Here is a 57,671-nt window from a genome sequence, read left to right on the forward strand (position 1 = left end):
ATTGGACCGGCAATTTTAATTGTCGTTCTCATAATGAAACCAGTAAAAATAATTTAATATTGCTTCTGTTTGCTCAGAAGACAAATTATGTTGACTTAACGATTTTCTTAAAGACTGCAGAACTTTGTTCACTACATCTGCATCAACTTTTTTTAAAAGTTCAGTTCTTCTTTTAAAAAGTTCATCATGTAGTAATTCAAGCTTATTTTGCTCCACAACTACACCCCCTTTCGTTTTATATAGATAGGGTGTTAATAAGGAAATGAATAGACATATTGTCTACTAAGAAACATTCGTTTTAGACACTTCGTCCAAAAGTTGTTTAAAAAAAATTTCATCTACGCTACAGTTGAATAATTCAGCTATATTCCCAGCGAGAATAAAGTTTGGGTTTCTTATTCCACTTTCAATTTTGTAATAGTGAGAAGTAGAAATACCTAATATTTGAGATATTTTCTTAACACTTAATTTCTTCTTCTGTCGAAGAGTTTTTAAATTTGATCTCATTTCTTCACCTCAGTTCTGTTGGACTTTTTGTCTCTTGAGTTAAATATAATGGACAAAACGTCCAAAGTCAACTATTAATTACACATTTTGTCCAAATGCAAATATTTATTGGACAATAAGTGTAAAATTTAATAAATCAAACTAAAAGGAGAACTCTTATGTTTCATGAAAGATTAAAGAAATTAAGAGAAAACGAAAAAATAACTCGTGAACATCTAGCTAGTTCATTAGGGATAACATATTCTGCATTATCTAAATATGAGACTGGGAAAAGAGAGCCTGACTTTGAATTACTTCAAAAAATAGCTAATTATTTCAAAGTAACGACAGATTATTTACTTTGCGTTAGCGATGAACCTTCTCCGGTTAACCACAAACTTGCAGGTATTTCAGATGAGGATTACAACAAACTAAGTGCATACCAAAAAGAAGTTATCGATTTCTTTTTAACTAGAGAAAATTTATTTTTCAAAAACCAACCAGAGAATATGCTTGATGCACTAGAACAATTCGAAGTGTTTTATGAAGTGTGGAAAAAACAACAAGAAAACAAGAAGTAATGTTACAAGATTTTATGTAATTCCCAAATAATTATAAAATTCACCTTTCCTTTGGTGAATTTTTTTGTTAATATATAGGAACATTTGTTTGCAAAAGAGGGGAATTATGACTTTTATTTACACTCATTCAGAAGATTACATTCGAAACCTTTATTCAAGTATTAATGTCACTACTCCAAAACAGTTAGATCCACGAATAATTGCACCAAAACTTGGTTTAACATTACTCTATTTACCTATTGATTCAATGAATTCTGGAAATGTGATCTCTATAGACTCACGATTATCTAATGAGGAACAATGGCAGGATTTTTGCCACGAATTAGGTCATGCGATTTTGCATTCTGGTAATCAAGTCAAAGCTATATCTCTTTTTAGGGAGTATCAGGAATATAAAGCAAACAATTTTGCTTTACAAGCATGTGTACCAACTTTCATGCTAAAAAAAATAGAACTACCTATAGATGAAGAAAAAGCTATTAATATGATCCAACTACTATTTAATGTTAAGTATGAATTCGCTCAAAAACGTCTAAATCATTACCTTAATAATCATTTTTTTGACGGTTATTCTCTTGCTGAAAGGAGCAATTATAGTGGGATATGTTAAACAAATAGGAAAAAATAAATATTCATTATATGCAGACCTAGGGTATCGAGGGAAAAAACGCGTCCGAAAATATAAAACCGTTGAGGCTAAAAATGAAAAAGAAGCTAAACGTTTACTTATATTATTTGAAGAAGAGTTATCAAAAAATAAAGAGGTATATTTCAATAACTTAGATACCGTTACTCTTAACGAACTATACCCTCGCTGGAGGGATGAATATGCTAAACAGCACTATAGCATTCGGGGCTTTAGAGATAACTGTAACCATCTTGAAAAGCGCATTCTTCCGATTTTTGGAGATATAAAAATACGAGAAATCAAGAAAGTTGATATTATTTTCTTTGTAAATGACTTGCAAAAAAATAATAAACGTAGAGATGGGAATGCAGGAACACTATCACCTTCCACAGTACACAATATATATAAAGCTTTCTCCAGTATTATGTCTGTAGCTTCAGAATGGGAAATTATCGAAAATAATCCATGTAAGGATATACCTTTACCTAAGTTAAAATATGAAGAAGGAAAAGCTTATAGTCAAATTCAAGTAGTAGCTTTATTTGAAAGATTACGTAAACAAGCTAGTGCTGAAAGGAGATTATTGGTTGAATTAGCTGTAGTAAGTGCAGCAAGACAAGGTGAAATAGTTGCTCTTGAAGAAAGACACTTAAATCCAACGAATAATACGATTTTAATAGAACAAGCTCTTGTTAATGTCGCTGGTGAAGGTATTGTATTAAAAGATACAAAAGGTAGAAGGAAAAGAATTGTCTCTATACCATCCAATGTTATGAATGATTTAGTAACGTTGGCTGCTTTTAAAAAATACCAGTTATCTGAAGCCGGAGAAGATAGAGAATGGCAAGAGCATACGTTTTTATTTTCAAATGAATATGGTAAACCCTATAGACCTGATTCTATTAGCCAATGGTGGGAACGGTTTATGAAAAGGAATGAAGATTTGGAAACAATACGTTTTCATGATTTACGTCATACTTCGGCCACCCTCTTAATTCACGAAGGAGAACATCCAAAAGTTATTCAGGCTCGTTTGGGACATTCAAGTATCACAACTACGATGAATACTTATGGTCATTTATTAGAGGAAACTGATCAAAGAGCAAGTAATCACTTCGATAAGCTATTTAACAAAAAAGAATGATTTGGACAAATTTTGGGCAAATTATTAAGCTATCCTCATTTATGCATAAAAATAAAAAGCCTTACAACCGTTATGGCTGTAAGGCTTACATTGACGTCCCAGGAGGGATTCGAACCCCCGACCGACGGCTTAGAAGGCCGTTGCTCTATCCTGCTGAGCTACTGAGACATGATGTCATCTCTATATAAACTATATTAACGACAATATTTATTATATGCGCTTTAAAGCATAATGTCAACATTAATTTTACTATGAAGGCAAGGTTTGCCTCATGATAAATATTATATGATTTCATATACCCCTTTATGCCATTTCTCAAAACTACTTTTGCTAATCATAACAGATTTTTTACTAAAATAAAAAAGCAAAAAAACTGGAGGATCCTAAAATGTTTGAATGATTTAGTAGTGTCGTAACTGGTGATGCACAAGGGATTCGCAAAAACATTGTATTAGCATATGCACGAAATAATGCCAATGTTGTAATAAGAATAAAACAGATTCACTTCTTTCATAACTGGGAGTACCTCGGAGTATTCTACACTAGAAAGAATATTAGAAGGAGTTGATATACATTGTTTTCATATCCATATGGAAATTATGGCAATTCTTTAAGCGCGCTATATAATGCTCCCAACACTCAATATACCGCACCAATTCGCCATTTTTTAAAACCTCAGAACGATTGCCGGCGCTGTATTAGTAAAGCTGAAGCTGATTTTATGGCAATGAATCGTTTATTATGGATGGAGCACGTCAATTGGACGAGGATGACGATTATCAGTATTGTCTTTGGTTTACCTGACTTACCCTTTGTGCAGGAACGGCTGCTACGAAATGCGACTGACTTAGGGAATTGTCTACGTCCATTTTACGGTGACCAAATTGCTGATCGCTATTCTGAGCTGATTAAAGAACACCTTATTATTGCAGCACAGTTAGTTACTGCAGCTGCTAAAGGGGATGCAGCAACAGCAAAGGCAAAAGAAAAGGAATGGTATCGTAATGCTAACGAAATTGTAATATTTTTGAATCGAATAAATCCATACTTGAGTGTAGAGGACTTGCAAAAAATGTTCTATACGCATTTAGCTTTAACAAAAAAAGAAGCTGTAGCAATGATTCAGAAAAATTATCAAGCAGATGTACAAATTTTTGATGTCATTGAGGCCGAGGCACTTGCTATGTCGGATATGATTGCTAGTGCCATTGTGATGCAATTTTGCTATCTTTTTTATTAATGTTATTAATAAAACCAGCTTTTTTGACAAAGTTAATTTGTTAATAAAGCTGGTTTTTTATTTCCACTATCGGTGGATAAATTCTAGCCTTTTGTATTTTTGAATAATGAGCTATTGGATGAATTCCTTTTGTTGTTTCATTCACAAAAGGAGCTAGTGTATTGCTTACGATATCAATGTTGACCCGTTGCAACTGCCAAGGCATATGACTTATATCTATGCGAAATAAGGAATTTTTCCATTTCGCCCAAGAATGATAACGTTCCACCAACCATTTTTCTAAGGTAGAACTCATTATTGCACTAGAAATCGGTTGATAGGAAATCTTCAACCTTTCAGCCAGCGCTCCGTGATGTAAACTTGTAAAAGAAAAATGGTTTCCTCTTTGTTTTAAAGATATTTTTGAATGGCGATAGGATAGACTGGCTTTTGTAGCTATTTGTACAATAAAACGATTTGTAACATCTAAGTTAAAAAAATAAATACCTTTCATGCCGTTATATGTAACATATGTACGGACATTCAGCTGTAAATAGGAATCCATCCCAGGGAATGGTGGTAAAAATCTCAGCCGTTGTCCTTTTACTTTAAAAAGGACAACACTAAGCCAAGCGTTATTTTCATAGAGATCCAGTTGCAATTCTTGAGGGATGTACGGCTCTATTTCATTAGGTGATATTGGCCAATGTAGAAACAACACATCCTGCCATATTTGCGTCATAATCCACGGTTTGCTCCACATAAAATAACTCCCTTCTGTAGTAAAATTCTTTCCTACAAAGGAGTTATTCAAACGAAAATGATTATTTTTGTTCTGAATCGAACGTTTCTTTTTCAACATATTTGTAATATAAATTGCGTAATTCGGATTCTTTATAATTGCCTAAATGACTTTTATATTGTGGATGCACCAAAATTCCATGGTCTCGAAGTTGCTTAACAAACCAACCTTTTGAATACTTATACACGTCACACATTCTCCTTCACATATATTCATACATAGCGTATGCTTCAGAGTTTTATGTGGTTACGGTTATTGTACATAAAAAAACGAAGGAATTTATCCCTCGTTTTTAACTTATGTGCCACAAAAAGTACGATATGGTTGGTTAGATGGTGTTGGTAATGTAGCATATTCCTGCTGCTCCTTAGTATGTGCAAAAGGCTGTGCAAGAACATTCAGTAATCGTTCCATTACACTGTAGTCTCCACATTCAACAGCAGCCTCTAATGCTTCTTCTACACGGTGATTTCGTGGAATTACTGCTGGATTATGATCCCGCATTAATTGGTGAGACATGGCTGTTGTTTCCTGTTGTCTTTCACGTCTTCCAAGCCATTTCTGATGCCATTCTTTAAATTCTTTTGCACTAAATAACGTTGATTCATCAAATTTATCGAAGGTTAATGCAATAAATGTATTCGTATAGTCTGCCTGATACTGCTGCATTAACGATAGAAACTCTTCAATTAGTGCTACGTCCTGATCTTCTTCGTTAAACAACCCAAGTTTTGCTCGCATACCTGTTAACCAGTTTGCATAATACAGCTGTGGATATTGTTGTAATGTCTCTTGAGCTAGGTTTATGGCATCTTCCTGATTTTCATCGATTAATGGTAATAATGATTCAGAAAAACGTGTTAAATTCCATCCCCCGATATTAGGTTGGTTACCGTACGCATAACGACCTTGTCGATCAATCGAGCTAAATACTGTCGCTGGATCATAGATATCCATGAAAGCGCAAGGACCATAATCAATCGTCTCCCCACTAATGGCCATATTATCTGTGTTCATGACACCATGGATAAAACCGACTAGTTGCCATTTTGCAATGAGAGTTGCTTGCTTCTTCATGACTTCCTGAAGTAGGTAGAGATAGCGATTTTGAGCTTTATCAACATTTGAAAAATGACGCTCCAAAGCATAATCTGCCAAAGCTTTTAGCTCCTCTTCAGTTCCCCAATTTGCTGCATATTGGAAAGTTCCCACTCGCAAATGACTACTTGCAATACGAGTTAAAACTGCACCAGGGAGCTCGGTTTCACGAATAATCGTTTCGCCTGTAGTGACGACAGCCAAGCTTCGAGAGGTTGGAATACCGAGTGCATGCATTGCTTCACTAATAATATATTCACGTAGCATTGGACCAAGTGCTGCTCTGCCATCTCCACCTCGGGAATAAGGGGTTCTTCCTGAGCCTTTCAGCGCGATATCAAATCGTTCATGATTTGGTGTTATTTGTTCTCCTAACAACAGCGCTCTTCCGTCCCCTAGCATATTAAAATGCCCAAATTGATGTCCGGCGTAAGCTTGCGCAATAGGCGTGCCACCAGTTGGGCTGTTGTTACCCGCAAAAATCGCGACCGCTTCTTCTTTTTGTAGAGCATTGAAATTTAATCCAAGTGACTGTGCTACCGCTTCATTTAACACTACTAATTTTGGTGAACGAACTGGATTTAAAATGAGCGATGTATAAAAAATGTTTGGTAGGCGGGCATAGCTATTATCAAAATTCCATCCTATTGTATTGTCCATGTTTTCTCCTTTGTCGTTTATAGTTATTTTTTCTCCTTCATCATAAACAATTCATAGCCATTTTTACCATTTAGCTTTCTGCTAATAAAACAAAAACGCTTTGAGTTATTTTAACCTAAGCGTTTTTGTTCCATCATTTTCGTATAAACTTGTGAGTGGAAATACAATGATTATCATCCGTAAAGAACTTTACTTCAAAATACGTATTTTCAATCTCGACAAGGGCAAAGCTTTTTTCTTTACGACCACGTGGTTTTAATAAGCTCCCCGGATTTAAAAATAGGACATCCTCAATCATTTCAGCAGCAAGTATATGAGAGTGACCAAAGCACACAATTTGCGCGTCTACTTCTTTTGCACGATATGATAATGACAAGATTGAAGTTTTAACATTGAATAAATGACCATGTGTTACAAAGACTGTTACGTCCTCTATATCGAATACTGCTTCATCCTGAAAAGCTTGATCGATATCACAATTCCCTCGCACTTTCTTCATACCATCCAATACTTTATGTGAGAATGGAAGCTCACTATCTCCACAATGAATGAAAGTATCGATATTTGGATAGAAGCCACGAACTTTTTCAATCACATCACTATCGCCATGTGTATCACTCATGACTAGTATTTGCATGGATATCACCTCTTATTTTATAAGATTTGGCAATTGTTCCTTCAACTTACGAATCGCATTCCCACGATGGGAAATTGCCCCCTTTTCTTCGGCTGTTAGCTCAGCCATCATACGGTTTAAGCTTTGGACAAAGAAAACAGGATCATAACCAAATCCATTTGTACCACGTTTTTCGTGTGCAATGACACCTTCACAAGTACCAAAAACTGTTGTCGTTTCAAAACCTGGCCCTGCAATAGCGATGCAACAACAGAAACGTGCAGTACGCTTTTCATCTTCGACATTCTTTAGGTTTTCTAACAGCTTAACCATGTTTGCTTCATCATCATGATCACCAGCATAACGTGCAGAATAAACACCTGGCTCACCATTTAATGCGTCAACAGCTAAGCCACTATCATCAGCAATAACAATTGTGTTTAGCTCTTTCGCCAATGCTTCTGCCTTTAAGATTGCATTTTCCTCAAAGGTAGTGCCTGTTTCTTCTATTTCCATTTCTGGTGCAACATCAAACATCGTTACTACCTCATAGCCAAGTGGACCAAATAATGCTTCGAAATCTTTTGCTTTTCCTTTATTTTTAGTGGCAATTACTACTTGATTCATGTTATTCATTTCCTCCCACTTTGTTAGCCAAATCACCTAGTGTCTCTTTTTGAAGTGCAATCAATTGTTGAATGCCCGCTTCACCTAACGCCAGTAGTTCATTTAACTCTTCACGAGAGAAAGTTGCTTCTTCACCTGTCCCTTGTAGCTCAACAAATCGTCCTGCTCCTGTCATGACGATATTCATATCTACAGCAGCAGCAACATCTTCAACGTAGTTTAAGTCTAAAATTGCTCCGTGATCCTCTACAATACCAACACTTGTTGCAGCTAAATAGTCTGTCACCGGGAATTTAGATAATTGTTTTTCTTCTGCAAACTTAGCAATTGCTTGCGTCATCGCTACAAATGCGCCTGTAATTGAGGCTGTACGTGTGCCTCCATCTGCTTGAATCACATCACAGTCAATCCATACAGTACGCTCACCAAGTGCTTCTAGGTCAACTACAGCACGTAATGCTCGACCAATTAAACGTTGGATTTCCATTGTACGGCCATTGACTTTGCCACGAGATGATTCGCGTGGTGTACGTTGTGCTGTTGCACGAGGTAACATCGAATATTCTGCCGTGATCCAACCTTTACCTTGTCCACGTAAAAACCCAGGTACCTTATCTTCAATCGTTGCTGTACAAATTACTTTTGTATTGCCTACTTGAATTAAAACTGAGCCTTCCGGGTGTAATAAATACTCACTATCTATTTTCACGGGACGCAGTGCATCTACATTTCTTCCATCAAATCTTGTCATCATTTTTTCCTCCTAAAAACTTTCGCGCCCTCATCTTACCATAATTTTATCCTTCAAAAAAGTACTCAGTCCCTTATGTACATTGCTAAAAACGGCAAAAATCAGCTTAGCCCATTGCTAAGCTGATTTTTTATTTTAATGTAATACGTTTTATATTGAGAGTTCCTTGCTCAAGCCAATTTTCAGCAATCGAACGGAAAATTGGAACAGAACCGGTTGCAAAAAATTTATGAGCAGGCACTGCATCTTGGTCAGCCAAAGTACCATTATACGCAAGCATTTCTTGAACATCCTTTGCTGTTTCCTCTGCGGAAGATAGTACAAAGACTTCTTCTCCGACCACAGCTTCAATTTGCTTTTGCAATATGGGATAATGTGTACATCCTAGTATAACTGTATCAAATTGTTCATTTTTCAACGGCTTTAAGCCTTCTTCAATTAGTTTATTTGCAAATTCACCTTTATATTCGCCACTTTCTACAAGTGGTACGAATGTTGGACACGCCAATGGAATAATATGTGTTGACGTATTCAGTGACAATAATGCTTCCTCATACGCCGCACTTTTAATTGTTCCTTCTGTTGCAAGCACAACGACTTCATGTCGCTTCGTTTTCTTTACAGCTGCACGTGCGCCAGCATTAATAACGCCTAGTACCGGAAAAGGCATATTTCTTTGTAAACTTTCGAGTGCTACTGCAGTCGCTGTATTACAAGCAATGACGAGCATTTTGATATTCATTTTCTCTAGTGCTTTTGCCATTTGCCAAGTGAAGTTTCGTACTTCCTGACGAGTTCTCGGACCATAAGGACATCTTGCTGTATCACCAATATAATAGATCGTTTCATTTGGTAATCGCTTCATTATTTCTTTTGCTACGGTTAAACCGCCTACTCCTGAGTCAATAACGCCTATCGGGGCATTCATACTTTCCGCCTCAATCCTGTTTCATGTGTACATGTAGTTTTTCTAAAAAGCTTGATAATTGCTCGACTTCTTGTTCGTTAAAACCAACAAGCTTTTCTTGCAAATATTGCTGTCTTTTTTCAATTACTTCTTGAATAATACGTTCGCCTTTTTCGAGAAGATGAACAACAACGACACGACGATCATTTTCGTCACGCACACGTTTGACTAATTCATTTTTCTCCATTCGGTCCACTAAATCTGTCGTTGTACTAAAAGCTAAGTATAATCGGTTTGACAAGTCGCCAATTGTTATATCTCCAAGCTCTTCTAACCACTGTAATGCAACAAATTGTGGCGGCGTAATCGCATATTGTGAAACTATTTCTCTTCCTTTTTGTTTCACAATGGCCGCTATATAGCGTAATTCCTTTTCAACCGTTGTAACGGTTTCAGGTGAGTGCTTTGTTACTTCATCCGACATATAACTATTTCACTCCTAAAAATACGTTGAATAGTTCTATTTTGTCGTTTTTTCTCTGAAATAGCAAGTGTCCATTAGTCTAATTTGAATTCTTCTAAGCGTAACAGCTCAATTAACGCCTGAGATCGATTTGTTACACCTAACTTTTGAATTGTGTTGGAAATGTGATTTCGCACTGTTTTTTCACTAATACCAAGTTGCTCTGCAATATCCCTCGTTGTTTTTTCAGCTAATAAAAGCGCAAATATTTCACGTTCTCGGTTTGTTAAAAGAGAACGATGATGAGAGCCATTCATTTTCAGTTACACCCTCCTCCCCCGCACGTATTGTAACTTATGTTAAGGAACGAGGAGCGGTGACGGCTATTTTGATGAATATCACATGTTTCCTGAAAAAATTTGAAAATCGTTTCCATAAATCCGTAAATTCATGTGAAATGGCAATTTCATCAGCTGAAATGTTTGTTAATGGCGAAAAAATATCCTATTACTCACTATCTATTTTTTAGCTCCGTAACCTCAATAGTTTGAATCGACTTTTCTGTTACAGAATCGCCAGGCTAACGAGTTGAGCCCTTGTTTCTTCAGATAGAGGTACACTCTTCCCAGTCCGAGGATCCATTTGCACTATCGTACCACGACCCGTAAAGCAAACCTCATCATGTTGATTTTTCGCTAAATAATGAATATCCATCGATGAGCTTCCTACTTTCGCTATCTTCGTATAAATTCTTAGGACGTCATCAAAGAAAACTTGCTTCACGTAGTCACACTGTAAGTCGGCTACGATCGGAATACTATCCACAGTTTCATCACTTGCTGATGGCATTAGAATTCCTAAATGGCGAAAATAATCAATTCGTGCCTGTTCAAAATATGTAAAACTAACTGTATTGTTCATATGACCGAACATATCCGTTTCTGAAAAACGTACACGCACCTCAGTTAAAAACGAAAAATCCTTTACCCATTTCTGAAAATCTCCAATATAACTTGCTTTCATCTTAGCCATCCCCCTAATTTTCATTCACTTCTTCTAAGCAACATACAGAATTAGCGAACAATAATGAATATATATTCATTATATAAGAAAACGTTAAATTGTCATATAAAATCCGAATTTTCACTCACTTTTTTTCAACAAACTGCCTTATCTGCGGGATCAGTCAACTATCTTTATTCAATCATTGCTCCTTTGCTTAAGCTGTATTTGTAAGAGTACTGTCTTTATATCAAACAATTAGGGGAGGCACAATGTGAAGCTTCCTCAAGCGCTTCGCCGATTGACTACTGGGTCTCCTTCACAAATATCCTAAAGAACTCTTTTAGTTATAATTAATCTTTATCTAATAACGCCCCTTAGGATAGAATTGCCTGTAAATTACTTATTTTACAATAGAAAAAACTCCCCCACACATTTAGTGTAAGGGAGTTTGGGCGTAAAGCTCGTACTATTAGTCTACGAAGTGGTCAGAACCGAAGAAGTTACGGAACATTTGCACTGTAGTTGCACGGTTTAATGATGCGATAGATGTTGTTAAAGGAATACCTTTTGGACAAGCAGCTACACAGTTTTGTGAGTTACCGCAGTTTGCAAGGCCTCCATCACCCATAATTGCATTTAAACGTTCGTCTTTAATCATGGCACCCGTTGGATGAGTGTTGAATAGACGTACTTGTGATAATGGTGCTGGTCCGATGAATGAAGCTTTTTCAGACACGTTTGGACACGCTTCCATACATACACCACAAGTCATACATTTAGATAATTCATAAGCCCATTGACGTTTACCTTCTGGCATACGTGGACCTTCACCTAAATCATAAGTACCATCGATTGGAACCCATGCTTTAACTTTTTTAAGTGCATTGAACATACGTTCACGGTCAACTTGTAAGTCACGAATTACTGGGAATGTTTTCATAGGCTCAAGGCGAACTGGTTCAGTCAATTGATCAATCAGTGTTGAACAAGATTGACGAGGACGGCCATTGATAACCATTGAACATGCACCACAAACTTCTTCAAGACAGTTCATGTCCCATGCAACTGGTGTTGTTTTTTCACCATTTGACGTAACTGGATGCTTTTGAATTTCCATTAATACAGAAATGACGTTCATACCATGACGGTAAGGAACTTCGAATTTCTGCCAGTAGCCATTGCCACCTTGTGTATCTTGACGTAAAATTTCAACTTTTACCATTCTTCCAGTATTAGCTGCGATATCCATAATTCTTAGTCTCCTTTCGCAGAGTAGTCACGTTTACGTGGCGGGATTAATGAAACGTCAACTTCTTGGTAAGTGATGATTGGTTCACCAGTAGTTGGATCAAATTTCGCCATAGTTGTTTTTAAGAAGTTTTCATCATCACGTTCTGGGAAATCTGGCTTATAGTGAGCACCACGAGATTCATTACGTAATAATGCACCTTTTGTCATTACTTTCGCAAGTAGTAACATATTTTTAAGCTGACGTGTAAAGTGAGCACCTTGGTTACTCCATTTTTGCGTGTCGTTGATGTTGATGTTTTCCCAACGTTTTAGAAGATCATCAAGTTTTTTCAATGTATCTTCTAGTTGGTTGTTGTAACGTACTACTGTCATAGTAGCAGTCATCATTTCACCAAGCTCTTTATGAAGCAAGTAAGCGTTTTCTGTACCATCCATTTTCATGATAGCATCCCATTTAGCTTGCTCTTCTTTTACGCGAGCATCGAAAACTTCTTGTGGAAGATCTTCAGCATGCTTTTTAAGATGTTTAACATAATCAACTGCGTTTGGACCAGCAACCATACCACCATAGATAGCAGATAATAATGAGTTCGCACCAAGACGGTTTGCACCGTGTTGAGAGTAATCACATTCACCAGCTGCGAATAAACCAGGAATCTCAGTCATTTGGTTGTAGTCAACCCATAATCCACCCATTGAATAGTGAACTGCTGGGAAAATTTTCATTGGTAATTTACGTGGGTCATCACCTACGAATTTTTCGTAGATTTCAATGATACCACCAAGTTTTACATCTAATTCATGTGGATCTTTATGAGAAAGATCTAGGTATACCATGTTTTCGCCGTTAATACCAAGTTTTTGGTTTACACAAACGTCGAAAATTTCACGTGTTGCAATATCACGTGGTACTAAGTTACCATATGCAGGGTATTTTTCTTCTAAGAAGTACCAAGGTTTACCGTCTTTGTAAGTCCAAATACGTCCACCTTCACCACGAGCTGATTCTGACATTAGACGGTTTTTGTCGTCTCCAGGAATAGCCGTTGGGTGAATTTGGATGAACTCACCATTCGCGTATGAAGCACCTTGTTGGTAAACGATAGAAGCAGCAGAACCTGTGTTGATAACAGAGTTTGTTGTTTTACCGAAGATAATACCAGGGCCACCAGTTGCCATAATAACAGCATCTGCACGGAATGATTTAATTTCTTCTGTACGCATATCTTGCGCTACGATACCACGACAAACGCCGTCAGGATCGACTACTGCACCAAGGAATTCCCAGTGCTCATATTTGTTAACTAAACCAGCTACTTCGTGAGAACGAACTTGCTCGTCTAGCGCGTATAGTAATTGTTGACCAGTTGTCGCACCAGAGAATGCTGTACGGTGGTGTAGTGTACCACCAAAACGACGGAAATCAAGAAGACCTTCTGGAGTACGGTTGAACATAACACCCATACGGTCCATTAAGTGAATAATACCAGGGGCTGCATCACACATACCCTTAACTGGTGGTTGGTTTGCTAAGAAGTCCCCACCGTATACTGTATCATCAAAGTGGATCCAAGGAGAATCCCCTTCACCTTTTGTATTTACCGCACCATTAATTCCGCCTTGCGCACATACAGAGTGTGAGCGTTTTACAGGAACTAATGAGAATAAATCAACTTCAGTACCAACTTCAGCTGCTTTAATCGTTGCCATCAGACCAGCTAGACCACCGCCGACAACAATTATTTTGCTTTTCGCCATGATTATTTCTCACTCCTCTTAAAAAATTGCAATGATTGAATGGACTCTATAGTATCTTCAATTATATTAAACGAAAGATAAAATAGCAGCCACACCAACTACACTTAGAATTACGAAAATAATGTTTGTTACGTAAGTAGCAATCTTTTGAGACTGAGGAGATTGTGTAATACCCCAGCTTACTAGGAATGCCCATAAACCGTTTGATAAGTGGAAAGTTGCTGATAAAATACCAACAATATAGAATCCAAGCATAAATGGATTCGCAACGATATCTGCGATCATATTGAACTCAACATCTGCACCTAACGCTTTTTGGATACGCGTTTGGAAAATATGCCATGCAATGAAAATCACTAAGAATACACCAGTGAAACGTTGTAATGAGAACATCCAGTTACGGTATGTACTGAAACGCCCTGTGTTTGGTGAAGCAGTGAATGCAATGAAGACACCATAGAATGCGTGGAACAATAATGGGATATAAATAATTACCCATTCCATTACTAACAGAAGACTATGTGGAATTAATTCCATCTTACCTACTGCATCATTGTAAGCTTGTTCACCACCAACAGCAGTGAAGTTCATTGACAAGTGGAACATCAGAAACAGACCTACTGGAATGACACCAAGTAGAGAATGTAAGCGACGCCATAAAAACTCTCGATCTTTCGACAAGACTGTTACCCCCCTTAGTACTTAAAATAGCACAGCAAAAGAAGTCATCATTTTGTAAATGATACCTCATTGACTGTGTATTTCATCATGGTACAATATTATGACATGTTTATTGTACTCTCAAGAGCTACGAGCGTCAAGGCAACTCGACGTTTTTCGCAGCCCTTATTAAAGAAACAATCTAGTACTTGGTGCATCGTTTTTTCTCGAAAAAACTACCTTTACTTTATTAACGTCAAATTTTAAGAAAATTCTAAGAAAGAAGGATTTCAATGTTAAACACTTCATCTCCTACAATCTCATCATTTGGTTATGAGATAATCCGCGATCATATTCTATCTACCATTCTTGGCAAACATGAAGATGACGTCCTTTATTGGGCAGGAAAAGAGCTTGCTCGAAAGTTTCCATGTAAAAGTCAAGATGAACTTATCGCATTTTTCGCAGATGCCTGTTGGGGTAATTTAGAGCTTATGAAAGAATCGAAGGATGGACGTATCTTCCAACTGACAAATGATCCAACACTGTTACAAATCGGTTTACGTAGCTTTAGACTTGAAGCAGGATTTATAGCTGAACAAATCCAGCAAGCAAAAGGTTATTTAACTGAATGCTATGATGAAAAGCGTGAAAAGCAACAGCACGTTATGTTTACAGTAAAATGGGACGTTAAAGAGCGAATCATGAACACCGTTCCAACAGAATAAAACGAAAAGGATTGTCGTTCCAAATTGATGGATGACAATCCTTTTCTAGTTGAAAAACAAAATGCTCAAGGAAATCTTTGTATGGCTATTCGGCTGGTTTTAGCCTTCGTTCCTCTTATTGCTGATCCCCAAGGAGCGTCCAGCCTCCACTCCATTCAACCACTTCACAATAGTATGTATCTTCTGGCATATAGTGATAAAACAAAACTTAAGCAACATCTGTTTTCTGGGTGAAAGCGGAGTGTCAGCGGTAACAGGTGTACAATCTTGTCACTGTTATAAGTCTTTTCTGTTCAATTTATGATGAGTAGCCTGGAACGGGAGCCACCTTCATCTAAAGCTTTACAACATTCAACTTAATTTAAAAGGACACCTTAATTTCATTGACATAATAGTTTTTCAAGCCCGATTGATGAAGACTAATAATCAGTTGGAAAGAAAAAAACCACTAATTAAAGTTTTACTTTATAGTTGAGCATGTCTTTCTTTTAAAAGTACATCTATTAACGACATAAATGCTTCCAAAATATTAAGTGAATGTTGAATCGTTTCCTCTAAATTAATAATTGACAACTCATTAACTAATTTTTGAGCAGCCGTATGTACTAATTCATGAGGTTGTTCTATACGACGAAACTCTGGTAAATTCTGATATTGCTCAAAATGTCCATAATACCATTTCCCAAACGCACATTGATGATGCGTTTTTAACGCTTCTTTATGTCCTGCCTTTTGAATAGCATTTCGCAAAAAACTAGCATGATCCATTAATCTTGCTGACAATTGGCTGATTACCGTTTGCTCTGAGGGCTTTTGAATTGTCGGTGCAATAACATGTAACATTTCAAATACTTGATTCTGTATTATTTCCGAGAAGTCACTTGTATGTGATAATTCTGTCATTGTTATAGCTAAACGATCTACAGCTACTACATTTTCTTCTGATACAGTTGTTATTTGATGAATTCCATGTGCTACTTCTTCAATATTTTTACTTGTTACTGTCAAATTAGCAATATTACCTTTCATGATACTTAAAAAATCAGTGAAGTAATGTTCGACTTGTTCAATATTTTTTAATGTATTATGTAATTGCTTATCGATGATTGATCGAATCTTCGTCATTTCTTGCAATGAATCTTTCGAGCTATTAGCTAACTTTCCTACCTCCATCGCGACAACATTGAAGCCCTTCCCTTGCTCACCTGCACGTGCAGCTTCAATAGAGGCATTTAAGGCTAGTAATTGTGTTTGATCGGCAATCCCTGTAACACTTTTACTAATATCATTCATTTTAATCATTTCATTGTCCAGCTGTTTTGTTGAATGAGCTCCTTTAGCTAACAGCTCCTGAACCATTTCACCTTTTATAATAGATGATTCCATTTCCTCTACAAGTAATAACGAATGCTGTTTTATTTCTTGAATATTTGCATTAACATTTTGCTCAACCGCAAGTATCTCTTCTGAATTGGATGACATTTCTTCAGCCATTGCTGAAATATCTACTACATTTGTTGAGACACTTTGAACCTTTAAAGCCGTTTGACAATTAATTAACTCCACATGTGCAAGTACAAAGTCCAAAATCGCATTTCTCACATCGATGCTTTCTTGCTCAAGTTCCAATTCCTGAATTCGCTTTTTTAATATTTGTATTTCGGAATCGTTGTGTATCTCAACGCTTTCAATTGGCTTTTGAAATAAACCTAATAATGCCATAGAAACCTCCACCTTTTCCTTGTTAAAACATATAATTACATTTTACTATACAATAATATCAATAGATAAAATATTAAATTAATATAAAGAAAAAATAGGATGTGCCTTTTATTGACACATCCCATTCATTATTATACGTAAAGTGCATGTTCTAAATTGAATTCATCGTGTAATGCATTTGCTGCACGAATCATTTCGTCCTGAGGTACAACAACAGATACTTTTATTTCAGATGTACTTACCATTTTTACTGGGATACCTTCACGACGCAAACGATCAAACATACGAGCAGCAACGCCTGGATTAGATGCCATACCTGAGCCAACTATTGAGACTTTTGCTAAGCCGATTTCAAAATCAGCAAAACTAAATCCTAATGATAATTTACTATCTTCTAAGACACGTAATGCTTCTGCAAACTCCTCTTTTAAAATGGTAAACGATACAGTCGGCTTTAAGCCATCTATTATGGCTTGTACAATGATATCGACGTTTATGCGATTTTTTGCAAGTATTGTGAACATATCTGCTAACGAAGCATCAGAATAAGCATCATAACCAACCGTTAAACGAATAACATCTGACTCATAAGCAACACCACGAACTATTAAATTTTTCTCCATTTCAACTTCCTCCTTCAATAAAGTACCTACTGTATCTACTACGCTCGACCGAATAATAACTGGGATTTGAAATTTCTTTGCTAACTCTATAGCTCGCGGGTGTAAAATTTGTGATCCTAAATTTGATAGCTCAAGCATTTCGTCATAGGAAATTTCTTTTAGCTTTTGTGCCCTAACAACATGACTTGGATCAGCTGTATAGACTCCTTCCACATTCGTGTAAATATCTACGCGCTCCGCTTCCAATGCCGCCGCGATAGCTACAGCCGTCGTTTCCGCTCCGCCTTTACCAAGCGTCGTAATATTCTGTGAATAATCAATACCTTGTTCCCCCGCAACGATTACGATTTGTCCTTGTGCAAAATGCTCTGCTATTCGACTAACATCAATATCATCGATACGCGCATTGAAATACATATCATCAGTTTGAATACCTGCCTGCCAACCCGTTAATGACACTGCATGATATCCTTCTTCCTGCAAAGCAATCGCAACTAACGCACTTGATAGTTGTGAGTTTGTTGAAAGTAGTACATCTAGTTCACGCTTAGACGCACTATCTGATAAATCACAAGCCATCTCTGCTAATTCTTTCGCCATACTCCTCATTCCCGCAGTTACAACGACAACATCATAGCCTCTTTCCTTTTCAGCTATCGCCCTTTTCGCAACATCTTGAATATGCTTTGTCGATGCTAATGCAGCACTACCGAATTTCATCACAATTCTCGCCATACAGATCATTCTCCTTCGTATTCAATCATTTCGCTGTCTCTAGAAAACTAAAAAAGGCAGCCCTCACATAACGTGAAAGCTGCCTATAACATGTACAATAATAGTTACTTGCGCATGTGAGATAGCTCTCCGAAACGTTTAGAATCGACAGTTTTACATTTATTAAATGCAAAACCAGCACAGCATCGGAAACAACGATGCTCCACTTCGGCAAGCTTCCCTTTCATACATTGTCACTGGACTTGTTCGTCCTCTAATGTACTACTCTTGAACCTCGCACCTCTATCATCACTTAAATAGTGAATGTATTTAATTTTGCCTTAGCGAAAAAAATTTGTAGTTTATACATTTGAAACATCTACAATAAGCTAAGGAGTCGTATATAACATTGCTATTTTAGATCAATGTTATTTACAACCTTAGCATATGAATAATCCTTTGACAATGACTCTTGTTGAAAAGGAATTCCATCTGCATTCATTTCACCACCTTCAGAGATGGGAGTCTTCTGTAGCTGACGCTTTGCTTTCGCTACAAAGAACTATCTGCTGAATGAAAATAGGCGTAAATATTGCTAGCTAGATTAGCAGGCATACCGGCTTCTTGTAACGCCAACTCACTTGCCTCACGAATTTTTTTGACAGAGCCAAAATGCTTAAGTAATTGCTGTTTTCGCTTTGGACCAACACCCTCTATATGATCGAGAACAGATTGAATGGCATGCTTCTCGTGCTGCTGTCGTAAGAAGGTAATGGCGAAGCGGTGTACTTCGTCCTGAATACGTTGCAGTAAATAGAATCCATCACTTGTGCGCTTTAACGCAATTACTTCAGGTGGGTCACCAAATAAAAGCTGTGACGTATTATGCTTTTCATCTTTTGCTAATCCGGCAATTGGAATGACTAGGCCAAGTTCATCTTCTAATACTTCTCGTGCGACTTCCATTTGCCCCTTCCCACCATCAATTAGTACTAAATCCGGCAAAGGTAAACCTTCTTTTAACACTCGTGTGTAACGACGTCGTATTACTTCTTGCATTGCTCCGTAATCATCATGTTTGGCAGCTGTGCGTGTTTTGTACTTTCGGTACTCCTTCTTTGCTGGTTTTCCATCGATAAATACAACCATTGCAGATACTGCATCTGTTCCATGCATATGACTATTATCAAAAGCTTCAATTCGTAAAGGCGTTGAAATACCCATCGCTTCACCGAGTGCCTCACATGCGCCTATTGTTCGCTCTTCCTGACGTTCAATAAGTTGGAACTTTGCTGCTACAGCAATTTCAGCATTTTTAATCGCTAATTCTACAAGTTCTTTTTTTTGCCCACGTTTTGGTGTTAGCACTCGAACATCAAGTAATTCCGTTAAAATATCCGCATCAATAGATTGTGGGATAAAAATCTCCTTCGGCTTAATGTGTTCTAATTTGTCATAAAATCGGCCAACGAACGTTAAAAATTCCTCTTCTGCCTCTTGATAAATTGGGAAAATCGAGACATCTCGTTCAATGAGCTTTCCTTGACGAACAAAGAAAACTTGCACACACATCCAGCCCTTCTCGACTGCATAACCAAATACATCGCGGTTCGTAGTATCACTTGAGACGATTTTTTGCTTTTGCATAACAGTGTCTATATGAGCAATTTGATCACGAAACTCTTTTGCACGCTCAAACTCTAAATTTTCTGCAGCTTCAAGCATCTTTTCCTCGAGCTCCTTTTTGACTGCCTCAACACCACCATTTAAAAATTTCGTCATATCCTCAATCATATCGTGGTAAATTTGGGCATCAATATCTTTCACGCAAGGTGCTAGGCATTGTCCCATGTGATAATACAAACAAACCTTGGAAGGAAGTTGCACACATTTTCGAAGCGGATATAAACGATCCAGTAGCTTTTTCGTTTCACTAGCTGCATAGGCATTTGGGTATGGGCCAAAGTATTTCGCCTTATCCTTTTTCACTTTTCGCGTCGTAATAAGACGTGGATGTTTTTCATTTGTAATTTTAAGATACGGATACGTTTTATCATCCGTCAGCATAATATTGTATTTCGGATCATGTAGTTTAATAAGATTAAGCTCTAAAATTAAAGCTTCTATATTGGAGGATGTCACAATGTACTCAAAATCTTCTATTTCGCTTACAAGTCTCTGTGTTTTCCCTTCATGCGTACCAGTAAAATACGAGCGTACTCGATTTTTCAGCACTTTGGCTTTCCCAACATAAATAATGATTCCTTGCCGATCCTTCATCAAATAGCAGCCAGGCTGATCTGGTAAAATTTCAAGCTTTCGTTTAATTAAATCATTCATCGCCTACCTGCCCTCCTTTTTGTTAAAACTAGCGTTCGCTTTTTCTCTTTATTATATAACGAAAAAAAGCCGAGCACATCTATAGATGGCTCGACTTTTCTTTTTTTACAGGATCATTATGCCTCGGCATAATTGCGTCCGGAATCGGCTTTGAGCTTAGGCCTGCGTGAGGGCCGACACGATGGCGGTCATTTCGGTAATGCCACAGGACGTGGCGTTTTTTCCGATGCAGGTCAGTTAGCCGTTATCGCATGGATGCGATGATTTTAGGCTAACATCCTTTATTAACTCCTTTCCGATTCCGTAACATCTGCCGGAGGCTTTGGGCCAACGTGATGTTGGTCACTCAGTCGTCGCTACAGGACGTGGCGTTCTTAGACTGAGTTCCTCTATTTCAGCGGGTGTTTGGACACCCCTGAAAAGAGGTTAAATTCGCATTCATCTCCCATCTGTAGAGGTGGGAGACTTGTGCTGAAAGAAGTTAAGCATGTTTTGCGATAAATGCTTCTAACGCTTCTTTTGGTTGGAAACCAACAGTTTTGTCTACTAATTCGCCATCTTTGAATAATAGTAATGATGGAATAGACATAATTTGGTATTGCGCTGCAGTACCTTGGTTGTTATCTACATCTACTTTTACGATTTTAGCCGCACTACCTGCAGCATCCATTTCTTCAAGAACTGGCCCAATCATTTTACAAGGTCCGCACCAAGCAGCCCAGAAGTCTACTAGCACTAACCCTTCTTTAATATCATCTTGGAAAGTTGCATCTGTTGCATGTACAATTGCCATTTGAAATCCTCCTTAAACTTACTATGCTTGTAGTATAGCATGGATAAATTCGCTAGAGCGAACAATCTGCCTAGTATGCATAATTTATGAAAAATTAGGTCGAAAAAGGTATTAGGTTGATTTGCTAATTAGCTATTTTTATTGAAAACGACCTTTATACACATAAGTTAACGTAATAAAAAGATAAATAGCTAATGTAATGCCTGTTACGATAATAGATGTTGTAAAAATAATACCAATCAGAATTGCACTTAACGCAATAATAGCGATCCAAGTTGTATAAGGGAACCATTTCACTGCATAAGCACTTGTTTTTTCTGGCTGTTTTTTACGCGATTTCAAATGCGCAATTGCAATAATTAACCAAATAAATAACACCGTGTATCCAAGTGAACCCATTAGGTAATCAAAAGCTTTGCTTCCCACAAATAAAGAAATGATTACGCCCATATATAAAGCTAAAGTACACATCAGTATAGCATATACTGGAACTTTTCTTTTTGATAAATGTGCAAAGATTTTAGGAACACGCCCGTCCACAGCTTGTGTATACAAAATGCGTGATGAACCGTAAAGTCCCGAATTCATTGATGAAATAATGGCAAGTAAAACAACACCGTTCATAATATGGTCAGCACCAGGAATCCCAATCATTTTAAACACCATCACAAATGGACTTTCTGGTACCCCATTAACTTCATTCCAGGGAATCAAGCTAACGATAATAAAGAAAGGCAGTATATAGAAAGTCACAATACGTACTAATGTACTACGAACAGCTTTTGGCACTACTTTTTCAGGATTTTTCGTTTCGGCTAATGTAATACCAATAATTTCAGTGCCACCGTAAGAATAAATAACGACAAGCATTGCAGCAATTAACCCCGTTGATCCATTCGGGAAGAAACCACCGTGCTCCGTTAAATTAGAAAAACCAACAGCCGTATGATTACCAAAAGTAACAAGTAATAAAATTAGTCCGGCTATGATGAACACCACAATAACGGTAATTTTAATTAACGCCAGCCAATATTCAGTTTCAGCAAAAACCTTCACTGATAACAAGTTAATGGCTGTAACTAACACCGAAACGGATAATGCAAGTATCCAAATTGGGTAATCTGGCAACCAATATTGAATAAAAATGGCCGCAACTATGGATTCTGCCGCAATATTCAAAACCCACATTTTCCAATAAATCCAATCTAGGAAATAAGCTGGGTACTTCCCTAAAATGTTTTGAACTAAATCTCTAAATGTTCTAGCCTCGCTATTACGGACTGCCATTTCTGCTAGTCCTTGCATAACAAATAACAGAATAATACCACCTATTAAGTACGCTAAAAGTACGGATGGCCCTGCCATATCAATGGCTGCACTGCTCCCTTTAAATAACCCTGCACCAATGGCACCACCTAAAGCCATCATCGTAATATGTCGTGAGGTCATTGTTCTCTGTAATTTCTGATTATCCTTTTCCATTTCCTTACCTCCTAAAATGAACAAATATACTAAAGCGCTTGTTTACATCCGACAAGCGCTGGAAAAAGCAAGCACTCTTCCACTTTTGCCTGAGGGATTGAAGTGACCTCGAGGATGTAGCACTTTAGCCTAAACGAAAACAAAAAAGGCATATCATCTGTTCCTTCATTATCAAATGAAAGAAGAGACGATATGCCATAAGCAAACCGCGGTACCACTCTAATTGGTTCTATAAAAACCCTACTTAAAAACCTTGTAACGAAGGTTAATCGTCAAGTAAATAGAATAATCTGTTAATTCCACTTATCTTACCACTCCTAGGCAAGTTCAAAGTCTTATTGGACTGCGTTGCACCATCCCGCAGCTCTCTTCACCAAATAATGAACTTTTACTACTCCTAATCTTTGCGTTTCAAAACATTATTTTCGAAAAATTTAAATATTATAGATCACTATACGGTCTAAAATTAACTCTGTCAATATTTTATTTTGCAATAACTTTAAAAACTCGAAAAATTCGAACACAAAAAAAGCGGAGAAGATACATCTTCCCCGCACTAATATCAATTTCGCCTTGGCGTAATTACATCCGCTGGAGGCTTTATCTTCATTCAGCAAATTTGCTGAATAAAGATAATTTAATTATGCATTTACTTTTAACGCTTTAAATTCTTCAATTAGAAGAGGCACTACCTCAAATAAATCACCAACGATACCGTAGTCTGCAACTTTGAAAATATTTGCCTCTGGATCTTTATTAATCGCAACGATTACTTTTGAGTTTGACATACCAGCTAAGTGCTGAATTGCTCCAGAAATACCCGCTGCAATGTAAAGGTCTGGTGTTACTACCTTACCTGTTTGACCAATTTGAAGTGAGTAGTCACAATATTCAGCATCACATGCACCACGTGAAGCACCAACTGCACCACCAAGTAAATCTGCAAGCTCTTTTAATGGCTCAAAACCTTCTTCTGATTTTACACCACGACCACCTGCTACAACTACTTTTGCCTCTGATAGATCTACACCCTCTGAAGATTTACGTACTACCTCTTTAATGATTGTACGAAGGTTTGTAATATCCACAGCAATAGAAGTTACGTCTCCTGATTTACCAACTACTTTTTCTAATGGTGCAATATTATTTGGACGAATTGAAGCTAAAACCAAGCCGTCTTTTACTTTAACTTTTTCAAAAGCTTTACCAGAATAAATTGGACGGATGAATACAACATCATCACCTGCACCTTCAATAGACGTTATATCCGATACAAGACCTGCTTGTAATTTACTTGCAATTTTTGGCGATAAATCTTTACCGTTTGCAGTATGACCAAATACGATACCAGTTGGCTTTTCTTCCTCAATTACTGCTGCTAAAGCTTGACCATAACCATCAGATGTATATTGTTTTAAATGTGGATGTTCCACAGTTACAACACGATCAGCACCATATTCAAATAATGGACCTGTTAAACCTGCCACAGCATCGCCTAAAAGTACACCAACAACCTCACCACCATCTGCGATTTGCTTTGCAGCTGCAATTGCTTCGAAAGAAACATTACGTAAGCTTCCTTCACGAACTTCACCTAATACTAATACTTTTTTTGACATAGTATATTCCCTCCGTTACCCTTTAAGATTCGATTTGCATTTTCAGATGACTTAAACTACTTTAGCCTCTGTATGAAGTAGGTTTACTAGCTCTTTTACTTGAGCAGAAAGTTCGCCTTCAAGAACACGACCTGCTGCCTTTTGAGCTGGTAAGAAAATATCAACCGTTTCTACCTTAATTTCTACATCATCTTCATCGATATCTAAATCATCTAATTCAAGCTCTGCAAGCGGCTTCTTCTTCGCTTTCATGATACCTGGTAAAGATGGGTAACGTGGCTCGTTTAAACCTTGTTGAGCTGTTACTAAAAGTGGTAAAGATGTTTCGATCACTTCCGAATCACCTTCGATGTCGCGTACAATTTTCGCAGATGTTCCGTCAATTTCAAGCTTAGTAATTGTCGTTACATAGTTAATGCCTAGTAAATCTGCAACACGTGGACCTACTTGACCAGAACCTCCGTCAATGGCAACGTTTCCTGTTAAAATTAAATCAGGATCTTTATCTTTTAAATATTCAGCTAAAATATATGCAGCTGCGTTTTGATCTAATTCATCTAAATCATCTTCTGTATTAATCAGAACCGCCTCGTCTGCTCCCATTGCAAGCGCTGTACGTAGTTGCTTTTCTGCATCTTCGCCACCAATCGTAACAACTGTTACTTTACCGCCAGCAGCGTCACGTACTTGAATTGCCTCTTCAATTGCATATTCATCGTAAGGGTTGATGATGAATTCTGCACCATCTTCTTGGATTTTACCACCCGACACAACGATTTTTTCTTCTGTATCAAACGTACGTTTAATTAATGCAAAAATATTCATATATCCATACCTCCTGAAACGTTTTTTATTTCTAAGTAAACTTATAAATATTATATATTTTCAGTGTCGATAACGTCGATAACACTCTTTCAAGTCGCTATCGACACTGATGGAATATTATTTGCCAGTAAACACAGGCTCGCGTTTTTCAATAAATGCTTGAATTCCCTCTTTAGCATCTTCCGTTACGAATACCGTACCAAAGGATTTTGCTTCAGCATCAATACCTTCATAAAACGAAGCATGCTTAGCATATTGCAATGTTTGAATAGCTGCTTTTAAAGCAACCGGGCTCTTCTTCGCAATTTTTTTTGCTACCTTTAGCGTTTCTTCAAGTAATGCTTCATCTGCAAATGCACGATTCGCTAACCCCCATTGCACAGCTTCTGCACCAGAAATCGGCTCACTTGTAAACATCATTTCTGCAGCTTTTGCAACCCCTACGTATCGTGGTAGACGTTGTGTACCCCCGAAACCTGGAATTAGACCTAATTGTAATTCAGGTAGCCCTAATTTCGCAGTTTCTGTCACAAAGCGCAGATGACAACTCATCGCTAGTTCAAGTCCCCCGCCTAATGCTGCACCATGAATTGCAGCAATAATAGGTTTAGAGAACGATTCCACTCGCTCAAAAACTTGCTGACCATTGCTCGCTAGCTTCGTAAATTCATCCCCAGATTCAACTTCTGTAAATTCCTTAATGTCTGCCCCTGCTGAGAAGAAACGGCCTTCGCCATGAAGTACAAGGACACGTACAGTGTCATCGTTTTCTACGGCATCTAGCACAGCATTTACTTCGGTAATGATTCCGCGGGATAATGCGTTTGCTGGCGGACGTGCAATCGTAATAATTGCTACTCCATCTTCTACTTTCCAACTTAGAAATTCCATTTCTCCACATCCTTTTAAGCTTTAATGCCGTTCAGGATTAATGCCTGAACCTTTGGAACCTGTTCTATCAAATCATATCGATAGTCATTCATAACCCATGACGTAATGGTTTCGTCAATTGTTCCAAATACCATTTGACGTGCCAATCGTACATCCACCGTTGGATGGAACTCACCTGAAAGCATACCGTCGATTAAAATTTGATCTAGTAATTGTAAATACTCTCTTAACACCGAATTGATCTTTAATCGTAAATCTTTGTTCGATTGTCGTAGTTCCAATTGTGTGACGGTTGCTAGGTATCGATCTGTTGCTAGAACATTAAAATGATTTTCTATCATTCGTGAAAGTTTGTCTTTAGACGTACTTCCATTTTCTATTATATCTTGTAATGACTCTACAAAAACAGCCATTTTTTCATTAAAGACAGAAATTAATATATCTTCTTTATTTTTAAAATATAAATAGATTGTTCCATCGGCCACCCCTGCCTGTTTGGCAATCTTCGATACTTGTGCTTGGTGATACCCATTCTCTGCAATAACGATGACAGCTGCATCAATAATTTGCTTATATTTTGGCTTATCACGTTTCACCTTTATATCACCACCTAAAAAAACTTGCGTACGTAAACATTCATGCTCAATCACTATGTTCATACTAGCAATCTCAAAATTGTTTCACTAATGACTTTGAAGAATGTGACGTGTTAACCTAAAAAAAATATGAAAATATGAATGGTCATTCATTCATATTTTCATATTATATTTTACAACTTTACTTGTCAATACTTTATCACGTCTTTATTTTGCTTCTTTATTCGCCAATTTCGTTTTTTCTTCATCCACTAAAGCTCGACGCAAAATTTTCCCAACTGCTGTTTTCGGTAGTTCATCTCTAAACTCATAATAGCGTGGAACTTTGAAAGCAGCCAAGTGTTGTCGGCAATATTTATTTAATTCGTCTTCTGTAATCGAATATCCTTCTTTTAAAACAATATAAGCTTTTACTGTTTCTCCTCGATATGGATCCGGTATACCAGCAACTATACATTCTTGGATTTCCTCTCGTTCATATAGTACTTCCTCTACCTCACGAGGGTAAATATTAAAACCACCTGCGATAATCAAATCTTTTTTACGATCAACGACATAGAAAAATCCTTCTTCATCCATATAGCCCAAATCTCCAGTTAAAAACCATCCATCTACGAACGCTGCTGCCGTATCTTCTGGCCGATTCCAATAGCCCTTCATAATTTGTGGCCCTTTTACAGCTATTTCCCCAACCTCTCCGACTGGAAGCGCCTCTGTATCCCCAGTACGTAAAATTACCGCTTCCGTATTAGGCCAAGGTACACCAATTGATCCGATAACTCGTTTACCCCAAATAGGCGTACCATGTGTAACAGGAGAAGTTTCTGTTAATCCATATCCTTCAACCAGCTTTCCTCCTGTTACCGCTTCAAATTTCTCCTGCACCTCTACTGGCAGTGAAGCGGAGCCACTTAAGCATGCTTTAATGGACGATAAATCGTACTTTGTAATATCCGGATGATTTAATAAACCAATATATAAAGTCGGTGCACCTGGGAAAAGTGTTGGTTTTTGCTTTTCAATCGTTTTCAACGCTGTTTCTACATCAAACTTTGGTAAAAGCACCATTTTATTTTGCGTAACAACAGATAATAACATAACGGTCGTCATACCATAGACATGGAAGAATGGTAGTATGCCCATAATGGTTTCCTCACCATGTGCGCATTTATACATCCATGCATCACACATTGTTGTATTGGCAATTAAATTTTTATGAGTTAACATAACACCCTTAGGAAAGCCTGTAGTTCCCCCTGTATATTGCAGCAACGCAATATCTTCTTCAAAATCAAATGGAATATCCATCATTTTGATTGGCGTAGAACGCATAATTTCTGTAAATAGATGATTTTGACCACTATGTTCAACCTTTACACTAAAACCGTACTGCTTTTTTTGAATAAACGGATAAACTAAATTTTTGGGAAATGGTAAATAATCTTTAATGGCAGTGACAATTACATTTTCAAGTGCAGTTTCCTTTATGATTTTCATGACGCGAGGATATAAAATATCCATCAATAAAATAACTTTCGCACCTGAATCAGCCATTTGATATTGAAGTTCACGCTCAGTATAAAGTGGATTTGTTTGCACAACAATCGCTCCAGCGTACATTGCTCCGTAGTAAGCGATTACACTTTGCGGTGAGTTTGGCAGCATAATAGCCACACGGTCTCCCTTTTCTACCCCAAGAGCTTGTAAATAGTTTGCGAATCTTAGAGCAGACTCATATAGCTCTGTGTACGTCAAATCCCTACCCATAAAATGAATCGCCACTTTGGATGGATTCTTTTTATAGGCACGTGTCAAAAATTCTTGCACAGGAATTTCCTCAAACGTTAAAGACGATGGTACTTCTTCAGGATAATTTTTCAGCCATGGTTTTGTTGTCATACGTTCACTCCCCTTTGTCCCAAACTTTATAAATACTTATTTTAATTATAATGAAAAAGAAATATAGTTTCAAACTTAAAATAGAAAATAAATGCATTTCCGATTAATTATTATGCATTTTACAACATTTATATAACTGTGTTTCTTAGGTTTTTAGATTTACAACCTTTATGAACACTCATTCATTCTTTCTTTTTTCATACAAAAGATTGAGGTAATATTCTTATATTCCAAAAATAATTTTTGAATGATTACTTTTCAGCTAGATGAAAGAATATTAATAGACTTTGGTAGTATTTTGCGATGCTTTTGATTTGCAGATGAGATGTAACTTGATTTTTTCGAGGGGATTGTAGTCTTTTATCTATTGGAGCGATTACACACTCAACCTGAGCAATTTTTCTCTGGGCCAGAGCAGTTCTTCACTCTTTTCCGTTGCTCTGACACTTCTTTCCGTCGTTTTGGCTCTTCCTTCCGTCGTTCTGACACTTCTTTCCGTCGCTTTAGCTTTTCGATCCGTCGCCCTGGCCTCTTTCCGTCGCTCTGACACTTCTTTCCGTCGCTTTGGCTCTTCCTTCCGTCGTTCCGATACTTCTTTCCGTCGCTTTAGCTTTTCGATCCGTCGTCCTGGCCTCTTTCCGTCGCTTTAGCTTTTCGATCCGTCGCTTTGACTCCTCTTTCCGTCGTTCTGACACTTCTTTCCGTCGTTTTGGCTCTTCTTTCCGTCGCTTTAGCTTTTCGATCCGTCGCCCTGGCCTCTTTCCGTCGCTTTGACACTTCTTTCCGTCGCTTTGACACTTCTTTCCGTCGCTTTGACTCTTCTTTCCGTCGCCCTGGCTTCTTTCCGTCGCTAGATACCCGGACAGCTCTTCTCTTTACCCATCAGATATAAAAAAACGCATCCTCTCCAAAGGATGCGTTTTCTTACTTAAATGGTCATCATATAGTAGACACCGACTGCCAAAAATGCGATGCAGACAACGATTAGTATTTTTGCTAATTTTTCCATGTCATTACACTCCTATGCAATACTTGCCCCAATAACAAACGATAGACCGACTGAAATAGTAAAGGATATGAAGCCGACTGAACGATTATCATTTGCGATTTCTTGATCAACATTAAAACGTGGTGTCATAAATTCAAATAAGAAATACGCCACAATAAGTAATATAAAACCAAAAAGACCCCAGCCAATCATTTCACTTAAATTACTATGGCGCGCAATGGAAAAACGAAAAATATTACAAATCCCTAGTATTTTCCCACCTGTTGCAAGCGCTACAGCAATATTACCATTTTTAATTTCTTCCCAATTTTTATATTTCGTAACGACTTCGAATAATGCCATCGAGACGACTAAACATAAAACAACTACACTAAAATATCCTGCCGTTTCGATAATTGGATATCGCCAAAAGTTAGAATTCAGCATTTTCTCCGTCCCCTTTACAGCTTATTTCAATTCCACAACCGTGACGCCGAAGCCCCCCTCACCGGCTTCACCAAAACGGAAGGATTTTACACGCTTATGCTTTTTCAAATAGTTTTGAATTCCTTGACGTAATGCGCCTGTACCGACACCGTGAATAATTGACACACGCCCATAATTTGCAAGTAAGGCATCATCAATATATTTTTCTGTACGTATAATGGCATCTTCAAATCGCTCGCCGCGTAAATCTAATTCTAATTTTACTTGGCTATTGCGGTTTTTTACACCTGCAATACGTTGCACAGGTTCCTTTTCTGGTTTAATGTACTCTAAATCACTATCCGAGATTTTCATTTTCAAAATACCCATTTGGACAACCCATTCGGAATTCGAGACTTTTTCAAGCAATGTACCCCGTTGACCATAGCTTAACACCTTTACCTCGTCTCCGACAACTAAGTTTTGTGCGCGGGCCTTTACTTGTGCCGCTTTTTTCAGCACTTTATTGTTTTCAAGCGGTGTAGCTTCTTCCAATCGTTTACGAGCTTCGATAAGCTCATGCTCCTTGACAACTTGGTCTGCATTTTTGCGCATTTCCCGAAGATCCGCAATAATTGATTCTGCTTCTTTTTTTGCTTCATCAACAATTTTACGAGCTTTTTCTTTCGCTTTTTTATCGAGTGCTTCTTTGCGTTCTTCGTATGCAAGTACTTTTTCTTGCAGCTCTTTGCGTAGGTCTTCAGACTCCATCAGTAATTCACGAGAGCGTTCTGCATCATCTTCAGACTGGCGACGAGTCGCTTCAAGTGAAGCAATCATTGACTCTACCTCATGGCGATCTGTGCCTGTAAAGCTTTTTGCGCGGTCAATAATCGACTCTGGTAAGCCAAGGCGACTTGAAATTTCAAATGCATTCGAGCGACCTGGTACACCGATAAGTAGACGATATGTTGGACTCAATGTTTCAATATCAAACTCCACACTTGCATTGGCAACCCCCGGACGATTATAGCCGTATGCTTTTAGCTCAGGATAATGCGTCGTCGCCATAACACGGGCGCCTCTATCATGTACTTCATCTAAAATGGAGATGGCAAGAGCTGCCCCTTCCTGAGGATCAGTCCCAGCCCCTAATTCATCAAATAGTACTAGTGACTCGTGATCAAACTTTTGTAAGATGTCTACAATATTGACCATATGGGATGAGAATGTTGACAGTGATTGCTCAATGGACTGTTCATCTCCAATATCCGCAAAAAGCTGCTTGAAAACGGCTAGCTCTGAACCATCAAGTGCAGGCACTGGTAACCCTGCCTGTGCCATTAATGTACACAGTCCAACTGTTTTTAATGTCACCGTTTTACCACCAGTGTTTGGTCCTGTAATTACAACGGCCGTAATGTCTTTCCCAAATTCAATATCATTGGCAACTGCAGTTTCGATCGGTAAAAGTGGATGACGTGCACGCACAAGTCGAATATAGCCATCGTTATTCATTTTAGGCATTGTACATTTGTTCACTTGACCGTACTTGCCTTTTGCTAAAATGACGTCTATTTCACCTAGTACTTTTACTAAGTTAAATAAATCAGGAGCTACTTCCTCTACCATTGCACTTAAAGTAAGTAAGATGCGTTCAACCTCAGCTTGTTCCTTCATTTTTAATCGATGAATTTCATTATTCGCTTGTACAACTGAATCTGGCTCGATGAATAATGTTTGACCAGAAGATGATTGGTCATGCACAATTCCACCATAATGATGACGATACTCCTGCTTAACTGGGATAACAAAGCGATCATTACGAATCGTTACAAGTGTATCTGAGAGCATTTTTGAAGCATTGCTCCCACGTGTAAGGCTTTCAAGCTTAGAACGAACTTTAGCCTCCTCAGCGCGCAAAGATTGGCGAATTGAACGCAAAGTTTGGCTTGCTGAGTCTAGCACTGAGCCGTTATCATCAATACAGTTATTAATTTCATGCTGCAAACCTGTTAAGACAGGCATGGAATCCTTTTTGGCGATGAAATGAGGAATCTCAATCACTTCTTCTGATTCGATATCTTCAATAAAGTTGCGAAGAATTCTACTAGCTCGAATTGTACTTGAAACTTCCATTAATTCCATCGCTGAAAGCATACCACCAATTTGTGCACGTCTCGCAGCTGGTCGTACATCAAAAATACCACCCATCGGCACATTGCCTTTTACACGTAAAATAGATAGTCCTTCATCCATTTCTTCTAATAATTGTACAACTTTTTCATAGTCTGTTTGTGGTACAAGCTCATCAATGGCTGATTTGCCTATTGATGAAGTGCAGTATGTAGCCACTTGCTGACGTACTTTATCATATTCTAGTGTTTTCAATGCGCGTTCTGCAATCACTGAGAACACCTCCTCAACCTATTTATTTCGTCGAATAAACGCTTCAAATTGTTCTCGCGTCCATGTATTCACAATCATATCCTTTTTCAACCATGCTCTGTTTGCGTAGCGCACCCCAATATCCATAAAGCGTAAATGAGCAATATCATGTGCATCTGTATTGATTGCTACGGGCACCCCAGCAGCTAAAGCCATTTCTAAATGCTCAACACATAAATCAAGACGATATGGATTCGCATTTAACTCTAAAATTTTACCATATTCCTTTGCCCAAGTAATTAATTGCTCCATATCAGGATTATAGCCATTACGATCCTCAATAATGCGACCAGTTGGATGTGCAATCATATGAACATAAGGATTTTGCATCGCCGTAAGTAGACGCGTCATAATTTTGTCCTGCGATTGTGTAAAGCTAGAGTGAATGGAGGCAATGACAAAATCTAATTCTCTTAGCACTTCATCTTCAAAATCGAGAGAACCATCTGGCAAAATATCCATTTCTGTCCCTGCATATAAATGAAAATCTGCATGCGTTTCATTAAATGCCTCTATTTCAGCTCGTTGCTTTTTTAAACGCTCTGGTGTTAAGCCGTTCGCTACTTTTAAAAATTGTGAATGGTCAGTAATAACGCTATATTGATAGCCTCGCTCTATCAATGCCTCGCCCATTTCCGCTACAGAGTACGCACCATCAGACCATGTCGTATGCATATGCAAATCTGCAATAATATCCTCTAGTTTTACTAGACCTTTAATGTCTTGCGTTTTGTCAAATTCTGTTGTACCTGTGCGCAAGCTAGGCGGGATAAATGGTAAATCAAAATGCGCAAAAAATTGCTCTTCATCCTTAAATGTCAATACAGTACCATCTGCTTGCTCTACGCCATATTCACTAATCTTTTCACCACGGGCTTTAGCAATTTGGCGCATACGAACATTGTGATCTTTCGAGCCTGTGAAATGATGTAAGGCTGTTGCATATTCAGCATCTTTCACTAATCGAAAATCTACGCTCACTGGCTCTTCTAGATCTAAAATAACTGAAATCTTTGTATCACCAGCTGCCACTACCTCTTGGATAGAAAGCTCATTCAGTAATTTTTCACGTACAGCTTCAACTGCTTCAGTGACAACAATAAAATCAATATCTTTACTTGTTTCTGCAGCACGGCGGAAGCTTCCAGCAACAGAAAAACGTTCCACTTCTTCCATACTACTTAGAAGTGCTTCAATTTGTAAAACGACAGGTTCTAGCTGCCAAATCGGTAACCGTTCTGAACGATTTGCTAAATTTGCAAGCTCTTTTAATATTTTTTCTTCGGTTTTTGCTGCAAAGCCTGCTAGTTCACGAACTTTGCATGACTCACAAGCAGCCTTTAAACTTTCCGCAGAATCAATGCCTAACTCTTGATGAAGCTTGGCTATTTTTTTACCGCCTAAGCCTGGAAGTTTTAATAATGGGAGCAACCCTTTTGGTACAATTTCCTCTAATTCTTTTAGTAGGCTTGATTCCCCAGTTGTCATTAAATCCTCAATAACAGCAGCTGTTCCTTTACCAATGCCTTTAAGCTTTGTTACATCCTCCATCTCGCTTAACGAGCGCTCATCTCCTTCAAGTGCAGCAGCTGCTTTTCGAAAGGCAGACACTTTGAATGGATTTTCCCCTTGTAATTCCATATACAATGCAATTTTTTCAAGTGTGCGAATAATTGTTTTTTTGTTCACTCAGAATTCCTCCTATCGTAAAAACACTTCCCTCAAAACCGAGAGAAGTGCACAGTTTGCTATTGCATATAAATATACCACCAGTCTTGGAACATATTTGTAATAATTGGTGTATGCTCCAAAATGAGACCACTTAACAACGACTTCGACATTAGACTTTGGATACCATCAACCGGCAATAAAGCAAGGATGTATAGCAAAATAAACATAATTAAATAGTTTTCAATTATGCCAAACAATGCTCCAAGCCAACGATTCACTGTGCCTAACACAGGTAAATACGCTATAAAATCAAAGATCGATGCAACAATTTGCAATGTAATTTTCACCGCAAAGAAAATAACAGCAAAGGCAATGACTCGGTAAAAAGTACGGTCTACATCCAGGCTATCGATCGCTATCCCAAGACCACCTGAATCTGTTACACCTGGATACGGTACCCAAAACACAAATTTTTGTGCTAATGGTTTATAATAAATATACGCAACAATTAGGGCAACTACAAAGCTAACGATGTGCATCATCTGTACGATGAAACCACGTTTTGCTCCAACGATGAGCCCGGCAAATAGCACCACTAATATGATTAAATCTAACATTCACTTCAACCCTTTAATTTTTTCAATTCTTCTTCTAGTTGCTCTATTTGTTCTTTTAATAGTAAATAATCATGAACGGTATTTACTGCTGTCAGAACGGCAAGCTTTGTGCTATCAAGTGAGGGATTATGTACATTCATTTCGCGCATACGGTCATCAACAATCGAAGCGACAAGTCGCATATGTCCAATGGATTCAGAACCGACCATTTTATATGTATGACCATAAATTTCCACAGAAATTTTATTCTTTTCTTGATTTTCCATAGTCGCACCCTCCTTTAAAGTCTTTGTGCACACAATTTTTTTGATTGTGAGCAGTATCACACAAAAAAGCTATTTATTATCATACCATGAAAGGTATAAAATTGTGAACAATGAGGACAGAAAGGAACGATTAAATGTCAAATATTGTACTTTTATTATCAGCAAATTTACAAAAAGAGGTGATGTCTTTCTATGCAAACAATTTCGTGGAACGTAAAGCACCTGGTGTAATCTTTGCCGCAAAGCTCCCAGATACCGCAATTACGATGTATAAATCAGGTAAATTAATGTTCCAAGGGGGAGGGGCTGAGCGTGAAGCTGCACGTTGGGGAAACATCGAAATAACAAATACACAGAAATCATCCGCAATCGGAGCAAAGGGTGATGTTCTGCCAGATGGCTTTGCTTCGATGTCGGTGTTAGGCTCAGATGAAACTGGTACTGGTGATTATTTTGGTCCAATTACAGTTGCCGCAGTATATGTGCCTGCATCAAAAATTGAGCTAGTAAACGAACTAGGTGTCAAGGACTCAAAAATGTTAACTGATGATTATATGCGTAAAATAGCTCCCGATTTGCGTGCCGCTTGTGTTCACAGTGTGCTAGTACTACGCAATGAAAAATATAACGAATTACAATCCCGAGGCTACTCTCAAGGTAAAATGAAGGCTATGATGCACAATAAGGCACTTAAAAATGCACTGTCAAAAATGGCACCCGAAAAACCTGAACATATTCTGATCGATCAGTTTGCTGAACGTGGTGTCTATTACAATTACTTAAAAAATGAGCGAGAAATTGTTCGAGATGATGTTCTATTTTCTACGAAAGCTGAACAATTACATGTTTCAGTAGCAACCGCATCGATATTAGCTCGTGCGGCATTTTTAAAAGAAATGGACCGACTAAGTGAGGTTGCCGGTATTGAGTTATTGAAGGGAGCTTCAGCAAAGGTAGATGCATTAGCAGCACGTATTTGGCGTGGGCAAGGTGAAGAATTTTTACGATCTGTTACGAAATGGCATTTTGCTAATACAGAAAAAGCGAGGAAAATGAAATAAAAAAAATTTAAAGTTTTCTTTTATTCTCCACTGATTATTTGTCTTACTTTTACGAGCAGTTAATTTGAGATAAATCTGATCTTATATAAAAAAATTTCGCTATACTCCAGCTGATTACAAGTTTATACGACTTGCCCTCGACTGTAGTTAGCGAAATTCTTTGTATCAAAAATTTATTATGATCATTTTTGAAGTCTTTGTTCTAGCTTAATATTTAAACTGTTGAATCGTCCGTTGAAGATTTTCAGACATGTCAGCAAGCGCTTCAGCTGATGCTGCAATTTCTTCCATAGATGCAAGCTGTTCCTCTGTTGCAGCGGAAATATTTTGTGCACTTGCTGTATTTTCATTTGTTTGCTCAAGCACCGTTTCAATCCCCATTGCTACTTGCTTGGCATGTTGAGAAATGACTTTAGATGCCTCCGAAATTTGTCCTATTTCATAGGTTACACTTTGTACATTCGTACGAATCTCTTCAAACGACTTTCCTGCCATATTTGTTACATCAATACCCTTCACGACCTCAGCTGAACCTGCAGCCATTGATTCAACAGCCAGTTCTGTATCTGCTTGAATCCTTGAAATAATTTCCTTAATTTGTAGTGTAGACTGTGCAGATTGTTCAGCTAGCTTTCGCACTTCGTCAGCGACTACTGCAAAGCCTTTACCTTGCTCACCCGCACGGGCAGCTTCAATTGCTGCGTTTAAAGCTAATAAGTTAGTTTGTTCAGCAATTTGAGTGATGGCCTCCACAATGTCTTCAATTTCGTGAGAACGCTTGTCTAATGTTTGCACTGTCTTTTCAAGGGTTAGTACAGTATTTTGAATCATAGTCATTTGTTGAACGGCCGTTTGAATAGTCTCATCACCACTCAAAACAGCATCCATAGCTTTATTTGACATCTCATTAACAGCATCTGCTTTTACCGAAATACGCTGAATGGATGATGACATTTCTAGTACAGAACTGTTACTGTCATTAATAGTTTCTGCTTGTATATCAACCGTCTCGGCAAATGTTTGAATGGAATCAACGATTTGCGATGTAGCTCGTTTATTTTCTGTAGTACTTGCAGTCAGTTGCTCCGATGATGCAGCCAACTGATTGGATTCCTCACCAATGTTACCAACTACTTCACGTAAGGATTGAATCATTTTATTGAATATATTCGCCAACTTACCTATCTCATCTTGTGTTTTAACTTCGATGAGATTGCGCAAATCACCATTCCCTACCTGCTCAGCTACTGTAGACAGCTCATTTAGAGGTCGAATGATTGTTCTAATAATGACAGCACCAATGATTCCAAATATGATAAGAGCTATGACAATAACCGTTATTGTGTTTATTAATATTGGTTTTGTGACAGTTGCTACATCTGCTAAATCCATTGTGCCAATAATTTTCCAACCTGTTAGTTTATTGGTAGTGAAGAATACTTGATACTCTTTTCCATCTTCCTCAATGAAAAAGCTACCCTCTTCTTTTCCTTGCATCTTTTCTATATAGGACTTTTTGAGCTCTGATCCTACCTCTGCCTGTGGATCGGCAATAATAAGATTATTGGCATTTACTAATGAGGCATAGCCATTATCACCAATTTCCACTGTTTTCACAAGATCGGAAATTCCCTCTAAATTTAGGCCAATAGAAATAACTCCTGACTGATCCTGTAATCCAGCTGAAACTGCTAGTATTAATTCCCCTGTAATAGTTGATTTATAAGGATCAACCATTACTCCCTTGCCTGGCGATTCTATAGCCTTTAAGTACCATGGTCGGGTAAATGGATTATAATCTGCTGTAGGTTTAACGTATGGCTCACGTAAAAATTTATGCCCTTCAATCGCTAAATTAACAACAGAAACATTGCTATGTAATGCATTATATTTTTCTAATTCCTTTAAAGCTTCTGCATCTTGCACATTCTTATTAAAAAAATTAGCTAAATACTCCGTATCGCTAAGTATAGGTGATATCTCATCTGAAATTAATGTATTTAATAATTTTACATTTTTGCGTGAGCTATTACTTAACTCCTGTTGATATTGGTCGGACGCCTTCATATATGAAAACGTACCAATAGCAATGCTAGGGATTAAAAGTATTAATGTGAACGCCCATATTAATCGTGTTCTTACGGAAAGGCTTCTTTGCTTTCGATGATTTTTCAAAATAACTATCACCCCGTAGTAAAATTTTCTATCCAAGTTCTACTATACACAAAATAAATAATAATTAAATAATAATTATCATTTTTTTGTTATTTCTAGCAATTATCAAAACAAATATAGAAAAACACGAAGAATATCTACTCTCTCGTGCCCTCTTTCATTCATACTTTAGTTCGGATTATCTATGTAATAGATTTATGAAGTTACCCAATTAAACAAAAGCTGCCTCATTACGAGACAGCTTGCAAGTAGTAATTAAATTAGCGTACTTCTGTACCTTCAATTGTTGCAATGGCTTTTAACACCTTATTATGTGCTGCAACAACCTCTTCGTCTGTTAATGTACGCTCTGGATCGAAGTATGTTAGGGAGAATGCAACTGATTTTTTACCAGCTTCCATTTTTTCACCTTCATATACGTCGAATACACGAACATCTTTCAATAATTTCACACCTGCTGAACGAATAGCCGTAATAACTTCTCCAGCCGTTGTTGTACGATCCATGATAAGTGCAATATCACGAGACATAGCTGGGAAACGAGGCACTGGCGTATAGGCAAGAGGTGCTTCTTTGGCTGTAGCATTTAATAATGCTACTAGGTTCATTTCCATTACATATGTGTCTTTTACACCCCATGTTTTTTGTTCTGCTGGATGTAAGCCGCCGATAATGCCGACTTGTTCACCATCTAAAAGAATGCTAGCTGTACGTCCTGGGTGTAAACCATCTACTTCAGCTTTCACAAATGATATACGATCCTCTAAACCTAGCTTACCGATAACACCTTCTACGATTCCTTTTAAAACGAAGAAATCTACCGCTTTTTTCTCGCCCTGCCAAGCGTGATCTAGCCATTTTCCTGTTAAAACTGCTGCCACATGCTCTTCCTCATATGGTTGCCCTTCTTCTGATTGACCGAGGAAAACTGAACCGACTTCATACAATGCTACAGTTTCAGCCTTACGCGCAACATTATAAGCAGCCGCTTCAATTAAATGCGGTAGAAGACTTTGACGCAGTGTTGAACGTTCCTCACTCATCGGCATTAGTAAACGTGTTACAGGCTCCGCTTTCAATGCAAAACGTTGTGACAACGCTTCAGATGTTAATGAGTACGTTACAGCTTGGTAAAGACCTGCACCCTCCATGAAATTGCGCACTACACGACGATTTGCTTGGTATGGTGTTAGACGACCTACCTGGTTTGCTCCTTCTGGTAATGTCATCGGAATTTCATCATAACCGTATAGACGAGCAATTTCCTCTACGATATCTTCTTCAATTTTAATATCTTGACGACGTGTTGGGGCATCAACGATCAATAAACCATTTGCAGCTTCTACACCAAATTTAAGACGCTCTAAAATAGACAGCATATCTTCTAATGAAATTTTCATACCTAAACGTTCATTGATAAAATCTGGAGAGACCACAACACGTGCTGGTGATTTATCAAGTTCATCCACGATGCATGTTCCTTCTAACACTTCACCACCAGCTAATTCAGCTAGTAGTGCAGCAGCACGTTCTGCAGCCGGTAACACACGGTTAGGGTCAACACCCTTTTCAAAACGAGCTGAAGCATCTGAACGGAGCCCAAGATGACGTGATGTTTGGCGTACAGTTAAGCCTTCGAAGTAAGCAGATTCAATAACAACCGTTGTAGTAGATTCAGTTACTTCAGAATTTGAACCACCCATTACACCTGCGATAGCTACTGGCTCTTTACCATTTGTAATAACTAAATCTGTCGCTTTTAATGTACGTTCTTGGTCATCTAATGTCGTGATTTTTTCACCCTCTGTTGCTTTACGAACCACGATTTCGCCAGTCGCTAGGCTATCGTAGTCAAAGGCGTGAAGCGGTTGACCATATTCCATTAAAATATAGTTCGTTACATCGACAACATTGTTGTGCGGGCGTACCCCTGCTGCCATTAGACGATTTTGTAGCCACATTGGTGATTCTGTAATTTTTACGTTTTTCACAACTTTTGCAACATACATTGGATTTGCTTGTAAATCTTCTACTCGAAGTTTTAACATGTCTTCAGCTTTTTCAGAAGATGTGCTATAAGAAATTTCTGGATACTTTACTTCCTCTGAAAAAATTGCACCGACTTCATACGCCACGCCTAACATTGACAGTGCATCTGAGCGGTTTGGCGTTAAACCAAGTTCTAATACTGTGTCACGTAGACCTAAAATAGCAAGGGCATCCGAGCCGACTTCAGCATCAGCAGGAAGTACATAAATACCTTCAGAATATGCTTTAGCAACAAGTTTTCCTTCGATCCCTAACTCTTGCAATGAACAAATCATACCGTTTGATTCATGTCCACGAAGTTTTGCCTTTTTTATTTTAATGCCACCTGGTAAATGTGCACCTGGACGAGCCACAATAACTTTTTGACCAGCATCGACGTTTGGAGCACCACAAATAATTTGTTGTGGCTCAGTTTCACCTACATCCACTTGGCAAATATTTAATTTATCCGCTTCAGGATGCTTCTCTTTTGATACGACATAGCCGACTACAACTTTATCCATTCCGTTAGCACGATCAATTACTGCATCTACCTCAATCCCAGAGCGCGTAATTTTTTCAGCTAACTGTTCAGGTGCTAAGTCCTGTGTGTTTACATAATCTTTTAACCATTCTAATGATACTAACATTTTTTATCCCCCTTACGCCTCTGTTCGCTCGAATTGTGATAAGAAACGGGTGTCACTTGTATAGAAATGACGAATATCGTCGACACCATATTTCAACATTGCGATACGTTCTGCACCGATACCGAATGCAAAACCTGAAACTTTCTTCGGATCATAGCCGGCCATTTCAAGTACATTTGGATGTACCATTCCTGCACCTAAAATTTCAATCCAGCCTGTGCCTTTACATACGTTACATCCTGAACCACCACATTTGAAGCAAGAAATATCCATTTCAACAGACGGCTCAGTGAATGGGAAGAAGCTCGGACGCAAACGAATTTCACGGTCATCACCAAACATTTTTTTCGCTAGAGTATCTAATGTACCTTTAAGGTCACTCATTCGAATATTTTCGCCAATAACTAACCCTTCAATTTGCATAAATTGATGTGAGTGTGTGGCATCATCGTTGTCACGACGGAATACTTTCCCTGGACAAATAATGCGTATAGATTCACCTTTTTTCGCTTCCATTGTGCGAGCTTGCACTGGAGATGTATGTGTACGCAATAATATTTCCTCGGAAATATAGAACGAATCCTGCATATCACGAGCAGGGTGTCCCTTCGGCAAGTTCAGTGCTTCGAAGTTATAGTAATCCTTCTCTACTTCAGGACCTTCTGCAATTTCATAGCCCATACCGATAAATAAATCTTCAATTTCTTCAATAACGCGCGTTAGTGGATGACGATTTCCAACCTTAATTTCACGGCCAGGTAAAGTGACATCAATCGACTCACTTGCTAATTTTTCAGCAATTGCCGCTTCTTCTAGTACAGTCACTTTAGCCTCTAACACAGCCGTTACATTTTCACGAACTGTGTTCACTAATGCACCCATTTTCGGGCGTTCTTCTGCTGATAATTTACCCATCCCTTTTAATAAATCTGTGATAGGTCCTTTCTTTCCTAGATACGCTACTCGCACATCATTTAACTCTTTTAAATTTGCTGCCACTTCAATTTTAGCAAGTGCTTCTTGCTCTAACTGCTTTAATTGCTCTTCCATGTATATACCCTCCTTGATAAAATCAATTTCGCCTTAGCGTAATTGCCGCTGTCGCGCAGAAAACATTTGCCGCTGTCGCTTTGATCTCGCTACAGATAAACAACGCTTTCGGATTTTGAATTGTGCCCAGGCCTGCACGAGTGCCGACACGATGTCGGTCATTTCGGTAATACCACAGGACGTGGCGTTTTTACCGATGCAGGTCAGTTAGCCGTTTTCGCAGGATGCGAAGGTTTTAGGCTAACATCCTCTATTCATATGAAAATTCGTGACATCCGCTACTTTGATGGCATAAAAAAACTCGCCCCTAAAAAAGGGACGAGGACATTTTCGCGGTACCACCCTAGTTATTGCATGGCAAACTCCAAGCAATCACTTCATTGACGTAACGACTAGATTAAAGCCGGCTTACCTTTACAGCCTGTTGCTGGTCCCGGTAGCTGCTCGCAGGATGAATTCAAAACTGCATTGGTACGGCGCTAGCTCTCAATCTTCGGCCTACGCTCCCTGTCGTCCATTCACAATCTTTACTACTTCCCGGTCAAAGCATTTTTGTATTCAAGCTTACATTTTACATGTGATTATACAATACTATACCAATTCAAATCAAGAGCCATGTGCCTATTGCCATCGATATCGATGGTTCTATCGGTAATTTTAGGCTCCTCACCAAATGTTGTGGATGACATTTGTTAAATTTTATGCCACATATAAGTTGATTGGAGTGGAGACTGGGCGACTCCTTGGGAATCAGCGTCACAAATGAGACCCCGGAGCGAGCAACGCGAGTGAAGCGGCTCATCAGGCGCCCCCAGGAAGCTTTGCTCTGTGCGAAAGCGAAGCGTCAGCAACAATGTTTTATCTGTGCGAAAGCGAAGCGACAGCAACAAAGCGCCCAGTCGGAACGGAAATCAACCACACACTATGGTAATGAACGGCAATTTTAACGATTTCACCATATTTTTTAAATTACAGGTGTAATTGCTTAGATTGATTAATTACTTCACAAATCCATATAAAACGATTCCTGTTGCTACTGCTACATTTAGAGACTCCGCTTGCCCCAAAATTGGAATAATAATATTTTGATCTGTCATCGAAAGTAATTGTGGATGAATGCCACTACCTTCATTCCCCATCATTATTGCGAATGCACCCGTATGCTCAATATCACTATAGACAACTGCATCCTCATCTAAAGCCGTTCCAAATACTGGTACGCCATTATCCTGTAACTGCTCAATCCATTCCTCTAAATCGCCACGAAGGACAGGAATATGGAAATGCGAGCCTTGCGCAGATCGAAGTGTTTTAGGATTATATAAATCCGCACAGCCCTTGCCGAGTATGACTGCATCCAAACCAGCTGCATCCGCTGTACGAATCATCGTTCCAATATTTCCTGGATCTTGGACCGCATCAATTAGTAGCACCTTGCGCCACGAAGCCATTACATCTTCGTCTACCAAAGGCTGCTTACAAACTGCAAATACACCTTGAGACGTCTCCGTTTCAGCAAACTCCTTGGCAACAGCTGCTGTTACTTCAACGATGGCTACACTATCAATAGGCCAAAGCATTGGCAATTCTACACCTTCACGTACGATTAGCTGCAGCACCTGCTCGTTATTTTTTAATGCTTCCTCTACCAAATGGAATCCCTCTACTAGGAATTCTCCAGATCTTTCACGCTCTTTACGTGTTGTCGCTAGCTTCTTCCAATATTTCACTAACGCATTTTGCGTAGATTCAATTCTTTTCATCGTACCTCGTACCGCCTTTTTCCTATTTACTGTTCATTATTATACAGTAGAAAACGACAAATTACATAGTTATACGAAAACCATTATAAAGTTATGTCCATCACCGAGATACACGTTATAATTTTCAATAGTTTGACTCATCACCAAAAGTTGTGGATGACATTTGTTTAAACATTTACAATGTATTAGTTGATTGGAGTGGAAGCTGGGCGACTTCTTGGGGATCAGCGATAGAGGAACGAAGGCTAAGAGCATCACGTCCTGTGATAACGCCTTCGTGACCAACATCCTGTTGCCCCGAGACCCTGCAGCGAATGTTTTCTGTGCGAAAGCGTAGTGTTAACGTAGCGGCAGCAAATGTTTTATCTGTGCGAAAGCGAAGCGTCAGCAACAACAAAAGTGGCTCATCGGACGCCCCCAGGAAGCTCTGCTCTGTGCGAAAGCGAAGCGACAGCACAAAGCGCCCAGTCGGAACGGAAATCAACCACACGTTATGGTGACGAGCCAATATTTTAGGAAAACGGAACAATTGCTCATTTTTTTGTGATAGGTAATAACTGACCTTACCTTCTTACTGATTCCATGAATACATAAATAAACTTAAGGATGATAAATATGAAAAAAAATGTACATGTTGTAGGTGCCATTATTGAAAATGATAAGCATGAAATTTTTTGTGCGTTAAGAAATCCTAATATGGTACTAGCAAATTATTGGGAATTCCCTGGTGGTAAAATCGAAGAGGGGGAAACGCCAGAACAAGCTTTATCTCGTGAAATATTAGAGGAATTTAATTGTTCTATACAAGTTGGGGAAAAAGTTGAGGATACCATTTATGAATACGAAAAATTTATAGTACGCTTAGAAACATTTAAAGCGTCGATTATAAAGGGAGAGCCGGTCATGCTAGAACATGCTGAAATTAGATGGGTTCCTCGAAATGAACTTCTAAATCTTAATTTTGCTCCCGCTGATATTCCAGCAATCAATAAAATACTTGCCGAAAAATTGTAGGGATAGCATGAAACTTTAATCAGCAGGGGTTCTTCATCCCATTAGTAGTCTTCACCAATCGCTCCTTTATGAGCAGTTAATGTAGGAGAAAAGGGCAACAATGTTTGTTACCCCTCTGCATTCTGCTTTTTCTTTTATAGACTCTCATCTAAAGCCATTTTTTATTTGGCGGAATACTTTGAGGAAAATGAAATACATTAAACGGATCGTATTTTCCCTTTACTTCTCTAAGCATTCTAAGATTACGACCATAATAGGCAGTTGGCCAATCTTTTATATAACGATCAGGGAAATTCACATAATCTCCAACAGTGAAAGGTGACAAAGTCCGTCTTAAATTCTCGACCCACTGAATATTTTTTTCTTCTTCTTTAGCCTTTTCCCATGAGGTAATATACTCCTGAGCAATTAAAGCATTTCTATAATAATAAGCTGTTCGGCTTGACGCAATTTGACTTACCGCACCTCTAAGAGATTGCTGCCAAATAGTCGTATTTCTATTTGGAGCGTTAGATAAAAATTCTTTCATTTGTACAATGGCAACATGAGGGAATGGCCTTTCAATAAAGGATCCTGACCTTTTACGAAGGGCTGGTTTATTGCCGCTCGGTAAGTCGAAAAATTCTACAGCTTTAATATACGGTACTTCCTTTATCCATATATTCGTTGGTGACCCTGTTTTCCTCAATGGACGGAGTAGTTTCTTTAACTCAGATGCTGTACCTATAAACTCACCTTGAGCAACAATTTCACCCACTTGCTTAGATTTAAGCTCAATTTGTGAGGTCAAGCGTTCATCTGTATAAGGTGCCCATTTTTGCCATGCGTCAAAGGCTCGTTCAAAATCTTCCCATCCCCATGTAATGGAGAAAATCGATACGTTAGAAATAGGATACAGTTTAAATGTAAGAGCTGTAACGATGCCAAAATTCCCACCGCCCCCGCCACAACTTGCCCAAAATAAATCACTATTTTTCTGCTTGTCAGCTCGGATTACTTCAGCCCCTTCATGGCCACTTGCAACAACCATTTCTAGTTCCAGTAAATTGTCACATGTTAGCCCAAATGAACGCGATAGCATGCCAATTCCCCCACCAAGCGTCAAACCAACAACCCCTACACTCCCTTCAGTTCCTGCCGGGATTGTAAAACCATTTTCCCATAATACCCGATATACTTTTCCTAAATTAGCACCTGCTTCGATTTTCGCTGTCATATCTTGCTGGTTAATTGTTATTTCATTCATATCACTAACATCTATAACAAGACCTTCATTTAATATTGAATAATTTTCATAGTTATGTCTCCCACTTCTGATTCGAAATGGTTCATTATTTTCTCTCGCCCATCTTAATGCGTTGATAACGTCTTTCTTATGTCGACAAAATACAATGATACTCGGAAATTTGGGATCATTTAAGTTATTATTTGTTCTTGCTTGCTTATAGTCCGGATCTTTATGGTTAACGATTCTTCCTGTAAGCTTTACTTTCTTCAAAATACAGCTCCTCTCTCAAATGATGCAATGCATATGTTTTATCCTATGCTTATCACTTGGAAAGAATATGAAGATTGAAATTTTTATCGCTTAAAAATTAAAGATAAATGCTCATTCTCTATATTCATACATATGATGCTATATTGAAACTACCTAGGAGGTGTTCTAATGATTATTCATGTGGTGAGCGCTGGTGAAACCCTTTGGCAAATTGCAAACCACTATTCCGTACCTATCAATTCCATTATCCAATTAAACGCATTATCTCATCCAAACCAATTAGTCATCGGACAATCACTCGTGATCCCCTCTCCTTATACAACTCATACTGTAAAAAGGGGCGACACTTTATGGTCAATTGCTCAACAATATAGTGTGCCTATTCAATCAATTATCACAGAAAATCATTTAACAAATCCAGATGTTTTAACACCTGGAACTAAGCTCGTTATTCCACCTATTACACATATCGTGCAGCCAGGAGAGACACTATCGCAAATTGCCAATCAATACGGTACGACCGTTCAAGCAATCGTTGTGGAAAATGGAATTACAAACCCAAATATGATTTATGCTGGCACACGTTTGATTATCCCAAGAGCTAAGCCTTCCATTGAAGTAAATGCTTATACGTATCAAAAGCCTGAAGAAGCTGTTCGTTCGATTAACGCAATCGGTCATCTTCTTACTTATTTTAGCCCATTTGCTTACATGATTAAGGAGGATGGATCTTTACAGCCTGTAGAAGATAAAGAAATGCTTGATGCAGCTATTGCCAAAAACATTACACCTATGTTAACCCTGACGAATTTCTCTTCCACAGAAGCAGGATCCAACTTAGCGCATGTTATTTTATCTAGTGCAGCATTACAGGAAAAGGTCATCAACAATGCCCTGCAAGTGATGGAAGAAAAAGGCTATAAAGTATTAAATATTGATTTTGAAAATGTTCTTCCAGCAGATCGGGAAAATTACAATGACTTTCTTCAGTTAGCTGTTGACCGTCTTCACCCAAAAGGATTCCTAGTCTCAACGGCACTTGCACCAAAGACGAGCGCAACTCAGACAGGAACATTATATGAGGCACATGATTATGAGGCACACGGAAGAATTGCAGATTTTGTAATTTTAATGACATATGAGTGGGGCTATCGACTTGGTCCGCCACAAGCTATTTCACCCATTAATGAAATGAGAAAAGTTGTAGAATATGCTTTATCAGTAATGCCTGCTGACAAAATATTTTTAGGTTTTCAAATTTATGCTCGCGATTGGCTTCTGCCACATGTTAAAGGGCAAGAAGCAGAAACATTCAGTTCTCAAGAAGCCATAAACAGAGCTGTAAAATATGGCGCAATCATACAATATGATAGGGTCGCACAATCACCTTATTTTCGTTATGTTGACGAACAAGGTAGAAATCATGAGGTATGGTTTGAAGATGCTAGAAGTGCACAAGCTAAGTTTGACATGGTGAAGCAATATAATCTCCGAGGTATTAGTTATTGGGCACTAGGTTTTCCTTTCCCACAAAATTGGGCACTATTAAATAATGATTTTACCATCAAAAAGTTTTCTTTATAAATTCGACTCATCATCAAAAGTTGGAGATGATATTGGCTACATCAAAAGCCAATTATAAAAGTTAGCTTAGTATACGCAGTTAAGGATTTTCTATTAACACAAAATGATTTAGACATGTCTACATTAAACCCTTATTTTTCCCCAGTTTTTCCCATTATAAAAAATCAATTGAAAGCCATATTAAGAAATATCAAAGCGAAAGGAGAAACTAAACATGGGAAGAGACAATAAGCAAGGGCAAAGCGCCAACAAAGGGTCATTGCCTCAAACACCAAAAAATCAAAAAATAGCGCCAAACAAAGTTAGTGAAGAATTTTCTCAAGAGTTTATGGAACTTATTAATTCAGTTACTAAAGAAAAAAAGACAAAAAAATAAGGGGTACAACAAGTGGATTATAAACGTGCACAAGAAATTGTCGCCTCTCCATCAGAATATGAAGTAAGCTATAATGGCGTATCCGTCTGGATTGACAAGCTTCATGATGATGGTAAAACAGCAACTGTTCATTTACGTCGCTCTTTAGAGGAACGTTCCGAAGTAGACGTAGGAGAATTAAAGGAAGAATACCTCGCGCATTAAAACCTCATAATAAAAATCTGCTTACTTACAATGTGTGAAGTAAGCAGATTTTTTCTTTTTGAAAAATACAATTGCCAATATATAAATCCATTAAACGGAAGTAGAGCAGATGATATGAAAATTTCAACTTTAAATGATGTAATCCTCTTCATATTTCAGCCCTGTTAAAATATCACTTGCTTGAATGTGTAACTTTTTGTAGTTATTCGCAATTTGTTCAGCAGAAATTGGCTTACTAAATAAATAGCCCTGAATATAATCGCAATCACCCTCAATTAAGAAAGCAAGCTGCTCGACTTCTTCAATTCCTTCGGCAACAACCTTTAATCGCAAATGCTTCGCCATTGATAAAATCATAGCTACGAGTGCTTCATCATTTGGATTATGCTGAATATTTCGAACGAACGCCCGGTCAATTTTTAAGCAATCAATTGGAAAATCTTTAAGATACGACAGCGACGAATACCCTGTTCCAAAGTCATCCACAGCAATTTGGATACCAATTGCCTTTAATTCATGCAGTAGCTGTGTCATTTGATCGATATTCATCGTCATACTTTCCGTAATTTCTAATTGTAAATATTTTGGCTCTAAATTTGTACGCTGTAAAATTTCTTGTACCATTTGCACTAAATCTTGTTGGAATAATTGCCCAAGAGATAAATTAACAGCAACCTTCATGGGTGGTAGACCTTGCTTCTCCCATGTCTTCGCTTGAGAGCATGCTGTCTCTAAAATCCATTTCCCTAATGGAATAATTAGTCCAGATTCTTCTGCAATCGGGATAAACAACCCCGGTGAAACAAACCCACGTGTTGGATGACGCCACCGTACTAGCGCTTCGACCGATTCAATCTTACTAGTTTTTAAATTTACCTGAGGCTGAAAATCCAAATAAAACTCTTCATTAGCTAATGCCCTATGAAGCTCTTGCTCAATTAATATACGGTCAGCAATGCCATTTGACATATATGGCTTATAGAAAAGAAATCTTTGAGGCATTTGACTCGCTTCTCGCATTGCTAACTGAGCATGCATTAAAAGTTCTTCACCTGAGCAATCCTCATCATGCAGGGCAATTCCAAAATTAAGATTTCCGTTGAGAGAAAATAATTGCACTTGTAACGGTTTTTTCATAGCATTCTTCAAGTTACAGCAAAATTGTAATAGCTCTTCACTCGTTGTTACTTGATCAATATAAATAATAAACTGCCCCTCACGAAGCTTGGTTGCATAATAATAAGGTGGTAATATAGCTTGTATTCTCTCAGCCACGAGCTTCATCATTTCATTGGAATAGCTAATACCTATAGACGAGCGGATGGCTACAAGGCGATCAATCTCAATTGCAATGATTGCTTTTTGATGGTTATTGGCATGTAAATCCTCTTTTAAGGTTTTTAATAATAGATGTTCATTCGGGAGCCCTGTAATATCATCATGAAAAGCTTGAAAGCGTAGCTCCTGCTGCGAATACTCAAGGTCTTGCTTTATCTTTAATAATTGCCGATACGGTTTTTCGACCGATGTATAATATAGTGCTTTTAGGAAAAAGTAAAATGCAAAAAATTGATAAATAAGTGCTGAAAAACCCCAAATAGATTCCCTATCTTTAATGAAAACAAAGAAAATATCACTAATAATTAAATAAATTGCAGCGCTATTTAGCCATATTTCTCGTTTTGGCAACTGTTTTATATACTTACTTAAAATCACGATCGTTGTACCTTGTAAGACAGCAGACAACAAATGAACAATAGTATTAACTTTATTCAACAATTGTTCTTCAAGCAAGAAATATTTTGAAGAGAAATATACTAATACAAAACTCAACAATACAAATAGTAAGGAACTTCCATATGTATAAAAACGATCATTCATCTTTAAGTGTTTTTTGGGCTTTAAAATAATAAAGAGAAAACCGATTGATAAGCACAATCTCATTATTATATGTAAAAGCATATCCATATATTGTGTTTCTGCTATTGGATTTTGAGTGATAACTAAGCTCACTATTTCCAATAAGGCGATGATAAAAAATAAATTACCTATGTATAATATTTGATTTGATAATAAGTGTGGAAAAACGAGCCAAGATTGAATAGCGATTGCCATCGTACAAACAATAATTAGTATTTGTATAATCAAATTCAAGCATATGTAGCTTTCTTCCTTAAAAATATCGAATATCCAATCACTTATACCTAATAGTGGTATAACTAGCAATAATGGCAATACTATATACCAAACCTCTTTCTTTTCTAGCTCTAATTGATTCAACCATTTCTCCAACAAAAACCCTCCATACCCAATATCTATCTTTAAATAGGTAATTTTATCTATCTAAAGGAGGCTCTTCATCAAAATATGTATATGACTACACATTCCACGGAAATCACCTCTACATGATGGTGATAAGCCTTTTTATTAATTTCTTACAAATCATAACATTTTTATGCCAAAACGAAAGTATGCCAATATTCATTTCCCATTTTGATATTAGCATACTTTTGATGTTTTATCGCTCTATTCTTCTCTAGAAGATAACAGTTCACGCAGTTTAATCATTATTCTTGTGCGTCTTTTTTTAACTGCATCTACAGATAAACCTAGTTCTTTAGCTATTTCCAAGTAACTATAACCTTCTACATAAAAAAGTAGTAATATTTTTCTTTCTTCTTTTTTTAAACAGGACATAATACATTCTGTATGAACGGGATTTCTCTTACTTATTTCATAATCACGAACATAATTTATCGTTTCATGGTCCATAGGTGTATAATTCTTTAGAAATAGCCTCTCCTTTGAAAGTTCTTTTAAAATTTCTCCTTTGACGCATGTATAAATATAAGCAGAAAACTGCCCTTTTGAAGGGTCCGCTTTGCGCCAAGCCTCCCAAACAGCTATAGATGCTATATGACGATAATATTCAAAGTCCTTGTAAATTCGGCACTTTACTAAAATCGATGTGATCATCGGCTGGACAAATTCCAATACTTCTTCAAAAGGTTGTTCAGGTGATAGCTTTTGCTTATTACGCTGTGTTGTCATCCTATTTTCCTGTCGACTATGCACAGTCCATTATTCCTAGGTACCTCTATCTTAATTATTATACTACGAGTATGTCGAACGGCCATTTTGACGGTATGACTAGAGAGTTTTTATAAACCATAATTAATGTTTATACACGATAACAGTACGATATTTCAGAAATCAAATGTTTTTACTGGATTTCTATACATATTTCTAAAAAGGTTGGACAGATTACTACTAAGGAGGCGAAATAGATGAATTTTCAAATAAGAGATGCGATTACGACAAACGTACATGGTCAATCTGCGGCCGAATTTAAGGATATTGTCGAGGATGCTATTAGCCGTGGTGAAGAGCATCTACTGCCAGGGCTTGGTGTGTTTTTTGAAAAATGGTGGCAGCAGTCTAGTCCTGCTGAGCAGGATGCATTTGTTCAAAAACTAGAAAAAGTCTTTGCTCACTAATTTTTTATAGACAGTTCATTCCATTTCCAATAAATGCGTGATAAAGTTTTATTTATCAGAAAATTTGGAGGGGTTGGAATGACTGTTGCTGTAGAATTAATAGTAAATCAACTAAAAGAGGTTTTAACTGAAGAACAGGTGTCAACAAACGAAACAGTGCGACAGCTACATGGAAGGGACGAATCTCATCATTCAATAAGCTTACCAGATATCGTTGTCTTTCCTCGTTCCACGGCCGATGTCAGTGCCATCTTAAAAATTGCGCATGTGGAACGTGTACCCGTCGTACCTTTCGGTGTTGGCTCAAGCTTGGAAGGAAATGCAATTCCTATTGCAAATGGCATTTCTATCGATTTCTCTGAAATGAATACTATTTTAGAAATTCGACCAGATGACCTGCTAGTAAAAGTACAACCAGGTGTAACACGTGCCCAATTGAATAAAGAATTAAAAAAACATGGGCTTCAATTCACTGTTGATCCTGGTGCTGATGCTACACTTGGTGGCATGGCAGCGACAAATGCCAGCGGAACAACAGCAGTGCGCTATGGAGTGATGCGCGATCAAGTACGAGATTTAGAGGTTGTACTCGCAGATGGCACAGTCATTCATACCGGTAGCTTAGCAGCAAAATCGTCTTCTGGTTATCACCTGAATGGTCTTTTCATTGGCTCTGAGGGTACACTAGGTTGCTTTACAGAATTAACTTTACAAGTTTATGGTATACCCGAATTTGTCACTGCAGGACGCGCAGTTTTTGCGACAGTTGGCGATGCTGTCAGTGCAGTAACCGCATTGTTGCAGGCGGGTATTTCAATTGGTCGTGTTGAACTGGTCGATGAAGCCTCTATCAAACAAGCTAATATTTATAATGAAACATCCTATAATGAAAAACCAACACTATTTTTAGAATTTCACGGAAATGAAGCAGGTATGCATGCTGATATAGAATTTGCTAGTGAAATTTTTGAGGACTTTGGTTGCCTTTCTGTTGAATTTGAACAAGACAATGCAGCACGTAATAAGCTCTGGGAGGCACGCCATTCATTGGCCTATGCATATATCCATGCCTATCCGGGGAAAAAGCTTATGTCGACTGACGTTTGTGTGCCCATATCTATGCTTGCTGATTCTGTTTTATATGCTCGTGAACAGCTTGAGCAAGTTGGTCTTGCAGGCGGAATTGTAGGTCATGTTGGAGACGGTAACTTCCATGCCCTGTTAATGTTAGATCCAAATGATGCTGAGGAACAAGCAAAAGCCGACCGCTTCAATGAACATATTGTCCAATACGCTCTACTACGTGGTGGCACTTGTACCGGTGAACATGGTGTTGGTATTGGAAAAATGAAATATCAGTCTACAGAGCACGGAACATCTCTATTGGTGATGAAGAGCATTAAGGCAGCACTTGACCCACATAATATTATGAATCCAGGGAAGATTTTCAGCATGTAAACTTATGATCACTTTTAAACAAAGGAACCCGTTGGAATATCAACCGGTTCCTTTGTTTAGATCATCAAATGAATACCCGCTAAACAAGAAAAAAAGCAACCTAGCGTCTCCCAGGTTACTTTATTATGTAGCGATGTGGTCATCCACCTTGATAACATACATCGCATGTGGCTTACATCCCTCTGTCTGCAACCACTGTTATGTTATTCACATTGGCACCCCCTGTTGCCAATATGAACTCTATCTATATAGTACTTCTCAAACTGAGAAGCAGAATGCTTTATGTCAGTCCTTACTCGATATAATCTATTATTGCATTAAGCTAGAATTGAGGCTAGCACTGCTTTTTGTGCATGAAGTCTATTTTCTGCTTGCTCAAAGATGTAGGAATTTGGGCCATCAATAACAGACGACGCTACTTCTTCTTCACGATGCGCTGGTAAACAGTGCAGGAACATGTAATTCGGCTTTGCGTATGCAACAAGTTCATCATTAATTTGGTAACCTGCAAAGTCTTCTAGACGTTTTGCCGTTTCCTCTTCTTGCCCCATTGACGTCCATACATCAGCGTACACTACGTCCGCATGTAAAACTGCTTCTACAGGATCATTTGTGATTGTAATAGTACTACCATTTGCTGCCGCGATAGCCTGAGCTTTTGCGATCACCTCTGCATCACATTCATAGCCAACTGGTGTTGCCACTGCCACGTTCATTCCTACATGTGCAGAAGCTACCACTAATGAGTGCGCCACATTGTTGCCATCTCCAACATAGGCAATTTTAAGTCCCTTTAGTTCCCCTTTATGTTCAGCGATTGTTTCTAAATCAGCTAAAGCTTGGCATGGGTGATAAATATCCGTTAGTCCATTAATAACAGGTATAGATGCATGCTCTGCAAGCTCTTTCACCATAGCATGAGAATTTGCACGAATCATAATACCATCTAAATAGCCTGATAACACATGTGCTGTATCATAAATCGATTCACCACGACCAATTTGTAAATCACGCGCATGCATAAACATACCTTTTCCACCTAATTGATTCATGCCTACTTCAAATGAAATACGAGTACGAGTTGAATGTTTTTCAAAAATCATGCCGAGCGTCTTACCTTCTAGCAGCTTCGGACATTTCTCTTCTTTTGTAATTATTTTCAGCTGTGTTGCTAACTCAACTAACTGTTGAACTTCTTCACTTGTATAGTCTAGCAAGGTTAGTAGGTCTTTACCTTTTAAGCTAGACACTAACTTTAACTGTACTTCCTCGAGTAATTTCATAGCATTCGCTCCTTATTTCGTTACTGTTGAATCAAGTATAGCATGCATAAATATAAAATCAACTGAATTTTTATGTTTATTTTCAAAAATTAGAAATCTTTCTTGAAATGTGACTAAAATACGAATTATTGAATTTTTATTCATAAATCGAAAAATAACCCTCAACCTCACATTCCAGATAATTGCATTATTGTTATTCCATTTTTATAATTAAATGTATTGATTATTTTAGTGGTAAAATAAATGGATAAAGAACTAGTACATCTTAGTAAAGAGATTGATAAAAAGATTGCAGAGAAGTGCTTATCGAGTTAGATACACGAGGATTCTTTGTTTTCAGAAGCAAGTGGAAATGAAGCTTGCTAACCTAATAAAGAGGATTTGTTTCATTTATACTACATATTCTTAGCTCATCACATGACATTTATTAAAACAGATGCTATGTATATAAGTTGATTGAAGTGGAGACTGGGCGACTCCTTGGGGATCAGCGATAGAGGAACGAAGGCTAAGAGCATCACGTCCTGTGATAACGCCTTCGTGACCTACATCGTGTAGGCCCGAGACCCTGTGTTTTCTGTGCGAAAGCGTAGTAGCTTCAGCAACTGGGTTTTATCTGTGCGAAAGCGAAGCGACAGCAACATTGTTTTATCTGTGCGAAAGTGCAACGACAGCAACATTGTTTTATCTGTGCGAAAGTGCAACGACAGCAACATTGTTTTATCTGTGCGAAAGTGCAACGACAGCAACATTGTTTTATCTGTGCGAAAGCGTAGTGCTAACGTAGCGGCAGCAACAACAAAGTGCCCAGTCGGAACGGAAATCAACCACACGTTATGGTGGTGAGCCATATTTTTGAAATTACATTCTATTATTCCAGATCAACAGAAAAATAAACGTTTGTAATGGAGGTATTATTGTGGATTTATATGATTTAAAAAAGGACATATTTAAAATTGCTTATCCCTTTATAAAAACTCGCCCAAATGTTGCTTTATCCATCGGCATTATTGATCAAAACAAAGAAGCTACTTTTACTTTCAATGGCTCTAATTTTATGCTAGAAGAAAAGCCTTATATATATGAGGTTGGGTCCATTTCTAAAGTTTTTACTACGTCAATCTTAGGTGAAATGCTTCAGGAAGGGAAAGTTCATTTAGAAGATTCTATCGGCAACTATTTTTCTGCACTCCCTGATCATCACCCCGTGACGCTAAAACGTCTAGCAAATCATACATCAGGTCTGCCAGGTATAGGTGTGCTTAAGAATATTTACAATCTTTTTGACACTCAAACACCTCGTGATCCTTTTTGCCAATATTCACTGGACGAGACGATACATTATTTTAAAACACATACAAATGAGCCAAAAGTTAAGTTTAGATATTCAAATGTAGGCATGGGGCTTTTAGGGAATATTTTAGCCAATACGCTACATACTGATTTTGAAACAGCTATCAAACAAAGATTAACAGATCCTTTAGAATTACAAAGTACATTTATTTCTATCCCTCCCGATAAAAAGGAGGCGATATTACAAGGATATGGTATCCGAGGGCATAAAAAGCCTCCTCTCCACATGAATAACTTTATGGCAGCAGGGGCAATCCGTTCAACGGTTGATGATCTATTAAAATTTATGAAAGCTCATTTAAGCGATGAAAATTTAGGTTATACATTCACACACCAAGCTACTGAAACTATTTCAAAAGATTTAAGTATTGGTTTAGGATGGCTTCTTGAGGACGGTATTATTTGGCATAACGGTTCAACAAAAGGCTTCTCTAGTTATTTGGGGTTTGATAAAGCACAGCAAACAGGGGTCGTTGTTCTATCCAATTATCGATCCAATATATTGACAATAAATCCTGGACAAATTGGTAGAGATATATTAAAGCTTTTACAAGATGAATAGATACTTTATCTGAATACAAAATGAAATTCTTCGCTTTTCATTTTTATCATGAGATCGACATAAAAATACAAAACAGCCCTCAAACAAAAGAGGGCTGTTTTACTTATAATGCTTAATTTATTCACTGCATCACAGTTTAATTGTTGATTTTAATAACTTACAACAAATATTCAAATCACTTTACCAACCGCCACGATTCTGAATTTCGTCTGTTTTAGAATCAATGTTACGTGCAAATTCTTTCACTTTTTGTACAGAATCATCAATTTGACGCTTCGTTGTTTGAATGCGATTTGCTATGCTAATCAATTGCGAAGGTTCTGGTGGGCTTGGCTGATTCGCAAGCATCATCAATTCTTGTTGAATACCTTCGAAATTAATGCCAGCATTTGTAATCATGTCACAAGCTAAAGTGATTTGAGAAGCAGTGTGGTCTACTGAATCGGCAACTCGCTGATTGTTATTCCAATTCGTGCGGCCTCCACCCATATATGAATTCATCTGGCGTTCCCCCTATCCTTGTAGCTTATCTGTTAACTCATCAATTTCAGTAATTTTTTTGTTAACACCGTCAGTAAAAGAATCAATTTCATCCGTTAATTTATCAACATCTTTTACGTTGCGTTGAACTTCGGCTAAGTTATTTAATGCATTTTGCACTTTACCAGTAATACCCATAGCTACGCTTTCTAACATCGCTTTTACATGAGGTGGCGCATCTTGGCCAACTTGCGCTAGCAACATATCAACTTGTGGCTGAATTTCAGTCAATGTAGTTTGAGCGTTAATTAATTCGCGTGAACAAGAATTC

The 57,671-nt window shown here is 38.0% G+C and carries 58 protein-coding genes, 1 tRNA gene, 1 riboswitch and 1 other annotated feature (1 of these 61 only partly in view); of the genes, 17 read left to right on the forward strand and 42 right to left on the reverse strand.

Going from position 1 to position 57,671, the window contains the following annotated elements; all coding sequences use genetic code 11:
• Window positions 1-15 precede the first annotated feature (15 nt).
• Entirely contained in the window at window positions 16-216 is a 201-nt protein-coding gene (locus BFJ97_RS06915; protein ID WP_068983899.1) for a hypothetical protein, read from the reverse strand.
• Between the two features lie 66 nt (window positions 217-282).
• Window positions 283-507 (reverse strand): helix-turn-helix transcriptional regulator, encoded by a 225-nt coding sequence (locus BFJ97_RS25630; RefSeq protein WP_068983900.1) that lies wholly within the window; start codon window positions 505-507, stop codon window positions 283-285.
• 158 nt (window positions 508-665) lie between these two features.
• Here BFJ97_RS25630 and BFJ97_RS06925 point away from each other — a divergent pair, with 158 nt between their 5' ends.
• The 3 genes from BFJ97_RS06925 to BFJ97_RS06935 all read left to right on the forward strand — a co-directional run bounded on the left by BFJ97_RS06925 (window position 666) and on the right by BFJ97_RS06935 (window position 2,839).
• Complete coding sequence (locus tag BFJ97_RS06925) at window positions 666-1,067, forward strand: helix-turn-helix domain-containing protein (protein ID WP_068983901.1); 402 nt, start codon at window positions 666-668, stop codon at window positions 1,065-1,067.
• Between the two features lie 106 nt (window positions 1,068-1,173).
• Window positions 1,174-1,677 (forward strand): ImmA/IrrE family metallo-endopeptidase, encoded by a 504-nt coding sequence (locus BFJ97_RS06930; RefSeq protein ID WP_068983902.1) that lies wholly within the window; start codon window positions 1,174-1,176, stop codon window positions 1,675-1,677.
• Entirely contained in the window at window positions 1,664-2,839 is a 1,176-nt protein-coding gene (locus BFJ97_RS06935) for a tyrosine-type recombinase/integrase (protein ID WP_068983903.1), read from the forward strand. The genes BFJ97_RS06930 and BFJ97_RS06935 overlap by 14 nt, the downstream gene beginning before the upstream one ends.
• 94 nt (window positions 2,840-2,933) lie before the next feature.
• Here the strand turns inward: BFJ97_RS06935 and BFJ97_RS06940 are convergent.
• Window positions 2,934-3,007 (reverse strand) — tRNA-Arg (locus tag BFJ97_RS06940).
• A gap of 406 nt (window positions 3,008-3,413) precedes the next feature.
• Here BFJ97_RS06940 and BFJ97_RS06945 point away from each other — a divergent pair.
• Window positions 3,414-4,079, forward strand: a complete 666-nt coding sequence (locus BFJ97_RS06945; RefSeq protein WP_068983904.1) for a hypothetical protein — start codon at window positions 3,414-3,416, stop codon at window positions 4,077-4,079.
• Between the two features lie 40 nt (window positions 4,080-4,119).
• On the opposite strand, the gene BFJ97_RS06950 is transcribed toward BFJ97_RS06945, so the two are convergent.
• From BFJ97_RS06950 to BFJ97_RS07005, 13 genes are all read right to left on the reverse strand, one after another.
• The gene (locus tag BFJ97_RS06950) at window positions 4,120-4,821 is read right to left on the reverse strand and encodes a YqjF family protein (RefSeq protein ID WP_068983905.1); all 702 of its coding nucleotides are present in this window, start codon (window positions 4,819-4,821) and stop codon (window positions 4,120-4,122) included.
• Window positions 4,822-4,882: 61 nt separating this feature from the next.
• Complete coding sequence (locus BFJ97_RS23490) at window positions 4,883-5,056, reverse strand: DUF2639 domain-containing protein (protein ID WP_175401694.1); 174 nt, start codon at window positions 5,054-5,056, stop codon at window positions 4,883-4,885.
• 101 nt (window positions 5,057-5,157) lie between these two features.
• Complete coding sequence (locus BFJ97_RS06955) at window positions 5,158-6,618, reverse strand: protein adenylyltransferase SelO (protein WP_068983906.1); 1,461 nt, start codon at window positions 6,616-6,618, stop codon at window positions 5,158-5,160.
• Window positions 6,619-6,751: 133 nt separating this feature from the next.
• Window positions 6,752-7,255 carry a metallophosphoesterase gene (locus BFJ97_RS06960; RefSeq protein ID WP_068983907.1) on the reverse strand — a complete coding sequence of 168 codons (504 nt, stop codon included), beginning with the start codon at window positions 7,253-7,255 and terminating at the stop codon, window positions 6,752-6,754.
• Between the two features lie 12 nt (window positions 7,256-7,267).
• Entirely contained in the window at window positions 7,268-7,861 is a 594-nt protein-coding gene (locus BFJ97_RS06965) for an XTP/dITP diphosphatase (protein ID WP_068983908.1), read from the reverse strand.
• Between the two features lies 1 nt (window position 7,862).
• A complete protein-coding gene (rph, locus tag BFJ97_RS06970) occupies window positions 7,863-8,612 on the reverse strand; it encodes a ribonuclease PH (protein WP_068983909.1) in 750 nt (249 codons plus the stop codon).
• Window positions 8,613-8,742: 130 nt separating this feature from the next.
• Complete coding sequence (gene racE, locus BFJ97_RS06975; RefSeq protein WP_068983910.1) at window positions 8,743-9,540, reverse strand: glutamate racemase; 798 nt, start codon at window positions 9,538-9,540, stop codon at window positions 8,743-8,745.
• A gap of 10 nt (window positions 9,541-9,550) precedes the next feature.
• On the reverse strand, window positions 9,551-10,003 hold the full coding sequence (locus tag BFJ97_RS06980; RefSeq protein WP_068983911.1) for a MarR family winged helix-turn-helix transcriptional regulator: 453 nt from the start codon (window positions 10,001-10,003) through the stop codon (window positions 9,551-9,553).
• 74 nt (window positions 10,004-10,077) lie between these two features.
• Complete coding sequence (locus BFJ97_RS06985) at window positions 10,078-10,299, reverse strand: helix-turn-helix domain-containing protein (protein WP_004226437.1); 222 nt, start codon at window positions 10,297-10,299, stop codon at window positions 10,078-10,080.
• A 247-nt stretch (window positions 10,300-10,546) separates the two neighbouring features.
• Complete coding sequence (locus BFJ97_RS06990) at window positions 10,547-11,005, reverse strand: acyl-CoA thioesterase (protein ID WP_068983912.1); 459 nt, start codon at window positions 11,003-11,005, stop codon at window positions 10,547-10,549.
• Window positions 11,006-11,456: 451 nt separating this feature from the next.
• The gene (sdhB, locus tag BFJ97_RS06995) at window positions 11,457-12,236 is read right to left on the reverse strand and encodes a succinate dehydrogenase iron-sulfur subunit (RefSeq protein WP_068983913.1); all 780 of its coding nucleotides are present in this window, start codon (window positions 12,234-12,236) and stop codon (window positions 11,457-11,459) included.
• A 5-nt stretch (window positions 12,237-12,241) separates the two neighbouring features.
• Window positions 12,242-13,996 carry a succinate dehydrogenase flavoprotein subunit gene (gene sdhA, locus BFJ97_RS07000; protein WP_068983914.1) on the reverse strand — a complete coding sequence of 585 codons (1,755 nt, stop codon included), beginning with the start codon at window positions 13,994-13,996 and terminating at the stop codon, window positions 12,242-12,244.
• 66 nt (window positions 13,997-14,062) lie between these two features.
• Window positions 14,063-14,677, reverse strand: a complete 615-nt coding sequence (locus tag BFJ97_RS07005) for a succinate dehydrogenase cytochrome b558 subunit (RefSeq protein ID WP_068983915.1) — start codon at window positions 14,675-14,677, stop codon at window positions 14,063-14,065.
• Between the two features lie 272 nt (window positions 14,678-14,949).
• Here BFJ97_RS07005 and BFJ97_RS07010 point away from each other — a divergent pair, with 272 nt between their 5' ends.
• The gene (locus BFJ97_RS07010) at window positions 14,950-15,384 is read left to right on the forward strand and encodes a YslB family protein (RefSeq protein WP_068983916.1); all 435 of its coding nucleotides are present in this window, start codon (window positions 14,950-14,952) and stop codon (window positions 15,382-15,384) included.
• Between the two features lie 465 nt (window positions 15,385-15,849).
• Here the strand turns inward: BFJ97_RS07010 and BFJ97_RS07020 are convergent, their stop codons facing one another.
• From BFJ97_RS07020 to BFJ97_RS07065, 10 genes are all read right to left on the reverse strand, one after another.
• Window positions 15,850-17,106 (reverse strand): methyl-accepting chemotaxis protein, encoded by a 1,257-nt coding sequence (locus tag BFJ97_RS07020; RefSeq protein WP_068983918.1) that lies wholly within the window; start codon window positions 17,104-17,106, stop codon window positions 15,850-15,852.
• 131 nt (window positions 17,107-17,237) lie between these two features.
• Entirely contained in the window at window positions 17,238-18,464 is a 1,227-nt protein-coding gene (locus BFJ97_RS07025) for an aspartate kinase (protein ID WP_068983919.1), read from the reverse strand.
• A gap of 114 nt (window positions 18,465-18,578) precedes the next feature.
• Window positions 18,579-18,757, reverse strand: a riboswitch (Lysine riboswitch).
• Between the two features lie 238 nt (window positions 18,758-18,995).
• Window positions 18,996-20,783 carry an excinuclease ABC subunit UvrC gene (uvrC, locus tag BFJ97_RS07030; RefSeq protein WP_068983920.1) on the reverse strand — a complete coding sequence of 596 codons (1,788 nt, stop codon included), beginning with the start codon at window positions 20,781-20,783 and terminating at the stop codon, window positions 18,996-18,998.
• Window positions 20,784-21,264: 481 nt separating this feature from the next.
• The gene (gene trxA / locus BFJ97_RS07035) at window positions 21,265-21,576 is read right to left on the reverse strand and encodes a thioredoxin (protein ID WP_004226420.1); all 312 of its coding nucleotides are present in this window, start codon (window positions 21,574-21,576) and stop codon (window positions 21,265-21,267) included.
• Between the two features lie 138 nt (window positions 21,577-21,714).
• The gene (locus tag BFJ97_RS07040; protein ID WP_068983921.1) at window positions 21,715-23,058 is read right to left on the reverse strand and encodes an amino acid permease; all 1,344 of its coding nucleotides are present in this window, start codon (window positions 23,056-23,058) and stop codon (window positions 21,715-21,717) included.
• 180 nt (window positions 23,059-23,238) lie between these two features.
• Window positions 23,239-23,472, reverse strand: a binding site (T-box leader).
• Window positions 23,473-23,699: 227 nt separating this feature from the next.
• Entirely contained in the window at window positions 23,700-24,677 is a 978-nt protein-coding gene (locus BFJ97_RS07045) for an electron transfer flavoprotein subunit alpha/FixB family protein (RefSeq protein ID WP_068983922.1), read from the reverse strand.
• 51 nt (window positions 24,678-24,728) lie between these two features.
• Window positions 24,729-25,502, reverse strand: a complete 774-nt coding sequence (locus tag BFJ97_RS07050) for an electron transfer flavoprotein subunit beta/FixA family protein (RefSeq protein ID WP_068983923.1) — start codon at window positions 25,500-25,502, stop codon at window positions 24,729-24,731.
• Window positions 25,503-25,619: 117 nt separating this feature from the next.
• A complete protein-coding gene (locus BFJ97_RS07055; RefSeq protein WP_068983924.1) occupies window positions 25,620-26,393 on the reverse strand; it encodes an enoyl-CoA hydratase in 774 nt (257 codons plus the stop codon).
• 14 nt (window positions 26,394-26,407) lie between these two features.
• Window positions 26,408-26,989 carry a TetR/AcrR family transcriptional regulator gene (locus BFJ97_RS07060; RefSeq protein ID WP_068984085.1) on the reverse strand — a complete coding sequence of 194 codons (582 nt, stop codon included), beginning with the start codon at window positions 26,987-26,989 and terminating at the stop codon, window positions 26,408-26,410.
• 207 nt (window positions 26,990-27,196) lie between these two features.
• Entirely contained in the window at window positions 27,197-28,888 is a 1,692-nt protein-coding gene (locus tag BFJ97_RS07065; protein WP_068983925.1) for an AMP-binding protein, read from the reverse strand.
• 367 nt (window positions 28,889-29,255) lie between these two features.
• Here BFJ97_RS07065 and BFJ97_RS24015 point away from each other — a divergent pair, with 367 nt between their 5' ends.
• The gene (locus BFJ97_RS24015; RefSeq protein WP_139114390.1) at window positions 29,256-29,435 is read left to right on the forward strand and encodes a hypothetical protein; all 180 of its coding nucleotides are present in this window, start codon (window positions 29,256-29,258) and stop codon (window positions 29,433-29,435) included.
• Window positions 29,436-29,494: 59 nt separating this feature from the next.
• Here the strand turns inward: BFJ97_RS24015 and BFJ97_RS07070 are convergent, their stop codons facing one another.
• The 6 genes from BFJ97_RS07070 to zapA all read right to left on the reverse strand — a co-directional run bounded on the left by BFJ97_RS07070 (window position 29,495) and on the right by zapA (window position 35,304).
• Window positions 29,495-29,686 (reverse strand): hypothetical protein, encoded by a 192-nt coding sequence (locus BFJ97_RS07070; RefSeq protein ID WP_068983926.1) that lies wholly within the window; start codon window positions 29,684-29,686, stop codon window positions 29,495-29,497.
• A gap of 223 nt (window positions 29,687-29,909) precedes the next feature.
• Window positions 29,910-30,323 (reverse strand): DUF350 domain-containing protein, encoded by a 414-nt coding sequence (locus tag BFJ97_RS07075; protein WP_068983927.1) that lies wholly within the window; start codon window positions 30,321-30,323, stop codon window positions 29,910-29,912.
• A 21-nt stretch (window positions 30,324-30,344) separates the two neighbouring features.
• Window positions 30,345-32,711 carry an endonuclease MutS2 gene (locus BFJ97_RS07080; protein ID WP_068983928.1) on the reverse strand — a complete coding sequence of 789 codons (2,367 nt, stop codon included), beginning with the start codon at window positions 32,709-32,711 and terminating at the stop codon, window positions 30,345-30,347.
• Window positions 32,712-32,729: 18 nt separating this feature from the next.
• Window positions 32,730-34,439, reverse strand: a complete 1,710-nt coding sequence (gene polX / locus BFJ97_RS07085) for a DNA polymerase/3'-5' exonuclease PolX (protein WP_083226939.1) — start codon at window positions 34,437-34,439, stop codon at window positions 32,730-32,732.
• Between the two features lie 59 nt (window positions 34,440-34,498).
• Complete coding sequence (locus BFJ97_RS07090) at window positions 34,499-35,038, reverse strand: CvpA family protein (RefSeq protein ID WP_068983929.1); 540 nt, start codon at window positions 35,036-35,038, stop codon at window positions 34,499-34,501.
• Between the two features lie 5 nt (window positions 35,039-35,043).
• Window positions 35,044-35,304, reverse strand: coding sequence for a cell division protein ZapA (gene zapA, locus BFJ97_RS07095; RefSeq protein WP_068983930.1), 261 nt, complete (start codon window positions 35,302-35,304; stop codon window positions 35,044-35,046).
• Between the two features lie 134 nt (window positions 35,305-35,438).
• Here zapA and rnhC point away from each other — a divergent pair, with 134 nt between their 5' ends.
• Window positions 35,439-36,365 (forward strand): ribonuclease HIII, encoded by a 927-nt coding sequence (gene rnhC / locus BFJ97_RS07100; protein ID WP_068983931.1) that lies wholly within the window; start codon window positions 35,439-35,441, stop codon window positions 36,363-36,365.
• Window positions 36,366-36,572: 207 nt separating this feature from the next.
• Here the strand turns inward: rnhC and BFJ97_RS07105 are convergent, their stop codons facing one another.
• The 3 genes from BFJ97_RS07105 to pheS all read right to left on the reverse strand — a co-directional run bounded on the left by BFJ97_RS07105 (window position 36,573) and on the right by pheS (window position 42,268).
• The gene (locus BFJ97_RS07105; RefSeq protein WP_083226940.1) at window positions 36,573-38,540 is read right to left on the reverse strand and encodes a methyl-accepting chemotaxis protein; all 1,968 of its coding nucleotides are present in this window, start codon (window positions 38,538-38,540) and stop codon (window positions 36,573-36,575) included.
• A gap of 260 nt (window positions 38,541-38,800) precedes the next feature.
• Window positions 38,801-41,218 (reverse strand): phenylalanine--tRNA ligase subunit beta, encoded by a 2,418-nt coding sequence (gene pheT / locus BFJ97_RS07110; RefSeq protein WP_068983932.1) that lies wholly within the window; start codon window positions 41,216-41,218, stop codon window positions 38,801-38,803.
• A 12-nt stretch (window positions 41,219-41,230) separates the two neighbouring features.
• Window positions 41,231-42,268: a phenylalanine--tRNA ligase subunit alpha gene (gene pheS, locus BFJ97_RS07115; RefSeq protein WP_068983933.1), complete on the reverse strand. Its 1,038-nt coding sequence runs from the start codon at window positions 42,266-42,268 to the stop codon at window positions 41,231-41,233.
• A gap of 788 nt (window positions 42,269-43,056) precedes the next feature.
• Here pheS and BFJ97_RS24555 point away from each other — a divergent pair.
• The gene (locus BFJ97_RS24555) at window positions 43,057-43,215 is read left to right on the forward strand and encodes a hypothetical protein (RefSeq protein ID WP_175401695.1); all 159 of its coding nucleotides are present in this window, start codon (window positions 43,057-43,059) and stop codon (window positions 43,213-43,215) included.
• A 51-nt stretch (window positions 43,216-43,266) separates the two neighbouring features.
• On the opposite strand, the gene BFJ97_RS07120 is transcribed toward BFJ97_RS24555, so the two are convergent.
• Window positions 43,267-44,031 carry a TrmH family RNA methyltransferase gene (locus tag BFJ97_RS07120; RefSeq protein WP_068983934.1) on the reverse strand — a complete coding sequence of 255 codons (765 nt, stop codon included), beginning with the start codon at window positions 44,029-44,031 and terminating at the stop codon, window positions 43,267-43,269.
• 357 nt (window positions 44,032-44,388) lie between these two features.
• Between BFJ97_RS07120 and BFJ97_RS24560 the strand changes: the two genes are divergently transcribed.
• Both BFJ97_RS24560 and BFJ97_RS07125 read left to right on the forward strand, forming a co-directional pair.
• Window positions 44,389-44,547 (forward strand): hypothetical protein, encoded by a 159-nt coding sequence (locus tag BFJ97_RS24560; RefSeq protein WP_175401696.1) that lies wholly within the window; start codon window positions 44,389-44,391, stop codon window positions 44,545-44,547.
• 99 nt (window positions 44,548-44,646) lie between these two features.
• On the forward strand, window positions 44,647-45,045 hold the full coding sequence (locus BFJ97_RS07125) for a (deoxy)nucleoside triphosphate pyrophosphohydrolase (protein ID WP_068983935.1): 399 nt from the start codon (window positions 44,647-44,649) through the stop codon (window positions 45,043-45,045).
• 148 nt (window positions 45,046-45,193) lie between these two features.
• Here BFJ97_RS07125 and BFJ97_RS07130 read toward each other — a convergent pair whose 3' ends face one another.
• Entirely contained in the window at window positions 45,194-46,543 is a 1,350-nt protein-coding gene (locus tag BFJ97_RS07130; protein ID WP_068983936.1) for an FAD-binding oxidoreductase, read from the reverse strand.
• Between the two features lie 168 nt (window positions 46,544-46,711).
• Here BFJ97_RS07130 and BFJ97_RS07135 point away from each other — a divergent pair, with 168 nt between their 5' ends.
• The 3 genes from BFJ97_RS07135 to BFJ97_RS07140 all read left to right on the forward strand — a co-directional run bounded on the left by BFJ97_RS07135 (window position 46,712) and on the right by BFJ97_RS07140 (window position 48,707).
• A complete protein-coding gene (locus BFJ97_RS07135; protein WP_068983937.1) occupies window positions 46,712-48,127 on the forward strand; it encodes a LysM peptidoglycan-binding domain-containing protein in 1,416 nt (471 codons plus the stop codon).
• A 214-nt stretch (window positions 48,128-48,341) separates the two neighbouring features.
• On the forward strand, window positions 48,342-48,503 hold the full coding sequence (locus BFJ97_RS24565; RefSeq protein WP_175401697.1) for a YfhD family protein: 162 nt from the start codon (window positions 48,342-48,344) through the stop codon (window positions 48,501-48,503).
• 12 nt (window positions 48,504-48,515) lie between these two features.
• Entirely contained in the window at window positions 48,516-48,707 is a 192-nt protein-coding gene (locus tag BFJ97_RS07140; protein WP_068983938.1) for an H-type small acid-soluble spore protein, read from the forward strand.
• 129 nt (window positions 48,708-48,836) lie between these two features.
• Here BFJ97_RS07140 and BFJ97_RS07145 read toward each other — a convergent pair whose 3' ends face one another.
• Both BFJ97_RS07145 and BFJ97_RS07150 read right to left on the reverse strand, forming a co-directional pair.
• On the reverse strand, window positions 48,837-50,999 hold the full coding sequence (locus BFJ97_RS07145; RefSeq protein ID WP_223555415.1) for a bifunctional diguanylate cyclase/phosphodiesterase: 2,163 nt from the start codon (window positions 50,997-50,999) through the stop codon (window positions 48,837-48,839).
• Between the two features lie 234 nt (window positions 51,000-51,233).
• A complete protein-coding gene (locus tag BFJ97_RS07150) occupies window positions 51,234-51,758 on the reverse strand; it encodes a sigma-70 family RNA polymerase sigma factor (RefSeq protein ID WP_068983939.1) in 525 nt (174 codons plus the stop codon).
• Window positions 51,759-51,994: 236 nt separating this feature from the next.
• Between BFJ97_RS07150 and sspI the strand changes: the two genes are divergently transcribed.
• Complete coding sequence (gene sspI / locus BFJ97_RS07155) at window positions 51,995-52,204, forward strand: small acid-soluble spore protein SspI (RefSeq protein ID WP_068983940.1); 210 nt, start codon at window positions 51,995-51,997, stop codon at window positions 52,202-52,204.
• Between the two features lie 78 nt (window positions 52,205-52,282).
• Window positions 52,283-53,662: an FAD-binding oxidoreductase gene (locus BFJ97_RS07160; protein ID WP_068983941.1), complete on the forward strand. Its 1,380-nt coding sequence runs from the start codon at window positions 52,283-52,285 to the stop codon at window positions 53,660-53,662.
• A 317-nt stretch (window positions 53,663-53,979) separates the two neighbouring features.
• On the opposite strand, the gene argF is transcribed toward BFJ97_RS07160, so the two are convergent.
• A complete protein-coding gene (gene argF, locus BFJ97_RS07165; protein WP_068983942.1) occupies window positions 53,980-54,945 on the reverse strand; it encodes an ornithine carbamoyltransferase in 966 nt (321 codons plus the stop codon).
• 643 nt (window positions 54,946-55,588) lie between these two features.
• Between argF and BFJ97_RS24570 the strand changes: the two genes are divergently transcribed.
• Together BFJ97_RS24570 and BFJ97_RS07170 are read left to right on the forward strand one after the other, a co-directional pair.
• Window positions 55,589-55,732, forward strand: a complete 144-nt coding sequence (locus tag BFJ97_RS24570) for a hypothetical protein (RefSeq protein ID WP_175401698.1) — start codon at window positions 55,589-55,591, stop codon at window positions 55,730-55,732.
• Window positions 55,733-55,864: 132 nt separating this feature from the next.
• Window positions 55,865-56,860 carry a serine hydrolase domain-containing protein gene (locus BFJ97_RS07170; RefSeq protein ID WP_068983943.1) on the forward strand — a complete coding sequence of 332 codons (996 nt, stop codon included), beginning with the start codon at window positions 55,865-55,867 and terminating at the stop codon, window positions 56,858-56,860.
• 180 nt (window positions 56,861-57,040) lie between these two features.
• Here the strand turns inward: BFJ97_RS07170 and BFJ97_RS07175 are convergent, their stop codons facing one another.
• Together BFJ97_RS07175 and BFJ97_RS07180 are read right to left on the reverse strand one after the other, a co-directional pair.
• Complete coding sequence (locus BFJ97_RS07175) at window positions 57,041-57,361, reverse strand: hypothetical protein (protein WP_068983944.1); 321 nt, start codon at window positions 57,359-57,361, stop codon at window positions 57,041-57,043.
• 12 nt (window positions 57,362-57,373) lie between these two features.
• Window positions 57,374-57,671 carry the 3' portion of a hypothetical protein gene (locus tag BFJ97_RS07180; RefSeq protein ID WP_068983945.1) on the reverse strand. It continues 119 nt past the right edge of the window, so the window shows 298 of its 417 coding nt (coding positions 120-417); its start codon lies beyond the right edge, outside the window; the stop codon is at window positions 57,374-57,376.

Source organism: Lysinibacillus xylanilyticus (genome assembly GCF_001708185.1).
Lineage (GTDB): Bacteria > Bacillota > Bacilli > Bacillales_A > Planococcaceae > Lysinibacillus > Lysinibacillus xylanilyticus_A.

What these genes read in the sequence shown, in the direction of transcription:
- BFJ97_RS25630 (WP_068983900.1), bottom strand. Translation starts at nt 507, where the DNA reads ATGAGATCAAATTTAAAAACTCTTCGACAGAAGAAGAAATTAAGTGTT.
- BFJ97_RS06925 (WP_068983901.1), top strand. Translation starts at nt 666, where the DNA reads ATGTTTCATGAAAGATTAAAGAAATTAAGAGAAAACGAAAAAATAACT.
- BFJ97_RS06930 (WP_068983902.1), top strand. Translation starts at nt 1,174, where the DNA reads ATGACTTTTATTTACACTCATTCAGAAGATTACATTCGAAACCTTTAT.
- BFJ97_RS06950 (WP_068983905.1), bottom strand. Translation starts at nt 4,821, where the DNA reads ATGTGGAGCAAACCGTGGATTATGACGCAAATATGGCAGGATGTGTTG.
- BFJ97_RS23490 (WP_175401694.1), bottom strand. Translation starts at nt 5,056, where the DNA reads ATGTGTGACGTGTATAAGTATTCAAAAGGTTGGTTTGTTAAGCAACTT.
- BFJ97_RS06955 (WP_068983906.1), bottom strand. Translation starts at nt 6,618, where the DNA reads ATGGACAATACAATAGGATGGAATTTTGATAATAGCTATGCCCGCCTA.
- BFJ97_RS06960 (WP_068983907.1), bottom strand. Translation starts at nt 7,255, where the DNA reads ATGCAAATACTAGTCATGAGTGATACACATGGCGATAGTGATGTGATT.
- BFJ97_RS06965 (WP_068983908.1), bottom strand. Translation starts at nt 7,861, where the DNA reads ATGAATCAAGTAGTAATTGCCACTAAAAATAAAGGAAAAGCAAAAGAT.
- rph (WP_068983909.1), bottom strand. Translation starts at nt 8,612, where the DNA reads ATGACAAGATTTGATGGAAGAAATGTAGATGCACTGCGTCCCGTGAAA.
- racE (WP_068983910.1), bottom strand. Translation starts at nt 9,540, where the DNA reads ATGAATGCCCCGATAGGCGTTATTGACTCAGGAGTAGGCGGTTTAACC.
- BFJ97_RS06980 (WP_068983911.1), bottom strand. Translation starts at nt 10,003, where the DNA reads ATGTCGGATGAAGTAACAAAGCACTCACCTGAAACCGTTACAACGGTT.
- BFJ97_RS06985 (WP_004226437.1), bottom strand. Translation starts at nt 10,299, where the DNA reads ATGAATGGCTCTCATCATCGTTCTCTTTTAACAAACCGAGAACGTGAA.
- BFJ97_RS06990 (WP_068983912.1), bottom strand. Translation starts at nt 11,005, where the DNA reads ATGAAAGCAAGTTATATTGGAGATTTTCAGAAATGGGTAAAGGATTTT.
- sdhB (WP_068983913.1), bottom strand. Translation starts at nt 12,236, where the DNA reads ATGGATATCGCAGCTAATACTGGAAGAATGGTAAAAGTTGAAATTTTA.
- sdhA (WP_068983914.1), bottom strand. Translation starts at nt 13,996, where the DNA reads ATGGCGAAAAGCAAAATAATTGTTGTCGGCGGTGGTCTAGCTGGTCTG.
- BFJ97_RS07010 (WP_068983916.1), top strand. Translation starts at nt 14,950, where the DNA reads ATGTTAAACACTTCATCTCCTACAATCTCATCATTTGGTTATGAGATA.
- BFJ97_RS07020 (WP_068983918.1), bottom strand. Translation starts at nt 17,106, where the DNA reads ATGGCATTATTAGGTTTATTTCAAAAGCCAATTGAAAGCGTTGAGATA.
- BFJ97_RS07025 (WP_068983919.1), bottom strand. Translation starts at nt 18,464, where the DNA reads ATGGCGAGAATTGTGATGAAATTCGGTAGTGCTGCATTAGCATCGACA.
- uvrC (WP_068983920.1), bottom strand. Translation starts at nt 20,783, where the DNA reads ATGAATGATTTAATTAAACGAAAGCTTGAAATTTTACCAGATCAGCCT.
- trxA (WP_004226420.1), bottom strand. Translation starts at nt 21,576, where the DNA reads ATGGCAATTGTACATGCAACAGATGCAACTTTCCAAGATGATATTAAA.
- BFJ97_RS07040 (WP_068983921.1), bottom strand. Translation starts at nt 23,058, where the DNA reads ATGGAAAAGGATAATCAGAAATTACAGAGAACAATGACCTCACGACAT.
- BFJ97_RS07045 (WP_068983922.1), bottom strand. Translation starts at nt 24,677, where the DNA reads ATGTCAAAAAAAGTATTAGTATTAGGTGAAGTTCGTGAAGGAAGCTTA.
- BFJ97_RS07050 (WP_068983923.1), bottom strand. Translation starts at nt 25,502, where the DNA reads ATGAATATTTTTGCATTAATTAAACGTACGTTTGATACAGAAGAAAAA.
- BFJ97_RS07055 (WP_068983924.1), bottom strand. Translation starts at nt 26,393, where the DNA reads ATGGAATTTCTAAGTTGGAAAGTAGAAGATGGAGTAGCAATTATTACG.
- BFJ97_RS07065 (WP_068983925.1), bottom strand. Translation starts at nt 28,888, where the DNA reads ATGACAACAAAACCATGGCTGAAAAATTATCCTGAAGAAGTACCATCG.
- BFJ97_RS07075 (WP_068983927.1), bottom strand. Translation starts at nt 30,323, where the DNA reads ATGCTGAATTCTAACTTTTGGCGATATCCAATTATCGAAACGGCAGGA.
- BFJ97_RS07090 (WP_068983929.1), bottom strand. Translation starts at nt 35,038, where the DNA reads ATGTTAGATTTAATCATATTAGTGGTGCTATTTGCCGGGCTCATCGTT.
- zapA (WP_068983930.1), bottom strand. Translation starts at nt 35,304, where the DNA reads ATGGAAAATCAAGAAAAGAATAAAATTTCTGTGGAAATTTATGGTCAT.
- rnhC (WP_068983931.1), top strand. Translation starts at nt 35,439, where the DNA reads ATGTCAAATATTGTACTTTTATTATCAGCAAATTTACAAAAAGAGGTG.
- pheT (WP_068983932.1), bottom strand. Translation starts at nt 41,218, where the DNA reads ATGTTAGTATCATTAGAATGGTTAAAAGATTATGTAAACACACAGGAC.
- pheS (WP_068983933.1), bottom strand. Translation starts at nt 42,268, where the DNA reads ATGGAAGAGCAATTAAAGCAGTTAGAGCAAGAAGCACTTGCTAAAATT.
- BFJ97_RS07120 (WP_068983934.1), bottom strand. Translation starts at nt 44,031, where the DNA reads ATGAAAAGAATTGAATCTACGCAAAATGCGTTAGTGAAATATTGGAAG.
- BFJ97_RS24560 (WP_175401696.1), top strand. Translation starts at nt 44,389, where the DNA reads ATGTTTTATCTGTGCGAAAGCGAAGCGTCAGCAACAACAAAAGTGGCT.
- BFJ97_RS07125 (WP_068983935.1), top strand. Translation starts at nt 44,647, where the DNA reads ATGAAAAAAAATGTACATGTTGTAGGTGCCATTATTGAAAATGATAAG.
- BFJ97_RS07135 (WP_068983937.1), top strand. Translation starts at nt 46,712, where the DNA reads ATGATTATTCATGTGGTGAGCGCTGGTGAAACCCTTTGGCAAATTGCA.
- BFJ97_RS24565 (WP_175401697.1), top strand. Translation starts at nt 48,342, where the DNA reads ATGGGAAGAGACAATAAGCAAGGGCAAAGCGCCAACAAAGGGTCATTG.
- BFJ97_RS07150 (WP_068983939.1), bottom strand. Translation starts at nt 51,758, where the DNA reads ATGACAACACAGCGTAATAAGCAAAAGCTATCACCTGAACAACCTTTT.
- sspI (WP_068983940.1), top strand. Translation starts at nt 51,995, where the DNA reads ATGAATTTTCAAATAAGAGATGCGATTACGACAAACGTACATGGTCAA.
- BFJ97_RS07160 (WP_068983941.1), top strand. Translation starts at nt 52,283, where the DNA reads ATGACTGTTGCTGTAGAATTAATAGTAAATCAACTAAAAGAGGTTTTA.
- argF (WP_068983942.1), bottom strand. Translation starts at nt 54,945, where the DNA reads ATGAAATTACTCGAGGAAGTACAGTTAAAGTTAGTGTCTAGCTTAAAA.
- BFJ97_RS07175 (WP_068983944.1), bottom strand. Translation starts at nt 57,361, where the DNA reads ATGAATTCATATATGGGTGGAGGCCGCACGAATTGGAATAACAATCAG.